The organism is Streptococcus sp. 27098_8_148, assembly GCF_041432105.1.
GTDB classification, from domain to species: Bacteria; Bacillota; Bacilli; order Lactobacillales; family Streptococcaceae; genus Streptococcus; species Streptococcus parasanguinis_AE.
The window spans coordinates 57,672-115,342 of record NZ_JAPVYY010000005.1 but is presented as its reverse complement, the minus strand read 5'-3'; the positions used below and the strand labels follow the sequence as shown (position 1 = coordinate 115,342).

General features: G+C 43.6%; 46 protein-coding genes and 1 pseudogene (2 of these 47 cut by a window edge). 20 read left to right on the top strand and 27 right to left on the bottom strand.

The window, feature by feature from the left end; translation table 11 throughout:
- On the bottom strand, positions 1 to 1,098 hold the 5' portion of the coding sequence (locus O3646_RS05835) for a sucrose-specific PTS transporter subunit IIBC (RefSeq protein ID WP_003008594.1). 822 nt of this gene lie to the left of the window's left edge; the window shows 1,098 of its 1,920 coding nt (coding positions 1-1,098); the start codon lies at positions 1,096 to 1,098; its stop codon lies beyond the left edge, outside the window.
- A 377-nt stretch (positions 1,099 to 1,475) separates the two neighbouring features.
- Here O3646_RS05835 and O3646_RS05830 point away from each other — a divergent pair, with 377 nt between their 5' ends.
- Positions 1,476 to 2,930: a sucrose-6-phosphate hydrolase gene (locus O3646_RS05830; RefSeq protein ID WP_049490884.1), complete on the top strand. Its 1,455-nt coding sequence runs from the start codon at positions 1,476 to 1,478 to the stop codon at positions 2,928 to 2,930.
- Positions 2,911 to 3,876 (top strand): LacI family DNA-binding transcriptional regulator, encoded by a 966-nt coding sequence (locus O3646_RS05825; protein WP_049471835.1) that lies wholly within the window; start codon positions 2,911 to 2,913, stop codon positions 3,874 to 3,876. The genes O3646_RS05830 and O3646_RS05825 overlap by 20 nt, the downstream gene beginning before the upstream one ends.
- 71 nt (positions 3,877 to 3,947) lie before the next feature.
- Here the strand turns inward: O3646_RS05825 and nusB are convergent, their stop codons facing one another.
- From nusB to uvrA, 7 genes are all read right to left on the bottom strand, one after another.
- Entirely contained in the window at positions 3,948 to 4,379 is a 432-nt protein-coding gene (gene nusB, locus O3646_RS05820) for a transcription antitermination factor NusB (RefSeq protein WP_003008602.1), read from the bottom strand.
- The gene (locus O3646_RS05815; protein WP_003005404.1) at positions 4,372 to 4,761 is read right to left on the bottom strand and encodes an Asp23/Gls24 family envelope stress response protein; all 390 of its coding nucleotides are present in this window, start codon (positions 4,759 to 4,761) and stop codon (positions 4,372 to 4,374) included. Before O3646_RS05815 ends, nusB begins: the two co-directional genes overlap by 8 nt.
- A 36-nt stretch (positions 4,762 to 4,797) precedes the next feature.
- Positions 4,798 to 5,358: an elongation factor P gene (efp, locus tag O3646_RS05810; RefSeq protein ID WP_003005479.1), complete on the bottom strand. Its 561-nt coding sequence runs from the start codon at positions 5,356 to 5,358 to the stop codon at positions 4,798 to 4,800.
- Between the two features lie 165 nt (positions 5,359 to 5,523).
- Positions 5,524 to 6,630, bottom strand: a complete 1,107-nt coding sequence (locus tag O3646_RS05805; protein WP_118227869.1) for an SPFH domain-containing protein — start codon at positions 6,628 to 6,630, stop codon at positions 5,524 to 5,526.
- An 8-nt stretch (positions 6,631 to 6,638) separates the two neighbouring features.
- Positions 6,639 to 7,622 (bottom strand): TIM44-like domain-containing protein, encoded by a 984-nt coding sequence (locus O3646_RS05800; protein ID WP_070588713.1) that lies wholly within the window; start codon positions 7,620 to 7,622, stop codon positions 6,639 to 6,641.
- Positions 7,623 to 7,678: 56 nt separating this feature from the next.
- A complete protein-coding gene (locus O3646_RS05795; protein WP_371610664.1) occupies positions 7,679 to 8,746 on the bottom strand; it encodes a M24 family metallopeptidase in 1,068 nt (355 codons plus the stop codon).
- Complete coding sequence (gene uvrA / locus O3646_RS05790; protein WP_118227868.1) at positions 8,743 to 11,568, bottom strand: excinuclease ABC subunit UvrA; 2,826 nt, start codon at positions 11,566 to 11,568, stop codon at positions 8,743 to 8,745. Before uvrA ends, O3646_RS05795 begins: the two co-directional genes overlap by 4 nt.
- Positions 11,569 to 11,689: 121 nt before the next feature.
- On the opposite strand from uvrA, the gene O3646_RS05785 reads away from it, so the two are divergent.
- Together O3646_RS05785 and O3646_RS05780 are read left to right on the top strand one after the other, a co-directional pair.
- Positions 11,690 to 12,634: a magnesium transporter CorA family protein gene (locus tag O3646_RS05785; RefSeq protein ID WP_214259571.1), complete on the top strand. Its 945-nt coding sequence runs from the start codon at positions 11,690 to 11,692 to the stop codon at positions 12,632 to 12,634.
- 28 nt (positions 12,635 to 12,662) lie between these two features.
- Complete coding sequence (locus O3646_RS05780; protein ID WP_195424399.1) at positions 12,663 to 13,340, top strand: DUF1129 domain-containing protein; 678 nt, start codon at positions 12,663 to 12,665, stop codon at positions 13,338 to 13,340.
- 34 nt (positions 13,341 to 13,374) lie between these two features.
- Here O3646_RS05780 and O3646_RS05775 read toward each other — a convergent pair whose 3' ends face one another.
- The 4 genes from O3646_RS05775 to rpsF form a co-directional block, all read right to left on the bottom strand.
- Complete coding sequence (locus O3646_RS05775) at positions 13,375 to 13,896, bottom strand: GNAT family N-acetyltransferase (RefSeq protein ID WP_214259570.1); 522 nt, start codon at positions 13,894 to 13,896, stop codon at positions 13,375 to 13,377.
- A gap of 182 nt (positions 13,897 to 14,078) precedes the next feature.
- On the bottom strand, positions 14,079 to 14,318 hold the full coding sequence (rpsR, locus tag O3646_RS05770) for a 30S ribosomal protein S18 (RefSeq protein WP_000068664.1): 240 nt from the start codon (positions 14,316 to 14,318) through the stop codon (positions 14,079 to 14,081).
- Positions 14,319 to 14,359: 41 nt separating this feature from the next.
- Entirely contained in the window at positions 14,360 to 14,857 is a 498-nt protein-coding gene (locus O3646_RS05765; protein WP_003008622.1) for a single-stranded DNA-binding protein, read from the bottom strand.
- A 20-nt stretch (positions 14,858 to 14,877) separates the two neighbouring features.
- On the bottom strand, positions 14,878 to 15,168 hold the full coding sequence (gene rpsF, locus O3646_RS05760) for a 30S ribosomal protein S6 (RefSeq protein ID WP_003005040.1): 291 nt from the start codon (positions 15,166 to 15,168) through the stop codon (positions 14,878 to 14,880).
- Between the two features lie 303 nt (positions 15,169 to 15,471).
- Between rpsF and O3646_RS05755 the strand changes: the two genes are divergently transcribed.
- Genes O3646_RS05755 through O3646_RS05745 form a run of 3 tightly spaced genes read left to right on the top strand, consistent with a single transcriptional unit; the run spans position 15,472 to position 17,801 of the window.
- Positions 15,472 to 16,524 (top strand): GtrA family protein, encoded by a 1,053-nt coding sequence (locus tag O3646_RS05755; protein WP_371610663.1) that lies wholly within the window; start codon positions 15,472 to 15,474, stop codon positions 16,522 to 16,524.
- Positions 16,511 to 17,413 (top strand): phosphodiester glycosidase family protein, encoded by a 903-nt coding sequence (locus O3646_RS05750; protein WP_371610662.1) that lies wholly within the window; start codon positions 16,511 to 16,513, stop codon positions 17,411 to 17,413. Before O3646_RS05755 ends, O3646_RS05750 begins: the two co-directional genes overlap by 14 nt.
- Positions 17,394 to 17,801, top strand: coding sequence for a hypothetical protein (locus O3646_RS05745; RefSeq protein WP_118396801.1), 408 nt, complete (start codon positions 17,394 to 17,396; stop codon positions 17,799 to 17,801). The genes O3646_RS05750 and O3646_RS05745 overlap by 20 nt, the downstream gene beginning before the upstream one ends.
- A 66-nt stretch (positions 17,802 to 17,867) precedes the next feature.
- Here the strand turns inward: O3646_RS05745 and O3646_RS05740 are convergent, their stop codons facing one another.
- From O3646_RS05740 to hutI, 3 genes are all read right to left on the bottom strand, one after another.
- Positions 17,868 to 19,985, bottom strand: coding sequence for a bifunctional metallophosphatase/5'-nucleotidase (locus tag O3646_RS05740; RefSeq protein ID WP_173020150.1), 2,118 nt, complete (start codon positions 19,983 to 19,985; stop codon positions 17,868 to 17,870).
- A gap of 389 nt (positions 19,986 to 20,374) precedes the next feature.
- The gene (locus O3646_RS05735; RefSeq protein ID WP_129823949.1) at positions 20,375 to 22,759 is read right to left on the bottom strand and encodes a phosphoketolase; all 2,385 of its coding nucleotides are present in this window, start codon (positions 22,757 to 22,759) and stop codon (positions 20,375 to 20,377) included.
- A 291-nt stretch (positions 22,760 to 23,050) separates the two neighbouring features.
- Positions 23,051 to 24,298 (bottom strand): imidazolonepropionase, encoded by a 1,248-nt coding sequence (hutI, locus tag O3646_RS05730; protein ID WP_037608072.1) that lies wholly within the window; start codon positions 24,296 to 24,298, stop codon positions 23,051 to 23,053.
- 199 nt (positions 24,299 to 24,497) lie between these two features.
- On the opposite strand from hutI, the gene O3646_RS05725 reads away from it, so the two are divergent.
- From O3646_RS05725 to hutG, 8 genes are all read left to right on the top strand, one after another.
- The gene (locus O3646_RS05725) at positions 24,498 to 26,528 is read left to right on the top strand and encodes a urocanate hydratase (protein WP_129823948.1); all 2,031 of its coding nucleotides are present in this window, start codon (positions 24,498 to 24,500) and stop codon (positions 26,526 to 26,528) included.
- A gap of 83 nt (positions 26,529 to 26,611) precedes the next feature.
- Positions 26,612 to 27,511 (top strand): glutamate formimidoyltransferase, encoded by a 900-nt coding sequence (gene ftcD / locus O3646_RS05720; RefSeq protein WP_049515960.1) that lies wholly within the window; start codon positions 26,612 to 26,614, stop codon positions 27,509 to 27,511.
- A gap of 11 nt (positions 27,512 to 27,522) precedes the next feature.
- Positions 27,523 to 28,152, top strand: coding sequence for a cyclodeaminase/cyclohydrolase family protein (locus O3646_RS05715; protein WP_129823947.1), 630 nt, complete (start codon positions 27,523 to 27,525; stop codon positions 28,150 to 28,152).
- A gap of 35 nt (positions 28,153 to 28,187) precedes the next feature.
- Complete coding sequence (locus tag O3646_RS05710) at positions 28,188 to 29,861, top strand: formate--tetrahydrofolate ligase (protein ID WP_003008645.1); 1,674 nt, start codon at positions 28,188 to 28,190, stop codon at positions 29,859 to 29,861.
- Between the two features lie 15 nt (positions 29,862 to 29,876).
- Positions 29,877 to 30,455 (top strand): HutD family protein, encoded by a 579-nt coding sequence (locus O3646_RS05705; protein ID WP_003013270.1) that lies wholly within the window; start codon positions 29,877 to 29,879, stop codon positions 30,453 to 30,455.
- Positions 30,456 to 30,476: 21 nt separating this feature from the next.
- Positions 30,477 to 31,820 (top strand): APC family permease, encoded by a 1,344-nt coding sequence (locus tag O3646_RS05700; protein WP_031576513.1) that lies wholly within the window; start codon positions 30,477 to 30,479, stop codon positions 31,818 to 31,820.
- A gap of 215 nt (positions 31,821 to 32,035) precedes the next feature.
- On the top strand, positions 32,036 to 33,577 hold the full coding sequence (gene hutH, locus O3646_RS05695; RefSeq protein ID WP_301362563.1) for a histidine ammonia-lyase: 1,542 nt from the start codon (positions 32,036 to 32,038) through the stop codon (positions 33,575 to 33,577).
- Between the two features lie 82 nt (positions 33,578 to 33,659).
- Positions 33,660 to 34,652, top strand: a complete 993-nt coding sequence (gene hutG, locus O3646_RS05690; protein ID WP_024054987.1) for a formimidoylglutamase — start codon at positions 33,660 to 33,662, stop codon at positions 34,650 to 34,652.
- A gap of 125 nt (positions 34,653 to 34,777) precedes the next feature.
- Here the strand turns inward: hutG and O3646_RS05685 are convergent, their stop codons facing one another.
- From O3646_RS05685 to O3646_RS05640, 10 genes and pseudogenes are all read right to left on the bottom strand, one after another.
- On the bottom strand, positions 34,778 to 37,714 hold the full coding sequence (locus tag O3646_RS05685; protein ID WP_371610661.1) for an AAA family ATPase: 2,937 nt from the start codon (positions 37,712 to 37,714) through the stop codon (positions 34,778 to 34,780).
- A 132-nt stretch (positions 37,715 to 37,846) separates the two neighbouring features.
- Positions 37,847 to 38,722, bottom strand: a complete 876-nt coding sequence (metF, locus tag O3646_RS05680; RefSeq protein WP_371610660.1) for a methylenetetrahydrofolate reductase [NAD(P)H] — start codon at positions 38,720 to 38,722, stop codon at positions 37,847 to 37,849.
- Between the two features lie 113 nt (positions 38,723 to 38,835).
- On the bottom strand, positions 38,836 to 41,085 hold the full coding sequence (gene metE, locus O3646_RS05675; protein ID WP_070588691.1) for a 5-methyltetrahydropteroyltriglutamate--homocysteine S-methyltransferase: 2,250 nt from the start codon (positions 41,083 to 41,085) through the stop codon (positions 38,836 to 38,838).
- Positions 41,086 to 41,853: 768 nt separating this feature from the next.
- Complete coding sequence (locus O3646_RS05670; protein WP_371610659.1) at positions 41,854 to 43,461, bottom strand: alpha-glucosidase; 1,608 nt, start codon at positions 43,459 to 43,461, stop codon at positions 41,854 to 41,856.
- Between the two features lie 68 nt (positions 43,462 to 43,529).
- Entirely contained in the window at positions 43,530 to 45,761 is a 2,232-nt protein-coding gene (locus tag O3646_RS05665; protein ID WP_371610658.1) for a TIM-barrel domain-containing protein, read from the bottom strand.
- Positions 45,762 to 45,881: 120 nt separating this feature from the next.
- Positions 45,882 to 45,977: pseudogene (locus O3646_RS05660) on the bottom strand (CPBP family intramembrane glutamate endopeptidase); the annotation flags it as partial.
- Positions 45,978 to 46,330: 353 nt separating this feature from the next.
- Positions 46,331 to 46,996 (bottom strand): TrkA family potassium uptake protein, encoded by a 666-nt coding sequence (locus tag O3646_RS05655; protein WP_371610657.1) that lies wholly within the window; start codon positions 46,994 to 46,996, stop codon positions 46,331 to 46,333.
- 9 nt (positions 46,997 to 47,005) lie between these two features.
- On the bottom strand, positions 47,006 to 48,388 hold the full coding sequence (locus O3646_RS05650) for a TrkH family potassium uptake protein (RefSeq protein WP_371610656.1): 1,383 nt from the start codon (positions 48,386 to 48,388) through the stop codon (positions 47,006 to 47,008).
- Positions 48,389 to 48,419: 31 nt separating this feature from the next.
- Complete coding sequence (locus O3646_RS05645) at positions 48,420 to 49,184, bottom strand: nucleoside phosphorylase (protein ID WP_049497957.1); 765 nt, start codon at positions 49,182 to 49,184, stop codon at positions 48,420 to 48,422.
- Positions 49,181 to 49,750, bottom strand: a complete 570-nt coding sequence (locus O3646_RS05640; RefSeq protein WP_049497956.1) for a sugar O-acetyltransferase — start codon at positions 49,748 to 49,750, stop codon at positions 49,181 to 49,183. The genes O3646_RS05645 and O3646_RS05640 overlap by 4 nt, the downstream gene beginning before the upstream one ends.
- A gap of 177 nt (positions 49,751 to 49,927) precedes the next feature.
- On the opposite strand from O3646_RS05640, the gene O3646_RS05635 reads away from it, so the two are divergent.
- Both O3646_RS05635 and O3646_RS05630 read left to right on the top strand, forming a co-directional pair.
- On the top strand, positions 49,928 to 50,671 hold the full coding sequence (locus O3646_RS05635) for a DeoR/GlpR family DNA-binding transcription regulator (RefSeq protein ID WP_371610655.1): 744 nt from the start codon (positions 49,928 to 49,930) through the stop codon (positions 50,669 to 50,671).
- 12 nt (positions 50,672 to 50,683) lie between these two features.
- A complete protein-coding gene (locus tag O3646_RS05630) occupies positions 50,684 to 51,493 on the top strand; it encodes a Cof-type HAD-IIB family hydrolase (RefSeq protein ID WP_125826582.1) in 810 nt (269 codons plus the stop codon).
- Positions 51,494 to 51,583: 90 nt separating this feature from the next.
- Here the strand turns inward: O3646_RS05630 and O3646_RS05625 are convergent, their stop codons facing one another.
- Positions 51,584 to 52,531: an AEC family transporter gene (locus O3646_RS05625; RefSeq protein WP_023919058.1), complete on the bottom strand. Its 948-nt coding sequence runs from the start codon at positions 52,529 to 52,531 to the stop codon at positions 51,584 to 51,586.
- 83 nt (positions 52,532 to 52,614) lie between these two features.
- Positions 52,615 to 54,240 (bottom strand): malolactic enzyme, encoded by a 1,626-nt coding sequence (locus tag O3646_RS05620; protein WP_371610689.1) that lies wholly within the window; start codon positions 54,238 to 54,240, stop codon positions 52,615 to 52,617.
- 392 nt (positions 54,241 to 54,632) lie between these two features.
- On the opposite strand from O3646_RS05620, the gene O3646_RS05615 reads away from it, so the two are divergent.
- The 3 genes from O3646_RS05615 to O3646_RS05605 form a co-directional block, all read left to right on the top strand.
- A complete protein-coding gene (locus O3646_RS05615; protein ID WP_023919061.1) occupies positions 54,633 to 54,983 on the top strand; it encodes a helix-turn-helix domain-containing protein in 351 nt (116 codons plus the stop codon).
- Between the two features lie 111 nt (positions 54,984 to 55,094).
- Complete coding sequence (locus O3646_RS05610) at positions 55,095 to 55,970, top strand: LysR family transcriptional regulator (protein WP_347112954.1); 876 nt, start codon at positions 55,095 to 55,097, stop codon at positions 55,968 to 55,970.
- 301 nt (positions 55,971 to 56,271) lie between these two features.
- Positions 56,272 to 57,671: the 5' portion of a VWA domain-containing protein gene (locus O3646_RS05605; RefSeq protein ID WP_371610654.1), read on the top strand. 19 nt of this gene lie beyond the right edge of the window; the window shows 1,400 of its 1,419 coding nt (coding positions 1-1,400); its start codon is at positions 56,272 to 56,274; the stop codon falls past the right edge of the window.

Sequence of the window (57,671 nt, the reverse complement as noted above, 5' to 3'; positions counted from 1 at the left end):
AGCTTTCACTTTTTGAGATTTAGATTTCACTGCCACTGCTAAAGTAGCTCCAGCTTGTGCAGTCATAGCCGCTGTAATAATTGCATTAAATGGATCTTTTTTATCTGCAGTAATTAATTGTGATTCAAGAAGATTAAAGATATGATGGACGCCGGTAACGACAATCAACTGATGAACGCCACCAATAAGAAGACCTGCAAGACCAAATGGTAAATTCAAAATAAACTTAGTTACATTTAGTACATATTCTTCGATACTGTGGAAGAATGGACCAATAATAAACAAAGCGAGGAATGACATGATTGTCAATGTGAATAATGGAACCAATAACAAATCTAAGACATCTGGAATTTTCTTATGGAGCCACTTTTCAAGTTTCGCACCAATTAGACCAACGAAGAAAGCGGGAAGAACTGAGTTCTGGAATCCAACCACATGATGGAAGATACCAAAGTATGTTGCTGCTTTAGAAGGATCTTCCGCTACAACCCACGCATTTGGAAGTGTCGGACTAACCATCATCAAACCAATTACAATCCCAAGAACAGGATTTCCTCCGAATACTCGGAATGCAGACCATGAAATCAAGGCTGGGAAGAAGGCAAACGCGGTATCAGTTAAAATTGTTGAATAGGTATAAAAATCAGTAGATTTAAATGCATCTGCTGTTGTGCCAAACAAAGCCAAAACCTGGTCTTGAGCAATGGCACCACGAATCCCCATAAACAATCCAGTCGCAACAATTGCTGGTAGAATTGGAACAAAAACGTCTCCAAAGGTACGGATCGCGCGTTGGAACCAGTTTCCTTGTTTAGCGGCTTCTGCTTTCATTTCATCTTTTGATGATGTTGGTAAGCCAAGAGCTACTACTTCATCATAGATCTTGTTTACAGTACCAGTACCAAAGATGATTTGGTATTGACCTGAGTTAAAGAAAGCACCTTGTACTTTTTCAATGTTCTCAACAACATCTTTGTTGATTTTTGATTCATCTTTTACCATCACGCGAAGACGAGTCGCACAGTGAGCAACACTGCTAACGTTCTCAACCCCACCGATTGCATCGATGACCTGCTTTGCAATTTCTGTATTTGACATTTTGCAAAAATCTCCTTATTTTTTGTAATGTAAACGGTTAAATCGTTTCTACGTTTTTAATTGTACCACGTATTGAAAATATGTCAAGCGTTTTGCAGGATTTTTTTGAAACTTTTTTGGACTTTTTGACACCTTTTGACAGTATGAAACTATTTTCATTTTAAAACAGGCCTGTACTACGCTTTTTAGCACTTTAAATCAGACTTTTATTTTCATTTTCTTTCATATTTTCATAAATTTTCAACTTCTCCTCTTTTCTTCAGGCTGCAAAATAGCTGTCAATCGTTTGACATTTTTTGCCATTTTTTTCATTTATCGCTTGCATTTTTAATAGGAAATCGGTACTATGGAAGTAAGAAAAAATTCGGAGGAATAAAATGGAATGGACAACTGAACGTCGTTACAGACGTTACGAAGACTGGACAAAAGAGGAAAAGCAAGCCATCCAAGATCATATGGCCAAATCTCCTTGGCATACACACTATCATGTTGAGCCAAAAGCTGGTCTCTTAAATGATCCTAACGGTTTTTCCTACTTTGATGGAAAATGGATCTTGTTTTACCAAAATTTCCCATTTGGTGCAGCCCATGGGTTAAAATCATGGGTACAAACAGAAAGTGAAGACTTGGTTCATTTCAAAGAAACTGGTGTAACGCTTCTTCCAGACACAGATCTGGATAGCCATGGAGCTTATTCCGGATCAGCCATGCAGTTTGGTGACAAACTATTCTTATTCTACACCGGAAATGTTCGTGATGCAGAATGGGTTCGTCATCCTTACCAAGTCGGTGCTTTGATGGATAAAGACGGCAAGATTGAAAAAATTGACAAAATCTTGATTGATCAACCGGCTGACTCTACGGATCACTTTCGTGACCCACAGATTTTTAATTTCAAAGGTCAATTCTACGCTATCGTTGGTGGTCAAGACCTTGAGAAGAAAGGATTCATCCGTCTCTATAAGGCTGTAGATAATGACTATTCCAACTGGGTTACAGTCGGTGACTTGGATTTTGCAAACGATCGGACAGCTTATATGATGGAATGTCCCAACCTAGTCTTTGTAGGAGACCAACCCGTTCTCCTATACTGCCCTCAAGGCTTAGATAAAGCCGTTCTCGATTATGACAATATCTATCCAAATATGTACAAGATTGGGGCAAGCTTTGACCCAGAAAAGGCCAAAATGGTTGATGTATCTGAATTGCATAATCTCGACTATGGTTTTGAAGCCTATGCCACTCAAGGATTTAATGCTCCCGATGGACGTGCCTATACTGTTAGCTGGCTAGGTCTTCCAGACGTTTCTTATCCAACGGATTCCTATGACTACCAAGGAGCTCTCTCACTGGTCAAAGAATTAACCATCAAAGATGGCAAGCTCTACCAATACCCAGTTGAAGCCATCAAAGACTTGCGCGCTGAGAGTGAGGAATTTGCCAACAAGGCACAAACCAAGAACTGCTATGAATTGGAATTGCAGTTTGAAAAGGATAGCCAGAACGAAATCGTCCTCTTTGCCGATGCAGAAGGGAAGGGCTTAGCTCTCACATTTGATCTGGCTAAAGGATTGGTCACAGTCGATCGAAGCCAGGCTGGTGAGCAATATGCCCAAGAATTCGGTGCGAGCCGTAGCTGCACAATCGCTAACCAAGCAACAACCGCTAATATTTTCATTGACAATTCGATTTTTGAAATCTTTATCAATAAAGGAGAAAAAGTATTTTCTGGTCGGGTCTACCCACATGCAGATCAAAATGGAATCTTGATCAAGTCTGGAACCCCTACTGGAACTTACTACGAACTTGATTATGGTCGCAAAGCTAACTGATGTCGCCAAACTCGCCGGTGTCAGCCCTACTACTGTCTCACGGGTTATCAATAAAAAAGGATACCTGTCTGAGAAAACGATTCAAAAAGTCCAAGAAGCCATGCGAGAATTAGGCTATAAACCTAACAATGTTGCTCGAAGCCTCCAAGGAAAATCAGCCAAGTTAGTCGGCTTGATCTTTCCCAACATCAGCAATGTTTTCTATGCTGAATTAATCGACAAACTAGAACACCAACTCTTCAAACATGGCTATAAAACCATCATCTGCAATAGTGAGCACGACTCCGAGAAAGAGCGCGAATATATTGAGATGTTGGAGGCTAACCAGGTAGATGGCATCATTTCAGGAAGTCATAATTTGGGCATTGAAGATTACAACCGGGTAACTGCTCCTATCATTGCTTTTGACCGCAACCTCTCCCCAGAAATTCCGGTTGTTTCTTCAGACAACTATGCTGGTGGAGTGCTAGCAGCAGAAACTTTAGTAAAAACCGGAGCCCGAAATATTATCATGATCACAGGTAATGACAACTCTAACTCCCCAACTGGCTTGCGTCATGCGGGATTTGCATCAGTTCTACCTGAGTCCATGATCATCAATGTTTCCAGTGATTTCTCCCCTATTCGCAAAGAAATGGAAATCAAACAGATTTTAACCCACCACAAACCAGACGCTATTTTTGCCTCCGATGATTTGACGGCGATCTTGATCATGAAAGTCGCTAGAGAATTAGATATTCAGATTCCTCAGGATTTGAAAGTGATTGGTTATGATGGAACCCAGTTCATCGAGACCTATACACCTGAACTGACAACCATCCAACAACCCCTCGAAGACATTGCTATCCTCATGGTGGATCTTTTACTCCAAAAGATCGAAGGAAAAAAAGTAGCGACTACCGGTTATTTCTTGCCCGTTAGTCTCCACTCTGGAAAAAGTGTCTAAAAGCAATATCCCCTCAGTAGAAACTGTGGGGATATTTTTTACCAAAAAAAGAGCCATCGGCTCTTTTTTAATTATTCTTCTGTCACAAATTGACTGAGGACACCGTTGACAAATCGTGAAGAGGTTTCATCTGAAAAGGCCTTGGCCAATTCCACCGCTTCATTGACTGCGACGATCTGTGGTGTATCAAACTCTGTCATTTCATAAATTCCCAGACGAAGGATATTTTTCTCTACCAAGGTCAAGCGCTCAACAGTCCAGCCGGTTTTCAAATGTTGACCGATTTGTTGGTCTAGTTGATCTTTTGACTGATAGACACCCGTCACGAGATTCATGAGAAAGGCAGGAAGATCGACTTCTTTGTCTTCTGCTAGGTCCTTGTCATGTAGATAAGCAAAGCGACAAGCTTCAACAATGTCTCCATCGTATTCCAAGGCCATCAAGGCTTGGAAGGCACGCTCACGCAAATCTCGACGTGATTCTAATAAAATTTCATCAGTCATTGAGGAAGTCCTCATTAAACAAGTCTTTCAAGTCTGGTTTTGGAGATTTTTCCGTTGCGATACCAACAACGTGAATGTTGACAGCATCCAAGGTTACATCTGCCATATCATAAACTGCAGACTTAACCGCTTTTTGAATGGCTACAGCGACAGATGGTACAGCCACTCCATATTCTAAATAGAGATAGATGTCTACTGAAACTTGACCATCTTCTTCTGTATGAAGGTAGACGCCACGTCCAAGGGAGCGTTTGGATAAGCTATCTGAAACACTCTTGTTTTCAAGCGAATAGACACCCTCTACTTTTGCTGTCGCAATCGCAATAATTTTTTCTAATACACGTGGTGCAATAACGATGTCACCAAATTGTTCAGTTGCCATAGAAGTTCCTTTCTATTTGACACCCTGAGATGTCTCTTATGCACGAGAAACGTAAGTTCCTTCAGTAGTGTTAATGACCAATTTTTGTCCAGCTTCGATGAAGTCAGGAACGTTTACGACCAAACCAGTTTCCATTGTAGCAGGTTTACCAGAACCAGTCACTGTAGCACCTTTGATAGATGGTTGAGTTTCTGCAACAGTTAATTCAACAGTTGTAGGAACTGTTACACCGATCACTTCGCTTCCGTAGAATTGAATTTTTACTTCTGAATTTTCAAGGATGTAAAGCAATTCTTGTTCTACATTCACAACTGGAATTTCATATTGGTCATATGTTTCCGTGTTCATGAAGTAGGCTGTATCATCCATTTTGTACAAGTATTGAGCTGGGACAGTTTCGATAATCGCTTGTTCAAATTTTTCTTCTGGACGGTAGCTTGTATCAAATGTTGAACCAGTACGGACATCACGCAATTTCATACGCATGATAGTGTTTCCTTTACCTGGTTTGTGGTGGCTAGCTTCCAAAACGCGGATCAATTTTCCGTCAGCTGTTTCAAAAGTCATACCAGCTTTCAATTTACTTGCTTCAATCATGTTTTATTACCTCTTTTTTAAAAATAGATTACTCTTTATTGTAACACACTATTTGATTTTTCTCAAACAGCAATTTTCCCTTTTTAGGAAGGCTAGAAGGCGGAGAGAGATTGCAGAAACGAGTCCTTCGAATCTCTACATCTCCAACTCCATCTTCACAATTCCTTATTGATCCACAGGCACAATATTGCCATCCGCATCTTTGGTGACATGGACATACTTTCCATCTACTTCAATGTAGAAGGTATGAGGCTTGTCTTGAGCTGGAGAGGCTTGTTTTTGAAGGTCATTGCCAAGGGCTTGACCCAAGTTCATCCCCATGATCATGTTCATGCCATTACCACCTTCATTTTTAGCAGCTGCGACCAAGGCTTCATTGCGAGCACGACGTTCTTCGATTTCAATGGTATTGTACTTCATCGCTGCCAATTCACTGTCCAGTTTATTGACCTTGGCCATACTGTCTGCATCGTAGCTCAAATCTTCGATGAGGACATTGGTTAATTCGATACCATATAATTCTGTCCAAGTCTTGTTGACTTCGCGTTTTGCAACTTCATTGAAGACGTCTTGGTCTGCATTGATATTGTAAATATCCGCTTTATTTTCTGCTGTATATTTTGAAATGGCCACTGCAATTTTTGGAGCCAGATTTTGGCGCAAGGTTCCCTGAGCCACATCTTCCAAGGTAAATGGCTTATCTGCAGTGATTTGACGACTGACTGCACTGATGTAAAAGAGTACAGGATCTGCCACTTTAACATCATAAAGACCATAAAAACGAATACTAAGAAGTTGTTGGTAACGGTCGCTAAAATACTCGACTGGATTTTGAGTGCCAAATTTATTTCCTGTAAAAGGTTGCATCCGCACAAAAATAATTTCTTGTTGGGTGACCACTTGGGCTCCAAAGGAGAAACGATTCTTGAACTGATCCCACGTTCCTTTCACACCACCCTTTTCAAACAACCAGGCATTTTCACCGGCTTGCCATTCGTGGCTCCCTGCTTCTAGAAGGTCTCCTAGAAAAGTTCCATTATTGACCAAGAGAGCAACATAGCCTTGGGGAACGATGACGACAGAACCATCTGTCAATAGGCCCGTATTTTGGTTACTCTGACGAGAGCGCCCATCTGGATCTTTGGTTAAGAGCTGTCCCTTAATGGCCAAAGCTGTTGCTGGAACAGCTTCTGGCAGGGTAATGGCTTCCTTAAATTTACTATCTTGAAAACTTGAAATGCCCGCTGAAAGGGCTGCTTTAATAAATCCCATACATTCTCCTATCTGTAGAATTCAATTTCATCCACAACTTCGTAGACATCCAAGACCCAATCTTTTGGATTGTGCTTCAAGGATGCTTGGCAATATTCACACTTGTCGATTGAATCGATCGTCAGTGGCGCACCACAGTTCGGACAGTGATCACTAACGACTTCTGAATTCTTAATGATCTCTGTCTGAGCTCCATGTTCACGGAGGAAGACCATGCGGTAAACGGTAAAGAGATCTTTGGTTGGATCCCCTTCGATCACACGACCCGTTTCATCATTTCGGATGTAATCTCTCATCGTCGAAGACAGAATAACTTCAATGCGGTCATTGCCTTCTGGATTTTCGATAAAGTCTTTGATCTTCGAATCTTCCACACGCACGCGCTCTAGAACATTGGTTGTTTTGGCGCGAATATGCTCTTGCAACTGCGTCAAGTGTTGCTCATAAAGACTGGTACTTTCTAAGTTCCGTACGGAATTCCAATCTTTTTCTGTCCAGGCAGACTGCAATTGAAGATAAACCAGCTTGACTTGCGACAAGAAGCGGTCTTCATCAAACATTGGATCCAGTTTACGGATGCGACGAATCGCTTCATAGTTGTTCTCAATTGGTCGACCAGCCCGTTCTTCGGTAGTCCGTTTTGGACCACTATTTGAAGAAAATGATTCATCACTATCATTAGCTTCTTTTGCAATATTGTAGACAAATCCAATCAATCCAATGATGGCGACAACTGCTACCGCACCACCAGAGTCTGTTCCTGAACTAGAACTGTAGCTACTGGATCCACCAGACCAGCTGCTGCCACCAGACCAACTACTTCCGCCATCGGACCAGCTACTGCCACTATCGGACCAACTGCTACCGCCACCTGAATCAATCAAGCTACTGCCACCACTATCTGTATTACCGACACCTGCATGGGCAGAAGGAACAAATACAAATAGCAGGACTACTAGAAGAATTCCAACTATTACACTTCGTTTTTTCATAGGCCTCTTTTCTTATCTTTGTTTGTTACACAGGGGTTAAGAAAATACTGTCTATTTTATAGGACAATCAATTCTTTAGGAGCAAGAGTCAAGACTTCACAGCCAGTTTCTGTGATCAAGAGGTCGTCTTCGATCCGCACACCAGAGAGGCCTTCGATATAAATACCTGGCTCATCTGTTAAGACCAGCCCTGCTTGAATCGCTTCTTTAGACGTTTGGCTGAAGTATGGTTCTTCGTGGATATCTAGCCCAATTCCATGACCGATTCCATGCGTGAAGTATTGACCATAGCCGGCTGCCTCGATCACATCCCGAGGGATTTTATCAAAATCACGGAAGCCAAGTCCATCTTTAGCCGCAGCAATCAAGGCTTGATTGGCTTTCAAAACGGTTTCGTAAATTTCTCTTTCCTTGTCGCTGACATGTCCTGCATAGATAGTCCGTGTCATATCGCTAACATAGTGATTATACAAGCAACCAAAATCAAGGGTCAAGGCATCTCCTGCTGAAATGACCCGATCACTTGGAGTCGCGTGAGGCATGGCAGAGCGTTCACCAGCTGCTGAAATAATATCGAAAGATACACCAGAAGCTCCTAACTCCCGCATTCTAAAATCGAGGAAAGTTGCTGCTTCCAACTCTGTCGTTTTCCCTACCTTGATATAGTCTAAAATATCATGGAAGGCTTGGTCAGAGATGCTACAAGCTTTTTTAATGGCCGCAATCTCCGTTTCATCCTTAATCAAGCGCAATTCCATGACAAAGTTCGCTAGGGATTGAAGGCTGATGCCACTGAAAACAGAAGCCATGCGGGCATGGTAGGCCACCGTCACTTCGTCCTCAAAACCAAGTTCTTTGATTCCAAGATCCTTAACGATCTCTGCAGCTGCAGTCAACTCATCGCGGGTTTCCACAATCTCTACAAAGGGGAAACAAGTCGCATGGGCATGGATGGTGTAGCGTGAATCGGTGAAGAGTACCACACGTTCTTCTGTCACCAAAGCAGTCCCGTTTGAACCCCAGAAATTAGTCAAATAATAAACGTTTTTCAAATTGTTAATCAATACCGCTTTGAGATTTTGGACTTTCATTTTGTTTCTTAAGTTGCTGATCCGTTGATTCATTGTAATTTTCCTTTCAAATATTGTCCTGTGTAGCTAGCAGGATTTGCTGCTACTTCTTCTGGTGTTCCGGTCGCAATAATGGTTCCGCCACCGACACCACCTTCTGGTCCTAAATCGATGATATGGTCTGCTGTCTTAATGACATCCAAATTGTGCTCAATCACAAGGACTGTATTGCCATCATCCACAAACCGCTCTAAGACTTTGATCAAGCGAGAAATGTCTTCGGTATGGAGTCCGGTCGTTGGTTCATCCAAGATATAGAAGGATTTTCCTGTAGAGCGCTTGTGCAATTCAGAAGCCAACTTCATCCGCTGCGCTTCCCCACCTGAAAGGGTGGTCGCTGGTTGCCCCAGCGTTACATAGCCTAAGCCCACATCTTGGATGGTCTTGAGTTTGCGTTCAATTTTTGGAATGTGTTTGAAGAATTCAACTGCCTTATTGACCGTCATATCCAGCACTTCTGCAATATTTTTTTCCTTGTAGTGGACTTCTAATGTCTCACTATTGTAACGACGTCCATGGCAGACTTCACAAGGAACAAAGACATCCGGCAAGAAGTGCATTTCAATCTTGATGATCCCATCTCCTGAGCAGGCTTCACAACGCCCGCCCTTAACATTGAAACTAAAGCGGCCTTTTTTATAGCCCCGAATTTTGGCTTCATTGGTCTGAGCAAAGAGATCGCGAATGTCATCGAAGACACCTGTATAGGTCGCTGGATTGGAACGAGGAGTCCGACCAATCGGGCTTTGATCAATGTCGATCAAGCGATCGATATGCTCAATCCCCTGAATCGTCTTGTATTTCCCTGGTTTTTCCGAATTGCGGTTGAGCTTTTGAGCAATGGCTTTTTTCAAGATGCCATTGATCAAGGTCGATTTTCCAGAACCGGAAACTCCAGTGACTGCGATGAATTTTCCTAGAGGAAAGCGTGCTGTGATGTCTTGTAAGTTATTCTCACTGGCCCCCGTAATTTCAATATAGCGACCATTCCCCGAACGGCGCTCTGTCGGAACCGGAATCTTGCGCTTGCCGGACAAATACTGGCCAGTGATGGATTTGCTGTTGCGTGCTACCTGCTTTGGAGTTCCTGCTGCAACGATCTCTCCCCCAAAGACACCGGCACCTGGGCCGACGTCGATCAGGTAGTCTGCCTCTCTCATGGTATCTTCATCATGTTCGACGACGATCAAGGTGTTGCCTAAATCGCGCATCTTCTTGAGACTGGCGATCAGGCGGTCATTGTCCCTTTGGTGGAGGCCGATAGACGGCTCATCCAAGATGTAAAGGACACCAGAGAGGTTGGAACCGATCTGGGTTGCCAAGCGAATGCGCTGGCTTTCTCCACCTGATAAGGTCCCAGCAGATCGTGACAAGGTCAAGTAATTGAGCCCCACATTGTTTAAGAAGGTCAAGCGATCCTTGATCTCTTTTAGGATCGGTCTTGCAATCGTAGCTTCATTGTCTGTTAAGATCAACTGATCTACGGCTTTTAAGTGGTCCGCAATCGATAGATCTGACACTTCCCCGATATGCATCCCCTTCTCCCCGCCGACACGAACAGAAAGAGCCTGGTCATTGAGGCGGTAGCCATGGCAGGTCGCACAGGTCAATTCGTTCATATAAGAGCGCATTTGATTGCGAGTGAAATCACTATTGGTCTCACGGAAACGACGGTGAATGTTGTTTACGACCCCTTCAAAAGGAATTTCGATATCCCGAACTCCACCAAACTCATTTTCATAGTGGAAGTGGAATTCCTTCCCGTTTGAACCATAGAGGACCAAGTCCTTTTCTTCTTGAGAAAGATCGGAAAAAGGTCGGTCCATATCAACGCCAAAATGGATCATAGCCTGCTCCAACATCTGTGGATAGTAGTTGGAAGAGATCGGATTCCAAGGAGCGAGTGCTCCTTCGCGAAGGGTTAAGCGATCATCTGGCACCACCAAATCCAAGTCCACCTCTAGCTTAATGCCCAGCCCATCACAGTCTGGACAAGATCCGAAAGGCGCATTGAAAGAAAAGAGGCGGGGCTCTAATTCAGGAACGGTAAAGCCACAGACTGGACAAGCATAATGCTCAGAAAAGAGTAGCTCCTTGCCATCCATGGTATCAATCACCACATAACCATCCGCAATCCGAAGGGCTGCTTCAATCGAATCAAAGAGCCGCGAGCGAATGCCCTCTTTGATCACGATTCGGTCCACCACCACTTCAATCGTGTGCTGCTTGCTTTTAGATAGTTCTGGAACCTCTGTCACATCATAGATCTCACCATCGACCCTCACCCGGACATAGCCGTCTTTTTGCACCTTTTCAATGATATTCTTGTGCTGGCCTTTTTTCTTGCGGATAATGGGAGCTAGAATTTGCAGGCGCTGGCGCTCTGGTAATTCTAAGACTTGATCGACAATTTGCTCAACCGAAGAAGCTGTAATCGCTCCATGCCCATTGATACAATAAGGCGTCCCTACACGCGCATAGAGCAAGCGCAGGTAGTCATTGATCTCTGTTGCCGTTCCCACTGTAGAACGGGGGTTTTTACTGGTCGTTTTTTGGTCGATGGAAATGGCTGGACTCAAGCCGTCAATGGAGTCCACATCTGGTTTTTCCATATTTCCCAAGAACTGCCGGGCATAGGCCGATAAGCTCTCCACATAGCGGCGCTGGCCTTCTGCATAGAGGGTATCAAAGGCCAGACTGGACTTTCCAGAACCAGACAAACCCGTCACCACAACTAATTTGTCCCGTGGAATTTCCACGTCTATATTTTTTAAATTATGGGCGCGTGCCCCATGAATGACAATTTTATCTTGCATGTTCTTACTCTAATCACCTTTTTGTTAACCTCCATTATAACAAATTTTTTAGTATTCTTTTATCCAAAACCGTCCTTTTTCTGATATAATGTTAAGGTGTAAAAAAACAAGGGGAGGCACCATGAAACAGGTCTTTTTATCGACAACGACTGAATTTAAGGAAATAGAGACGCTGGAACCTGGTAGCTGGATCAACCTTGTGAACCCTTCTCAAAGTGAATCGATGGAAATCGCCTCTGCTTTTAATATCGATATTGCAGACTTGCGGGCACCACTCGATGCGGAAGAAATGTCCCGTATGACCATCGAAGATGAATACACCTTGATCATCGTCGACGTTCCCATCAAGGAAGAGCGGAACAATCAGACCTACTACGTGACCATTCCGCTAGGGATTATCCTGACAGAAGAAGCTATCATCACGACTTGCTTGGAGAAATTGCCACTTCTTGATATCTTTATCCACCGACGCTTGCGGAATTTCTATACCTTTATGCGGTCGCGCTTTATCTTTCAGATCCTCTATCGCAACGCTGAACTCTACTTGTCTGCGCTTCGTACCTTGGATCGCAAAAGCGAGCAGATTGAAAGCCAATTGCACAAATCAACGCGTAATGAAGAGCTGATTGAGTTGATGGAGCTGGAGAAAACCATCGTCTACTTTAAGGCCTCTCTAAAAACCAATGAGCGCGTGATCAAGAAATTGACCAGTGCTACTAGTAACATCAAGAAATACCTAGAAGACGAGGATCTGTTGGAAGATACCTTGATCGAAACCCAGCAGGCCATCGAGATGGCAGACATTTATGGAAATATCCTGCACTCCATGACCGATACCTTCGCATCGATCATCTCCAACAACCAGAACAACATCATGAAGACCCTGGCCCTCGTTACCATTGTCATGTCCATTCCGACCATGATCTTTTCGGCCTACGGGATGAACTTCAAGGACAATGAGCTTCCGCTCAACGGCGAGCCCCATGCCTTCTGGCTGATCATTTTCATCGCCTTTGCCCTGACCGGGTCTCTCGTCGTCTACCTCATCCATAAAAAATGGTTCTAACACCTACTAATAACACTAAGGAGTATTTATGTCTCAATTTGATTTAACTCAATTAAGTAAAAAAAATCAAGAATTCGTTCGCATCGCCAAACACCAATTGCTTGAAAACGGAAAGACAGAGGAAGAAGCAGAAAGCCTCATCCAAGAAATTTTACCAGCTATCCATGAAAACCAAGGAAAAGGAATTCCGGCACGGACCCTTTTTGGTGCTCCAACTGTTTGGGCGAATTCTTTCAGCGAGAAAGAACGCTATGAAAAAGAGCATCCGAAATTAAACGATGCTCCCTCTCTCATGATTTTGGATTCCTTCCTCTTTATCTTTGGTGTTTTTGCTGCGATTAGCGCCTTTATGAACTTGGTTGCACCGCGTCGTACTGGCTATGGTTTGATCACCTTGATCCTTGGAAGTTTGACAGGGGCTCTGCTCTTGTATCTCATGTACTACTTCTTCTATCAGTATATGGATGGCACAAAAGATCGCAGTGAGCGTCCCTCTCTTTGGAAATCCATGCCGATTCTTGTTGGAGTCATGTTCCTTTGGGTCATCGTCTTGTCCTTTACCTCATTACTTCCACAAGTCCTCAACCCAACTATTCCAGATGTTTTTGCCATCGTTTTAGGAGCTCTAGCGCTTGTCCTTCGCTTCTACCTCAAGAAACGCTTTAATATTAAAAGTTCGAGCACAGCACCTGCAACTCGACGCTAAAAAGAAACGGATGAAGTTTTCATCCGTTTTTGTTTTACTGTATTTCCTTGTTCAACCTTTTTGAAAAATAGAGGACTAAATCATCATTGTTTTCACAAGAACTGTAAGGGGCCAAGGGGTGATCCCTAAACCAAACCCCAGATCCATCTGGGATATAGCCCTGTTTGACATACATTCTTTGAGCTGGGCCATAACCCGAGTGTAAACCAACCCCTAAAGTAACAATCTCTGATAGTAGCCAGACTCTTTTTTCTGCCTCTTCTAAGAGTTGATTCCCAATTCCTCGATTTCTAAATGGCTCAAAAACATTAAAATCAGATAGTTCAGGATAGACTCCCACGAAAGGGCCGTGCTTTGCAGCAGGCAATATAGTGATATAACCTGCCGCAAATCCATCCGACTCAGCTACTAGTACGTCCCTTTCTCCGTTCTCCTGATCCTGAAAATAGCTGGTCAAGATATCCTTTCTACCCGGCCACCCTTGGTGGATAAAGGCTTGAGATATGTGCTCAATATCTGCCTTTATCATCCTCCTGATGATTACACCTTCCTTCATGGTTCCCTCCTTGATACATTTCTTCCCACATTATAACACGATTAGAGCTAGGGAAAGGTCAAAGAGGTCCACCGGACCTAACTCACTATCACATTTCTATGCTCGCAAAAAAAGACCCGTTAGGGTCTTACTCGCTTTTTTATTTTCAAGCTCGTGAAAAAGAGGTCCACTGGACCTCTTTTTTAATCTTCGTTTACGAAAGGCATCAAAGCCATTACGCGAGCGCGTTTGATAGCTGTTGTTACTTTACGTTGGTTCTTCGCTGAAGTTCCAGTTACACGACGAGGAAGGATTTTCCCACGTTCTGAAACGAAACGGCTAAGAAGCTCAGTATCTTTGTAATCGACATATTCGATTTTGTTTGCTGCGATGTAATCAACTTTTTTACGGCGTTTGAATCCGCCACGACGTTGTTGAGCCATGTTTAATTCTCCTTTATAGTTTTAATTCGTTAAACCCATTCTTAGAATGGAAGATCGTCGTCTGAGATATCCATTGGATTCGCTCCAAATGGATTTTCTTCACGACCAAAGTTTGGCGCTGCATTGCTTGGTTCAGATCCACCAAAGCTTGGGGTTGCATTTCCAGCAAAACCACCGTTGCCTGATGAATAACCACCACCTGCATGCCCTTCGCGTGCTGCACGGCTTTCCAATAGTTGGAAGCTGTCTGCTACGACTTCAGTGACATAAACACGTTGACCTTGCTGGTTTTCGTAATTACGTGTTTGAATGCGACCGGTAATCCCAATCAAAGCACCTTTCTTAGCCCAGTTAGCTAAGTTTTCTGCTTGCTGACGCCAGATCACACAGTTGATGAAATCGGCTTCGCGCTCTCCATTTTGACTCTTGAAGTTGCGGTTGACAGCTAGGCTGAAAGTAGCAACTGCTTGATTGCTTGGAGTGTAGCGAAGTTCAGCATCACGGGTCATACGACCGACAAGTACAACATTGTTAATCATAAGTCACCTCTGATGATTTCTTACGCGTCAACTTTTACGATCATGTGACGAAGAATGTCACCGTTGATTTTTGAAAGACGGTCGAACTCGTTAAGAGCTACAGCGTCGTTCGCTTCAACGTTTACGATGTGGTAAAGTCCTTCACGGAAATCTTGGATTTCGTATGCAAGACGACGTTTTTCCCAATCTTTTGATTCAACAACAGTTGCACCGTTGTCAGTCAAGATAGAATCGAAACGTGCTACCAAAGCGTTTTTAGCTTCTTCTTCAATGTTTGGACGAATAATATAAAGAATTTCGTATTTAGCCATTGATAATGTTCCTCCTTTTGGACTAATGACCCCCTGTCTTTGCAAGGGGTAAGTGAGGTTTACTCACAAGAAACTATTATACCAGACTTTGCGAACAAAGGCAAGAATTATCTTTAGGATTTAAAAAATGATTCTGGACGTCCCCTTCGAGAAAAAAGAAAGAAATGTCCTAAAAAATGACATTTTATAGAAGAAACTATTCCCACTCTTCCTCTCCTTTCCTTAAAGAAAACTGATATCAGTTAGCTTTAAGCTTGAGTCTTTATACTAGCTACAACAAATCTCAAGAAACGAGGAACGATTATGAATTATCTTATCATCCCCGCCTATCAACCGGATCTGAATCTTGTCAAACTGGTTCGCTTGGTTCACGCTAAGAGCGATCTCCACATCATCGTCATCGACGATGGGAGTGACGCTGACAAGAAAGTGATCTTTGACAAATTAGAGGGTCTTGCGACAGTTCTGACTCATGAGCACAACCAAGGAAAAGGACAAGCACTCAAGACTGCTTATGCCTACATCCTAGAAAGAGGCACCTATGGAAGCATTGTTACAGCTGATGCAGACGGTCAGCACAAAATTTGGGATATTTTCAGGGTTGTTAACCAATCTCAAGAGCATCCTGGAACACTTATTCTAGGAGCCCGCGCCTTCTCTGGAAAAGTTCCTTTGCGTTCTGCTTTCGGAAATAAATTGACTCGTTTCTTGTTTAAGCAACAAACAGGGGTGGCGGTCAGCGATACCCAAACGGGCTTACGGGCTTTCACTACGAATCTCTTGCCTTTCATGCTTGAGGTTGACGGTCAGCGTTATGAATATGAAATGAATGTTCTCCTCGCAGCAAGCAAGTCCTTCCCCATCCTAGAAGTTCCGATTGAAACAGTCTACATCAATGACAATGAAGGTTCCCACTTCCGACCTATCCGAGATGGCCTCATGATCTACAAGGACATGTTTAAATTTGCCCTCTCCTCTCTAAGTAGTTTTATCGTAGACTATCTGGTCTACGCCTTCTTCCTCTTCGTGATGATGGCCGTGCCCATTAGTCTACGTATTCTCCTAGCGAATGGGATCGCTCGTGTGACGAGTTCCATCTTTAACTACTCGACCAATAAGCACCTGGTCTTTAAGAATAAAGACAGTGTTGCTAAAACCGGAAGTGGCTACTTTGGTCTAGCTCTTGGCCTCTTTATTCTCGATACGCTCTTGATTCGACTCTTCTATACTGCTTTCGGGCTCAATCTCCTGATCAGTAAGATTGTCGTCGGCTTCCTCCTCTTTCTGGTCTCATGGGTGATCCAGAAAAAAGTGATCTTCAAAGAAAGGACTGCTACCCACCATGAAATTCTTTAAAAAATCCTACACCTATGCTGCCTGCTTTGGCCTTCTTTTGACCAGCAGTTTTAGCTACTCTATGCTCAAGACCTTTGTCTTATCCGATGCCATCCAAACCGTAAAAGCTACGACTACGGACACCAAGGCAGCCAAAAAAGCAGCTGCATCGGCTACAACGACTGATACTAGCTATTCAGATGACAATATCCAGGTAAGCCTAACAGAAAAAACGGTTGAAAATACCCAGGTTTACATTGCAGATATCACAGTCAGCTCATCTGACTACCTCAAAACAGCCTTTGCACAAAATACTTACGGAACCAACGTGACGGCTAAGACCTCTGTCACAGCTGCCAACAACAGTGCCATTCTAGCAGTGAATGGTGACTATTACGGGGCTAACAGTACAGGATACGTCATCCGAAATGGAGTGGTCTACCGTGATACCGTTCGGGAAGATTCAAGCAATGGTGACCTAGCCATTTACAAGGATGGATCCTTCAAAATTATCTATGAAGATGAGATCTCAGCGGATCAATTGGTCAAAGACGGGGTCGTCAATCTCCTCGCTTTCGGTCCTTCCTTAGTTGAAAATGGAGAAATTACCGTCGATACCAACTCAGAGGTCGGGCAATCTATGGCGTCTAATCCACGGACAGCGATTGGAATCATCGATGAAAATCACTACATTATCATCGTGTCAGATGGACGGACTTCAGAAAGTGAAGGGCTATCTCTCTACCAATTAGCCGAAGTGATGAAGTCTTATGGCGTTAAAACAGCCTACAACCTGGATGGGGGTGGATCTTCTACACTTTACTTCAATGGCCAAGTTATTAACAAACCAACAACAAATGGTACTATCTCAGAAAGGGCGGTGAGTGACATTGTCTACATCGGTTACTAATCCTATCAAAAAACGCTTGAAAAAGACCATCCTATGGTACATTCTTATCTCGGCTTTCTTCTTTGTCGGAAGTCGTATCTACGAACACTTTAGTTTTGGCGAAACCTCTGCCTTCATGCACTACCTCTTCTTGATTCCTTTGATCGGTGGCGCCCTACTAGTGCTTCTACAGTTGATGGTGAAAGGCTTCTCTCGCCTGAGCCTCAATCTTTGGAATTCAGGAGTGGCTACGCTCACAGCCGGAGCCCTCTACCGAGGGATTGTTAACCTCTCTGGTCGATCTACTACAATGGATCAACCCTATTATTACATTGGTGTTGCCTTTCTAGCACTAGCTCTGATTAGCCTCTTCTTTGTCCGCAGTGTCTGGGTGGAGAAAACAGCCTAAGACATCAAAAACGTCCGTTTCTTTATAGAACGGACGTTTTTTAAGGTAAGTTAACGGATGAACGACTTAACCTTCACGTTTTTTGCTGGCTACAAAGCCTGCTAAAGCTAATGAGGTCATACCAAAGAGGCTAAGGACTGTTGATGCCAATTCATCTTGACCTGTTTTTGGAAGACCAGTTGCTGGTGTAGCAGCTACTTCTGCTTGACCACCCGTATGATAAGTGACAGCGACTGGTTTGTTTGTTGCCACTTCTTTTGTTTCGCTTGCAGCTGGTTGAGCTGGAGTTACTGGGCCTTCAGGTTGTGGAGTTGGGGTAGTTGGGGTAGCAGGAGTTACTGGAGCTACAGGATGAACTGGATTTACAGGACTTACTGGATCAACTGGCGCTGGCTGTGGTTCCGGTTGTGGTTGAGGAGTTGGTTGTGGTTCTGGAGTAGGTGTTTCTTCTTCCACTTTTTCCACAAAGGTCTTGTTGCCCAAGATTGAAGCAGACAACTTTTTCCCTGCCTTATTCACATCTTCGATGTATTGGATAAAGACTTCAGTATCCGGATTAATCGCACCGATCAATTTTGTATCACGGAAGACTGAGAAGCCATCTCCGCCACCATACAAGAAGTCGTTGATAATCGCCTTGTAGGTCTTGTTGCGATCAATTTCGGTTCCGTCTGCCTTGTAAGCTTTCACGACCTTATAAGGATTTTCTTCCGTTGCATCGGCTGGTTTCGTATAGGTGTACTTGATCCCTGCCATTTGCAAGAAGTAAAGTTCTTTCTCATCATATTGTTGGTCCAAAGCTTTATAAATTTGGTCTCCGGTAATTTCGACTACTTGGAGGATATTTCCAAATGGTTGTACTGCTTGAGCTGCACCCCAAGTGACTGTTCCGTCTGGTTTCACCACGAGGTCTGCACGGATTCCTCCATTATTGGTGAAGGCAAAGTCAACATCTGGATAACCTGATTTTTTGGCAATATCTAGTTGCGCTGCTGTAACCAAATCTCCAACAGCACTTTCTTTTTGTGCATTCAATTCACGGGTAATATTTTCAGCCTTGTCTGCTGTACCGATTTTTGCTTCTGTTACTTTTTTAACCGTCGTATTGGCATCATCGATGATCGCTTGAACCTTGGCATCTTTTGCTTTGCCTTTAGATGGATCTACTGCAATAATTTTAGCAGTTGGAGCTTTAACAAAGTCAGCTGTATCTGTATCTAGGACTCCACGGACATCCGAGTAGGCTTTCCCTTGAGACGTACCTTGAACGATCAAGGTATTTCCAACCATCCCGTTTGTATATTGGTGGTTGTGACCTGCAAAGACGATATCCACTGAGTTTTCAGGATAGATTTGGTTTAATTTTTTAATCATGTCTGCAGCAGGACCTTCTGCTACACCATTCTTACTAGTGGCAGCAACGTGGGCCAAGACAGCGATAGCATGAACTCCTTGGTCATTTAATTCACGCGCATATTTGGCAATCGATTCTGCTTCATCCAAAACACGGTATTGTTCATGATTTTTACGCAAAACAAGATTTGGGAATTCTGTCGTAACAACCCCGATAAATCCGACCTTAACGGTCTTGTCATTGACTGGGATTTCTTTGATGGTATAAGGTTTCCAGTCAAATGGGATTTTGTTGGTATCCTTGTCGACCAAGTTGGCAATCACGACTTCTTGTTTAGAAGCTTCATGAGGATACTCATCGACAATCTTATTGAATTGACCAGGTGTTGGGGCTTCTCCCTTCATGATCCGGTTGAATTCACCAAGTCCTTCGTCAAACTCGTGATTACCAAGAGTTCCGTATTCAAAGTTCATTTCATTGAATACTTTTACAGTTGGTTCATCTTGAAGGAGGGCAGAGTTGGCTGGACTAGCTCCGACCATATCTCCAGCTTGCACACGGATGCTGGCATTTGGCGTTCCGGCATTCTCCGTTTCAAAGTCTTTTTGCGAATCGTTCAAATAGGTTGCCAAAAGTGGGGCTGTTCCTGCGTTTTTCACAGTTTCGCCTTCTAAACGAGCTGTACCTGTTTGTTCCAAGGCACCGTGGAAGTCATTGACGCCCATGAACTGCACGGGTAATTCGTCTGCGAAAACGCTATTGATCGCGAAAACACTAAGACCCGCAGCGACCGCTAGGATACTGCTTTTCAAGATAATTTTTTTCTTCATAGAATACTCCATTTTCTAATGTAGAACACTTCTCCAAAAAGGAGAACGCAGAACAGTTGATTTGCTGCAATCAGCTCTTCCATTTTACTATTTTTTCGGTTTTACTTCAATATTTTCCTGGAAACTCTTACAATTTTATCGGAAAACGCTTGATTTCCGAACATCTATTTTCAGTCTCTTCCTTTTGTTACTTGCTGTTCCTCACAAAAGAGGCTGGGACAAAAGTCCTAGCCTCTCAATTATTTTTGGATTGTCGAGCAAGACGCAGTGGTTGAGTGGGCTCTACTACACTGATTTCATCAGCTTTTACAGCCCTACTCAACTGTGCGGAGGTGGGACGACGAAATCGAATTCTAACGAATTACCGATTTCTGTCCCACTCTCTTTTCTTATTTATTCACGTTTTCCCATTTCCAGTTTTGAACTTCTGGAATGTCGTCTCCGTTTTCACGGATGTAGTCATGGTGGAAGGCGATTGTTTCATCCATCTTCGCTGCAAATGCGCTTGCTGCATCTCCAAGAGCTGCATTAGCTGCATCTTGTGCCAAGTGGAAGCGATCCAACTCAGACATCACACGCATATCAAATGGTGTAGTGATATCCCCGTTTTCACGGTAACCATGCACGCGCAAGTTATGGTTGTGACGGTTGAAGAAGATATCACGGATCATGCCTTCATAACCATGGAAGGCAAAGATGACTGGTTTATCAGTTGTGAAGACTTTGTCGAACTCTTCATCTGAAAGTCCACGCGCATCAACGGATGGGTGACGCAATTTCAAGATGTCGATAACGTTGACAAAGCGGATCTTCAATTCTGGGAAGGCTTTGTGCAAGATTGTGATGGCTGCAAGAGCTTCTAAGTTTGGCTCTGTACCTGCAGCTGCAATAACAAGATCTGGTTCTTCATCTGCTGAAACAGTTGAAGCCCAATCGATCACCTTGTATCCTTCACGAACCAATTCTTCTGCTTCAGCTGCTGAGTAGAATTGAGGACGTGGGTGTTTTGAAGAAACGATCAAGTTGATCACATCTTCTCCCTTGAAGGCTTCATCCATCACTGCAAGCAAGCTATTGGTATCTGCTGGCAAGTACTCACGGATATATTCAGGAGTTTTCTCAGCCAAGTGAGTCAAGATACCTGGATCTTGGTGAGTGTAACCATTGTGGTCTTGTTGGAAGACAGTTGAAGTTGCAATCAAGTTCAAGGCTGGGTAGTTTTTACGCCATGTTGTATGTGTCTTAGACTTACGCAACCATTTGAAGTGTTGAGTGATCATAGAATCTACAACACGAAGGAAGGATTCATAAGAAGCGAAGAATCCATGACGACCTGTCAAGACATATCCTTCAAGCATTCCTTCTGCTTGGTGCTCTGACAATTGAGAGTCAATGACACGACCAGCAGGGCTCAAGGCTTCATCGTAGTCTGGTTTCATACGTCCTAACCATTGACGGCTTGTACGAGTGAAGACTTCTTGAAGACGGTTTGATTTGGTTTCGTCTGGACCGAAGATACGGAAGTTATCTGGGTTCGCATCTACCAAGTCTGCCGCATACTTACCAAATTCGATCATGTCTTGAGCCATGATTTCACCTGGTGTGTTGAATTGAAGGGCATGTTTCTTCCAATCAGCTGTGTTCATTGGTTTGATCACACCAGCATTTGTGATTGGGTTCATCGCCATGCGACGGTCACCTTTTGGTGCAATTTCAGCAATTTCAGGAACTAGTTTACCAGTTTCGTCGAACAATTCAGCTGGACGGTAAGATTCCAACCATGAAAGAAGAGCATCAACATGCTCCATGTGGTGAGCATCTACTGGGATTGGCACTTGGTGCGCACGGAATCCACCCTCGATTGGTGTGCCTTCCCATGCTTTTGGACCAGTCCAACCTTTAGGGATACGAGCAATCAAGACAGGGTATACTGGTTGAGTTGCTTCTTCAGCAGAACCTTTACGAGCTTCTGCTTGGACTTTCTTGATTTCTTCAATTGCTTCGTCCAATTTTTCAGCGAACAAAGCGTGGGCAGTTTCGTGGTCTTCTGAAATTGCAGTGACATTCGCAAAGATTGGTTTCCAACCAAGACCTTCAAAGAAGAGGGCCAATTCTTCGTCTGTTTTGCGTTCGAAGATGGTTGGGTTGTGGATCTTCCCACCGTTGAGGTAGAAGATTGGAAGGATAGCCCCATCGTTGACTGGGTTCAAGAAGGTATTTGACAACCAACCAGCCATCAATGGACCTGTTTCTCCTTCACCGTCACCGATAACTGTGGCAGCAATCACATCTGGATTATCCAATACAGCACCTGCAGCGTGAGAAAGGGCATAACCAAGTTCTCCACCTTCGTGGATAGATCCTGGTGTTTCAGGCGCAGCGTGAGAAGCAATTCCTCCTGGGAATGAGAAGATCTTACACAAGTGTTTGAAACCTTCTTCATTTTGTGGGATGTTTGGATTCAATTCAGTATAAGAACCATCTAAGTAAGAGTTCGATACCATTACCTGTCCACCGTGACCTGGTCCTTCAATGTAGAACATATCCAAGTCATATTTGTTGATGGTACGGTTCAAGTGAGCATAGATAAAGTTTTGCCCTGGTACAGTTCCCCAGTGTCCGATTGGGTGAGCCTTCAAGTCGTTTTCAACGACTTCGCGCTTCAACAACGGGTTATCTTTTAAGTACATTTGAGCAGCTGAAATGTAGTTGGCTGCACGCCACCAAGCGTCTACTTTATCCAAGTAAGCTTTGCTGTTATAATCGACAGTCATCTTGTCTCCTCACAATTTCTAGACAGGTCTGTTGAACAACCTGTTCGTTTGATCAATAGTTTAAACAATCTGTTTTCACGACAAACAGATGATATTGAAGAAAATATTCAATATTACTTCTATTCTATCAAGAATTTCCCTTTTTGTACATCAGAAAGTAAGAAAAATATTCTTTGAACGTCAAATTTTAATTTCCCACTAAAGTGGTTCCATTCCCTACAGGGATAGGTTTTAAAAAAAGACTTTGCTGATTTTTGCAAACCAGCAAAGTCCCAAATGAAATGGAGTAGGTTAAATGACTTTTTGACCTTTCTTGTAGACATCTGTCACTAGATTTGTCGCAAAGAAATAGAAGAGATAATCTAGATTTGGTGCATCAAAGATGGTAATGTCAGCCTGTTTGCCAACATCGAAAGAGCCGATTGTTTTAGCACGATCTACTGAATAGGCTGCATTGATGGTCACTGCATTGAGAATTTCTACTGGAGTTAGGCGCATCATGAAGCAACCCAGATGCATGGCAAACTGGAGATTGGCTGTTGGACAAGACCCTGGATTGCTGTCCGTTGTTAGGGTGATGGCCATCCCAGCGTCCAACATCTTACGAGCCGGTGCATAGGTATCTTCCATGAGGCTGAAGGTTGTAGCAGGCAAAAGATTTCCAATCACTTTTGCTGCAGCTAATTTTTGAATGCCTTCATCGGTAATCACCATCAAGTGTTCTGCACTAGTAGATTCCAATTCAGCCGCCACATCAACACCACCAATGGATTCGATTTCATCGGCATGGATCCGTAGCTTGAAGCCCATCTCCTTAGCCTTTGAAAGAAGATAGCGAGATTCATCTGCTGTAAAGACACCTTTTTCACAGAAGATATCACAGAACTCAGCTAGCTTTTCTTCCTTCACTTTGGGAAGCATTTGCTCCACAATGAGATCTAAATATTCTTGGGAACGGCCCTTGTACTCTGTGGGAATCGCATGGGCTGCCATAAAGGTTGATACCAGATCAATTTCATGATCCCGATCCAATGCAGCCACAACATCCAACTGGCGTTTTTCAGTTTCCCAATCCAAACCATAGCCACTCTTGGCTTCGACAGTAGTCACCCCATGACGCAACATGTAATCCAACAGTCGTTTGGACTTGTCATAGAGATTGTCAAAAGAAGCTTCCCGTGTCGCCCGAACCGTGCTCAGAATTCCACCGCCTTGGGCGAGGATGTCTAAGTAAGAAACACCCGCTAATTTTTTCGCAAATTCATGTTCACGACTACCTCCATAGACCAAGTGGGTATGGCAGTCAATCAGGCCAGGAGTCGCAACTTTTCCTTCACAGGATTTCACTTCCGTATGGTCATCAATCAGTTCTGGATCTGGTTGACCTGTCCCAACTGCAAGAATTTTTCCATCCTTAATAGCGATATAAGCATCGGAAAGGATTTGCGCTTCTGCCATCTCCTTGCCATAGAGAGGATGACCCAGATCATTCGGACAAAACAATTGGTTAAAGTGGGTTAATAGGATATCAGCAGACATATGAAACATTCCTTTCTATTTCCATTGTTATTCATTTTACAATTCTACAGGAAAAGCGTCAAAAAAAAGTCAAAAAGTTTTTCCCTCATTTTTTTTTGCTTTATTAAAGATTATATTTTTTTTTGACTCTTTATTGACGTTTCTTCGATACAATAAAGAAAATATAAATTCACAGTCCAACTATAAGGAGGGTTCTGCTATGTCATTTATAGACGAGAAAGAAATTGCAGCTGCTATGTCTGTCAAACTTGACTTTGATGTCCTACCTGAAAAGGCGACTTTTCAAGAAGGCATCCGTCGTGCACCTGATAGAGGCTTCCGCTTAACGCAAGCTCAGACTGAAATTGCCCTTAAAAATGCTTTGCGTTACATTCCTAAAAAATTCCACCAAGAGTTGATCCCAGAATTTCTGGAAGAACTGAGAACTCGCGGTCGGATCTATGGCTATCGCTTCCGTCCAAAAGATCGGATCTACGGAAAACCAATCGATGAGTACAAAGGAAAATGCACTGCTGCTAAGGCTATGCAGGTCATGATCGACAACAACTTGAGCTTTGAAATTGCCCTTTATCCATATGAATTGGTCACTTATGGGGAAACAGGATCTGTCTGCGCCAACTGGATGCAGTACAACTTGATCAAGAAATACTTGGAAGTCATGACAGAAGACCAAACCTTGGTGGTTGAATCTGGTCACCCTCTAGGCCTCTTCAAATCGAAACCAGAAGCTCCTCGTGTCGTCATTACTAACGGTCTCTTGATTGGTGAATATGACAATATGCACGACTGGGAAATCGCTGAAGAAATGGGCGTTACCAACTACGGTCAGATGACGGCTGGTGGCTGGATGTACATCGGACCTCAAGGGATCGTTCACGGTACCTTTAACACCCTTCTTAATGCTGGACGTCTTAAACTCGGTGTGCCTGATGATGGCGACTTAACTGGTAAACTCTTTATTTCATCTGGTCTCGGTGGGATGAGCGGCGCTCAAGGGAAAGCAGCTGAAATTGCAAAAGCGGTTGCCATTGTCGCTGAAGTCGACCGCTCTCGGATCGAAACGCGCCACTCTCAAGGTTGGATTAGCCAAGTGACCGACAGTGCGGAAGAAGCTGTAAAATTAGCTCAAGCAGCACTGGAAGCTGGTGAATCAACTTCGATTGCCTACCATGGTAATATCGTAGACTTGCTCGAATATGTCAATGAACACCAAGTGCACGTTCATCTCTTGTCTGACCAAACCTCTTGCCACAACGTCTATGATGGTGGCTATTGCCCAGTTGGTATCAGCTTTGAAGAACGGACACGTTTGTTGGCAGAAGACAAAGAAACCTTCCATCGTTTGGTCGATGAAACCTTGGCTCGTCACTTCGCAGTGATTAAAGATTTGACGGCTAAAGGCACCTACTTCTTCGACTATGGTAATGCCTTCATGAAATCCGTTTACGACTCAGGCATCAAGGAAATTTCTAAGAATGGTTTGGATGACAAGGACGGCTTCATTTGGCCATCTTATGTAGAAGATATCATGGGACCTATGCTCTTTGACTATGGTTATGGTCCATTCCGTTGGGTCTGCCTCAGCGGTAAACACGAAGACTTGATTGCAACTGACCACGCAGCAATGGAAGCGATCGATCCAACTCGTCGCTACCAAGACCGCGATAACTACAACTGGATTCGCGATGCTGAGAAGAACCAATTGGTGGTTGGTACCCAAGCTCGTATCCTCTACCAAGATTGTATGGGCCGTGTCAACATTGCTTTGAAATTCAATGAACTCATTCGCCAAGGCAAGATTGGACCAGTCATGATCGGACGTGACCACCACGACGTATCTGGTACAGATGCTCCATTCCGTGAAACATCAAACATCAAAGATGGATCAAACGTTACTTGTGACATGGCGGTTCAATGTTACGCCGGTAACGCTGCTCGCGGTATGAGTCTTGTTGCTCTCCACAATGGTGGTGGTACTGGTATCGGTAAAGCTATCAACGGAGGATTTGGTCTCGTTCTAGACGGTAGTCACCGAATCGATGAAATTATCAAATCTGCTATTTCATGGGATACCATGGGCGGGGTTGCTCGTCGGAACTGGGCACGGAACGATCATGCTATTGAAACAGCGATCGAATACAACCGTCTCCATGCAGGAACAGACCACATCACTATTCCTTATCTTGCAGACGATGATTTGGTCAAAGATGCGGTTCAAAAATTGTTTTAATATCAAAAAATAAAAATCTGAGAAAGGGGAGGAAAATGCAAAGACTCCTCCTCCCCACTTCTCCTATAAAAAGAGGTAATTATATGGCAAAAATTGTTGAGTGTATTCCAAACTTTTCTGAAGGACGCAATCAGGCTGTGATCGACGGATTGGTAGCCACAGCAAAAAGCATCCCAGGTGTCACATTATTAGACTACTCGTCTGATGCTAGCCACAACCGCAGCGTCTTTACACTCGTTGGGGATGAAGAAAGCATTCAAGAAGTAGCTTTCCAATTGGTGAAATATGCATCTGAAAATATCGATATGACCAAGCACGAAGGCGAACACCCTCGGATGGGGGCAACAGACGTTTGTCCATTCGTTCCTGTCAAAGATATCACTACAGCAGAATGCGTTGAAATCGCTAACAAAGTGGCCGAACGCATCAATCGCGAATTAGGTATTCCAATCTTCCTTTATGAAGATGCTGCAACTCGCCCAGAACGGAAAAACTTGGCTAAAGTGCGCAAAGGACAATTTGAAGGAATGCCAGAAAAATTGTTGGAAGAAGACTGGAAGCCAGACTACGGCGAACGCAAGATTCACCCAACTGCAGGGGTTACAGCCGTTGGTGTCCGTATGCCACTCGTTGCTTTCAATATTAACCTTGACACAGACGACCTAGATATTGCCAATAAAATTTCTAAAATCATTCGTGGATCAAGCGGTGGATACAAATACTGTAAAGCGATCGGTGTCATGCTAGAAGATCGTAACATCGCCCAAGTCTCTATCAACATGGTCAACTTGGAACAATTCCCATTGTATCGTGTCGTTGAAACCGTTCGTTTCGAAGCACAACGCTACGGGGTTCGAATCATCGGAACAGAACTCATCGGACTTGCTCCTGCTAAGGCTTTGATCGACTCAGCTGAATACTACTTGCAATTAGAAGACTTTGACTACAGCAAACAAGTCTTGGAAAATCACTTGTTGGGTTAGAAAGGGGATCTATGAAACTAGTTGACTTAAGTATTACAGAGTTTGCCAAGGTCCTTGGTTCGGATGCTCCAGCTCCAGGTGGTGGTTCTGCTGCTGCCCTATCCGCTGCGAATGGGATTTCCCTTACAAAAATGGTCTGTGAACTGACCATTGGAAAGAAAAAATACGCAGAATTTGAAGACCACATCAAAGGGGTTCACGAAAAAAGCACTCACCTCCAAGACCAATTACTAGAAGCCATCGACAAGGATACAGAAGCTTTCAATGTCGTATCAGCTGTCTTTGATCTTCCAAAAGAAACGGAAGAAGAGAAAGCCGCTCGTCGTGAGGCCATGCAACAAGCCTTGAAACAGGCAACTGAATCTCCTTTCTCTATGATGGAGCTCATTGTCGAGGCTCTTGAAACCACAAAAGAAGCTGTCGGCAAATCCAACACCAATGCGGCAAGTGACTTAGGGGTAGCTGCTCTGAATCTCAAAGCTGGCCTTCAAGGGGCTTGGCTCAATGTCTTGATCAACATTTCAGGAATCAAGGATCTAGACTTCGTCCAAGAATACTACAGCAAGGGACTTAAACTTCTCCAAACCGGTTCTGATCTTGCAGATAACATTTACCAAACCATTTTAGAAAGTCTATCTTAAACCTAGCAAATAAAAATAAAGAAAGAAGGGATTCTATGGTTTTATCGGATATTGAAATCGCCAATTCTGTCCAAATGAAGCCCATCACCGATATCGCTGCTGAACTTGGATTGACCGAAGACGATATTTCGCTCTACGGAAAATACAAGGCAAAAATTGATAGCAACCAACTGGAACAACTCAAGGATAAGGAAGATGGAAAGCTGATCCTCGTGACAGCCATCTCCCCAACACCTGCTGGAGAAGGAAAGACAACCACCTCTGTTGGCTTGGTCGATGCTCTTTCAGCTATTGGTGAAAAAGCCGTCATTGCTCTCCGCGAACCTTCTCTTGGCCCGGTCTTTGGGATCAAGGGTGGAGCTGCCGGTGGCGGGTACGCCCAAGTGGTTCCAATGGAAGATATCAACCTTCACTTTACCGGAGACTTCCATGCCATTGGGATTGCCAACAACTTGCTTGCAGCCTTGATTGACAACCATATCCATCACGGCAATGAGTTGGGCATCGATTCTCGTCGCATCACCTGGAAACGGGTGGTCGATATGAACGACCGTCAACTCCGTCATATTGTCGATGGTCTTCAAGGAAAAACAAACGGAGTTCCTCGTGAAGATGGCTTTGACATCACCGTGGCTTCTGAAATCATGGCCATTCTCTGTCTCTCAGAAAATATCCTTGATCTCAAAGAACGTCTTGATCGCATCATTATTGGGTACAACTACCAAGGACAACCGGTCACAGCCAAAGATCTCAAGGCTGGAGGTGCCATGGCAGCTGTCCTCAAAGATGCCATTCATCCGAACTTGGTGCAGACTTTAGAACATACTCCTGCCATCATCCACGGTGGACCATTTGCCAATATCGCCCATGGCTGTAACAGTGTGCTGGCTACTAAACTAGCCCTCAAATATGCAGACTATGTTGTGACAGAAGCTGGCTTCGGAGCAGACCTCGGTGCTGAAAAATTCATCGACATCAAGTGCCGTATGGCTGGACTCAAACCTGCTGCCGTTGTCCTCGTCGCAACCATCCGTGCCCTCAAAATGCATGGTGGGGTTGCCAAAGCGGACTTGGCTACTGAAAATGTCCAAGCCGTGATCGATGGTCTACCAAACCTAGACAAACACTTGGCCAACATTCAAGAAGTCTATGGTCTACCAGTGGTCGTTGCCATCAACAAATTCCCGCTGGATACAGAAGCAGAGCTAGAAGCTGTCTATGAATCTTGTAAGAAACGCAATGTAGATGTGGTCATTTCAGATGTCTGGGCAAAAGGTGGAGCTGGTGGTCGTGACTTGGCTGAAAAAGTCATTCAACTGGCTCAAGAAGAAAACCACTTCTCTTATGTCTATGACGAAGAAGACAGCATTGAAACAAAATTGACCAAGATTGTTACCAAAGTCTATGGTGGTAAAGGCATCAGCTTAACACCAGCGGCCAAACGCGAACTGAAAGAATTAGAAGCTCTTGGCTTCTCGAACTACCCAATCTGTATGGCCAAAACCCAATATTCCTTCTCAGACGATGCGAAGAAAATGGGAGCACCAAAAGATTTCACAGTTAAAATCAGTAACCTTAAGGTGGCTGCCGGAGCTGGCTTCATCGTAGCTCTCACTGGTACCATTATGACCATGCCTGGCCTACCTAAAGTTCCTGCCAGTGAAAAGATTGATATCGATGCCCACGGCAATATCACTGGTCTCTTTTAAGAAAGAAGGCGTCCTATGGTGACTCTCCTTCATCTTACCCCCGCAGATTATCAAATTTCTACCTGGTCCGGTGGCCAAACCACCCAACTCTTTCTCTCCCCAGAGGGAGGAAGCTATCCAGATCGGACCTTTGACTTCCGCCTCTCTACTGCAACGGTAGAGGTTGAAAAAAGTAACTTTACCGATCTCACAGGCTACCACCGAATCTTGATGCCCTTGAATGCCTCCATTAGGCTCACCCATCACCATAAAGAAGTGGTTTTGAACCCCTTTCAAAGCTACTTCTTTGATGGGGGAGATCCTGTATCTAGCCAAGGGACTTGTCAAGACTTTAATTTGATTTACAAACCTTCTTATCAGGGGCATATGAGTGCTATATCCCCAAAAGAGAGTGTCAAAAGTCAGAGTCGCTATCAATTGATCTACGCTCTCTGTCCACTAACACTCGAATGGGGAACCAATCATTCTCAAACTCTCCAAACTCACGAGCTCCTGGTGATCGAACAAGCATCTCCTCTTCAAGAGATGACAATCACGTTTTTACCCCATCAGTCTGGGGAGCAACCGATTGCTATCTGGACTGGACTACAATAATGTTCACAAAGGAGAAACATTATGAACGGAGCACATAAACAGTCGATTGAGGAACAAGAAAAAGCGAAATTCAGCTTTAGCGGTGCCACTCTTTACGGTATCAACGCCGTAATCGGATCTGGTATCTTCCTCCTTCCTCAAAAAATTTATTCTGGCCTCGGACCAGCTTCTCTAGCTGTCATGTTCGGGGTTGCCATTCTCGTCATGCTACTATCAGCCTGTCTGGCTGAAACAGCTGGCTACTTCGACAAAAACGGTGGAGCCATGCAATACTCAAAAGCCGCTTTCGGAGACTTCGTTGGCTTTAACGTTGGGATTCTCGGTTGGGCCGTTACTGTTATCGCTTGGGCTGCCATGTTAGCCGGATTTGCTAAGATCTTCATCATCACCTTCCCAGCATTTGAAGGCTACAACCTTCCGATCAGTATCGGTATGCTGATTCTCTTGAGTCTGATGAACATTGCCGGTCTGAAAACCTCTAAGATGTTTACTCTGACAGCTACTGTTGCAAAATTAATTCCAATTGTCCTCTTCTCACTCTTTGCCATCTTCTTCATTCCCGGTGGCGTGAGCAAGGGCAACTTCACACCTTTCCTTCAATTGGAAAGTGGAACAAACCTCTTCAGTTCTATTTCTAGTACAGCCGTCTACATCTTCTACGGTTTCATCGGATTTGAAACCATGTCTATCGTTGCAGGGGAAATGCGCAACCCTGAAAAGAACGTTCCCCGCGCTATTCTAGGTTCTATCAGTATTGTATCTGTTCTCTACATGTTGATCATCGCAGGAACAATCGCCATGCTTGGTGGTCGCATTATGCAAACTGGTGCACCAGTACAAGACGCATTTGTCGAAATGATTGGCCCTATCGGAGCTCCACTCGTTTCTTACGGAGCCCTCATTTCAATCGCCGGTCTAAACATCGGTGAATCCATCATGGTCCCTCGTTTTGGTGCCGCATTAGCAACTGAAAAACTCTTGCCAGAAGGGCTTGGAAAAACAAACTCTAAGAATGCCCCTGTCATTGCCATTATCATTTCTGGTATCTTCGCCTTCTTACTCTTGTTATCTGGCTCTTTCGAAACATTAGCAACCTTCAGTGTTGTCTTCCGTTTCTTCCAATACATTCCAACTGCTTTGGCAGCCATCAAACTCAGAAAAATGTACCCAGACAAAAAGGTTACCTTCCGAGTACCATTTGGTCCTGTTATCCCAGTTCTAGCTGTTGTGATCAGTATCTTGATGATTGCAGGGGACAACATGATGAACTTTGTTTGGGGTGCCATCGGTCTCGTGATCGCAAGTGGACTCTACTTTGTTTTCCACGGCGATAAACTACATAAATCGAAAACCCTTCCTCACTAATTTTCTTTACACACTAGATGGGAACAGAGACGGGAGTGAAGCTCGGTTTTGCTCCCTAACCCATCTAGGACTCCACGAATGTCAAACCTGAGCCCTTTTCTCTATGACTCTTTTCAATTTTTATGATCAATAGACAATGGGCCCATGTTTGGTATTCAAACCGAAGTAAACAACACTACTTCCACAGAACAACTATTCATAATCGGAGGTTTTATATGACTCAATTGATTCATTTAGATGGTAATAGCTTAACACTCGAAGAAGTCATCGCTGTCGCTCGGCACGGTGCCCAATGTGAGCTTGATGAACAAGCCAAAGAAGCCGTTATCGCATCCCGTAAAATCGTTGATGACATTGTCCGGGAAAAACGAGTCGTCTATGGTGTAACCACTGGCTTTGGTTCCCTCTGTAATGTCAGCATCTCTCCAGAAGATACTGTTCAACTGCAAGAAAATCTGATCCGGACTCACTCATCTGGCTTCGGTGATCCACTTCCTGAAGATGCCGTTCGTGCCATCATGCTGATCCGTATCAACTCACTCTTGAAAGGTTATTCTGGCATTCGTCTGTCAACTGTTGAAAAACTGTTAGAATTGCTCAACAAAGGAGTCACTCCTTATATCCCTGAAAAAGGCTCTCTCGGAGCTTCTGGAGACTTAGCACCACTTGCTCATATGGTTTTACCAATGTTGGGTCTTGGACGCGCCTACTACAAAGGAGAACTTCTCAGTGGTCAAGAAGCCTTAGATCGTGCTGGAATTGAAAAGATCCAATTAGCTGCCAAAGAAGGGCTTGCCTTGATCAATGGTACGACTGTCCTAACCGGTATCGGTGCTCTTGCGACTTATGATGGTATCCAATTGCTCAAACTCTCTGATATCGCTGGTGCTCTCTCAATGGAAGTTCACAATGGAATTACCAGTCCATTCGAAGAAGACCTTCATACCATCCGCCCACAAAGTGGACAATTGGCAACTGCTCGCAACATCCGTAACCTTCTTGAAGGAAGCAAGAATACCACTGTTGCGACTCAACAACGGGTCCAAGATCCTTATACACTTCGCTGTATCCCTCAAATTCATGGGGCCAGCAAGGATTCTATTGCTTACGTAAAAGAAAAAGTTGAAATCGAAATCAACTCTGTCACAGATAACCCAATCATTACCAAAGAAGGACACGTCATCTCAGGAGGTAACTTCCACGGTGAACCAATGGCGCAACCATTTGACTTCTTAGGCATTGCCCTTTCTGAAATTGGGAATGTATCCGAACGTCGGGTGGAACGCTTGGTCAACAGCCAACTCAGTAAATTACCATCATTCTTGGTCAAACACCCTGGACTCAACTCAGGCTTCATGATTACCCAGTATGCTTGTGCATCCCTTGCATCGGAAAATAAAATTTTGGCTCACCCTGCTAGTGTCGATTCTATTCCATCTTGTGAAAACCAAGAAGATTTCGTCAGCATGGGAACGACTGCCGCTCGTAAAGCAGCAGAAATTCTTAAAAACTCACGTCGCATCGTTGCTACTGAAATCATGGCAGCCTGCCAAGCCTTAGATCTCAAACCAGAAAATCATGAACTTGGTAAAGGGACAAAACCAGCTTATGAGCTGATTCGTCAAAAACTGAACTTCATTGAATTTGACAAAGATATCGAAATCTTTGAAGAACTCAATAAAGCATCTGCTGTTGTCGAAAGCGAAGAATTCTTAGCAACCATCGAAAAAGCAGTTGACTTAAGCATTCAATACTGATACAGTAAGAATAAAGCAAAACAGAGGCTGGCGATCTTCTCAGCCTCTGCCTGCTTTCAGAAAAATAAGGGAGGCGACAAGCTTGCTCACAAACTACTATCCAATGACCTACAGCTACTACCAAGGTAGCATCGAGGACAATCCCTACACGGCCAAATGGGGAATGGTCACCAAATTTTTAGACCTAAACGACGAGACACTCACTCCATTTGAGGGTATGACCTTTGGGATCATCGGCTTTAAGAGCGACAAAGGAGTCTATATCAATAATGGGCGTGTAGGAGCAGTCGAGGGTCCTACAGCCATCCGTTCTCAAATCGCTAAACTTCCATGGCACTGGGGAACCAATGTGACAGTGTATGATGTGGGAAATATTGACGGGCCCAACCATTCACTAGAAGAACTCCAAGAAAGTCTCTCACAAGCGATCCAGCGCATGTACCAATTAGGGATCCAACCTATTGTCCTAGGAGGCGGTCACGGAACTGCGTACGGCCACTATCTAGGGATTCAATCCAGTTTAGAAAAAGATGAACAACTGGCTGTGATCAATCTGGATGCCCACTTTGATTTGCGGCCATACGACCAAACCGGTCCCAATTCTGGAACAGGATTTCGTCAAATGGCTGATCATGCGAAAGAAAAAGGTCAGGACTTCCCTTACCTCATCCTTGGGATCCAAGAGCACAATAACAACCTCTTCCTCTTTAATTATGTCGCTAAAACACCAAGCATTGATTTCTTAACAGGGCAAGACCTCTTCCAGATGAGCCACCAAGCCATTCTGGATCGAATCGATCAATTTTTAGAAAACCAAACCGCGATCTATCTGTCTATTGATATGGATTGCTTTGCGGTCGGCTCTGCTCCTGGTGTTAGCGCCATCCAATCATTGGGTGTCGATCCCAAACTGGCCCTTCTGCTTCTCCAACACATTGCTGCTAGTGGTAAGCTAATCGGATTTGATGTCGTGGAAGTTTCTCCTCCTCATGACATTGACAACCATACTTCAAACCTTGCTGCGACCTTTATCTTTTACTTGACCCAAATATTGGCGCAACAAAAACTGAACTAAGAAGATTTCTACACACATAAAAAGCATAGAAACACCCATTGCTTGGGTATTTCTATGCTTTTTTCATTTTCGCCTGAAAGGAGGCATGGCCTCTTAGCCTTCTCTTATGATTTAGATAAGAGACACTACAGGTCTTTTAATTTCTTAAGAAACTGACGATCTCTGTATGGATTCAAGTGTTGCTCTGCCACCTTTTTGTAGTAATTTTTATCTTCTTTTAAGAAGGTGCTCAGGGCAGGAGCGAGCTCTATTCCTTTCTCCTTTTGATCAGATAAGTAAGCTAATAGATAATGAACCATCCCCTTATCCCGTGAATTGGCAGATTGTTTCATCGTCCTTTCTTTTCGAGCCAGATAAGCCGCAACCTTCTCCTGATCCCCTTGCTGGCAAGCAATTAAAGATTGGTAAAATTCGAGCAACTCTTCCTTCCAAGGGAAACGAACACTGGACAAAATCTTCTGAGCTCTGTCAAAACAGAGGCGAGCTTGAATCAAATCTCCCTTCCAATAATAGGCGATCCCAAGATCAATATCAAAGACGACGCGGACGGAATCAACAGCTTGATCTCCCACCAAACGCAGAACCTCTTCTAAGTGGGTGACCGCTACTTGGAAATGCCCTCTCACTTGCTCGATTTCAGCGAGGTAGGCCAAAGAAGCTGCAATTTGAATGGCATACTTGGCCTGCATGCTATTGGTCAAACTAAAGCAATCAATAGAGCGATACAGATGCCGGGTTGCCTGCTCCTCATCCCCAACCATCAGGTGATACAAGCCCTTCAAACGCAACTGGATCGCGATGACCTCATGATTATTAGCTTGGATGGCATCTTCTAAAGCTAAATCTGTATAATAGGCCATCTCAGAGATATTTTCCGTTTGAATGCAATAATAAATGATTTGCCGATAACCCTCTAAGAGGAAGTCGGATTGCTTGAGTTCCCGCGCATAGGAGATGACTTTTTGGATATCATGAATCCCCTTTTGATACTCCCCACTTCGAATAAAATAGCGACCTTCTAGGTACAAGTAACGCAGTTGTAAATGCTTGTATTCTCTATCTCTTTGGTGCCTTGAAAAGAGGTTATCTAATTCTTGGCGAATGCGGGATAGCTCTCCAAAAATGTCCAAATGGCTATTTGTACCATCTGATAGGAACCCCTCATCTACCTTGGAATAAATCGGAAACAGCTCATGCTCCAGCTGAAGGATTTCTTCTAAATAGGTCAACTCAAAAGATATGGAACGCAAAAGATTTTGGGATTGTTTGTATTGGTAGGCAATTTCCTTATAAAGAAGAAGGTCCGTCGAATCTTCTAAAGTTTCTTCCAATTTTTGCGCAATTTGTTGGTGGAAGAGCCGCCGTCTAGCTGGCGAAAGAAGATGGTAAAAGTACATGGCTACCAATTGCTTGCAGAATTGAACCATGAGAGCCTCTCCTTCTTCTACGATTGAGACGATCGCTCTTTCAGATAAAGGCTCGATTAATTCTGTCAAAACAGGAAGCTCTGTAGCCGTCAATTCTGCCAAGATAGACAGGGAGATTGGCTTATGAAAACAAGATAAGTAGTGAAGAAGAGCTTCTTCTTCACTGCTCATATCTCCAAGTTCCTGAGAAAGATAAGCTTGGATGATATCCGGCAAGGGCTCTAAATTTTCATTTTCTTTCCACTCTTCGATATAGCTGGACAGGAAGAACGGACTGCCCTCACTCCATTCGACCATCTGCTCTATCACGGCCGGCTCTATTGCTCCCAGTTCCCCTTTCAAGAGAGCACGACTTTCACTTGGTTCAAAATTGGTCAACTCTAGTTGAGACAAGCGTTTCTCTACCTTCAAGCCCCCCAAGAAGTTGACAAAGAAAGCTGGTAGGGGCTCTTCCGCTGTAAAAATTAGTTGCCATTTTTCCTGATTTCTTCGCTCTTCTAGTTGTTTCACTTTTTCTAGAGACACTGCATCGATCCACTGGGCATTTTCAAGAAGAATCAGGAGCGGTTTTTCTTTGCTAAGGCCTTGAAGCTGATTCCACACTGAAATGAGGTCATCCTCCCCTTCCAGAAATGGAATCCCCATCTCATCCCCCATTTTCTCTAGAGCTTGTTTGAGATCATTCCAGGTGCTTCCTTCATAGCGCTGACTGGTAGCTTTTCCTTCCACCTTGATAAAGTTAAAACTGCGATTGGACATCAAGACCAACTGTCGTAACAGACGTTTCTTACCTGTCCCAGATTGTCCCATCACGAGAAAAGGACCTACTGCTTCACCCGTCTCGACTAAGGAAAGGTATTCCTCGAGTTGCGAGAGTTCTTGTTTCCGGCCAAAAAAGGAAAGTTCACGGATATTCAAGCGATTGGTCAGTTTATGAGTTCGTTTGGCTTCCAAAACGGAGTGATAAAGTTCCTCAATCGCTCGACTGGGACGCACACTGAGCTCGCGATCCAATAAATCGACAAGTTTATAATAGGTCTCGAAAAATTTTCCTAACTGGTGATGGAAACTATAATACTCCATCAAGAGCTGGTAGTTTTTCTCTTCAAATTCATCCAGCTCTACCAAATGATGGAGCAAGAGTTCTATACTAGGATCTCCGAAACCGACCTTTTTAATTTTTTGATAGCAGCTTTCGACATAGAGCTTCCTATAAGCATCCCGTTTGCGAGAAGCCCACTGATCAAATTCTTCATCATCTTTGACATAGAAGCCCTCTAAAAAGTCTCCCCGATATAGATCCAAGGCACTTAGTGGATCTCTTTCAAAGAACTGGACATCCAAAGAAAGACTCAAATCAGGATTAAGAGCCAAACTGCTCCGGTTTGGAGAGACAATGATATCTCCCTCAAAGATTTTATTGGCTTGGTAAACCGTATTCCGTAAGTTTTTGCGGGCTACTTGGTTTTCCTTAGCTCCCCAAAGAATACCGGCGATTTCATCACGGTTTACCTGGCCCATGACCGCTAAATAATAAAGTAAGGCCTCCATCTTCGAAAAAGAAAAACGAATATCTTTCTGATTAAAAACAACCTTAGGGGGTCCAAATAATTTCAGCTTAAGCTCTTTTTTCATTGCAAGCGCCTCCAAAAACTTCATATTAATACTATAAAAAAAAAGTTGGTTTTTAGCAAGTGATTGACCCGAATAAAAAGAGACTGAGAACTATTCTTTCTCAATCTCTACACTTCCTACTAAAAGTGTTGATTAATTCACTTCAAAATTCGGTTGATGAGCAAATAAGGCCTTTGTTGCTTGGTAGACGTGGTAAGCGACATCTTCATTGTTCATGGTGTAAAGATGGACACCTGCCACATCTTGAGTAACCAAATCAACGATTTGATCGACTGCATAAGCCAAGCCAGCTGCGCGAAGAGATTCTGGATCATGCTCATACTTGTCTAAAATGGCTTTAAACTTCCGTGGGATATGAACATTTTCACAAGTTTTGAGGAGACGAAGGGCCTGGTTTCTGTTAAGAATTGGCATCACTCCTGCATGAATAGGAACATTGATCCCAGCTAAAGTACACTTATCTTGAAAATCATAGAAACGCTCATTGTCAAAGAAAAGTTGAGTCACTAGGCTCGAACATCCAGCATCCACTTTCTTTTTCAGATTTTGAATATCTGAAATTTGATTTGGAGAATCTGGGTGACCTTCTGGGTAACAAGCACCAATCACATCAAAGTGAGGAGCTTCTGTTTTAATAAATTCAATCAAGTCCGTTGCATAACGAAAGTCTTTTAAAGGTTCCACACCAGGAATAATATCCCCACGCAGAGCCAAAATCCGATGAACCCCTACTTCATCTAACTCATGAAGAGTATCGGCCACTTTTTCCTTGCTCAAATAGACGGCTGGCAAGTGAGCAATCGTCGGAATAGACAATTCATTTTGAATGTAATTGGCTAAAGCAACCGTCGTCTCTTTGATATTGTATTTATTATTGCTAGCGGTCACACTAATAAAGTGAGGAGCTAGCTCCTGCATATTTGCCAAAGCACGTAAGAGTTTGGCATTGCCTACTTCAGGATTTGGAGGAAAAACTTCAAATGACAGAGACGGTGTGTGTTGTGACATATTCTATCCTTTTCTTTTGTTTCTTTGATCAAGAACTCTGAGCCACTATTTCTAAGATAAGGGAACGATTCGAAAACCCTCTACACGATGATAGAAGGTCCTCGAAACATTTCTTACAAGTGTTCACGCGCTTCTTTAGCAGCATTAACGAGTTTGATCAAGCTTTCTTTTGTTTCTTTAATTCCACGAGTCTTCAAACCACAGTCAGGGTTGATCCAAACTTTGCCACTTGGTACTTTTGCCAAGATTGCTTCGATGGTATGATCAATTTCACCGTCTTGTGGGACACGTGGTGAGTGGATATCGTAAACCCCAGGTCCAACTTCTGTTTGGAAGTTTTTTGCTTTCAACTCATCCAAGATTTCAAGGTTTGAACGGCTTGCCTCAAATGAGATGACGTCAGCATCCAAGTTGTCGATAGCTGGGATGATATCTGTAAATTCTGAGTAACACATGTGAGTGTGGATTTGGGTGTCTGGTGCTACAGTTGAGTGTACCAAACGGAAGGCTGGAATCGCCCAGTCAAGGTAGTCTTCGTACCAGTCGCTACGACGGAGTGGCAATTTTTCACGAAGAGCAGCCTCGTCGATTTGGATGATCTTCACGCCTGCAGCTTCAAGGTCAAGAACTTCATCCTTGATGGCAAGAGCGATTTGAAGAGTAGAATCCTTGATAGAGATGTCTTCACGTGGGAATGACCAGTTAAGAATGGTAACAGGTCCAGTCAACATCCCTTTAACAGGTTTGTCTGTACGGCTTTGTGCGTAGCTAGACCATTTCACAGTGATTGGGTTGAGACGAGTCACATCTCCCCAGATGATTGGTGGTTTCACCCCACGCATACCGTATGATTGTACCCAACCGTTTTTAGAGAAGAGGTAACCAGACAAGTTTTGACCGAAGTACTCAACCATATCGTTCCGCTCGAATTCACCGTGTACAAGTACGTCAAATCCAACTTCTTCTTGCCATTTGATCCATTCGTCGATCGTTTCAGCAAGGAAGGCATCGTATTCTTCTTGTGTCAATTCACCCTTACGGAAGGCCAAACGTTTGGCACGTACTTCCTTAGTTTGAGGGAATGAACCGATGGTAGTTGTTGGAAGTGCTGGAAGCTTGAAGGCTTCTTTTTGGATTTCTTCACGTTCTGCGAAAGCTGGCAAACGAGTGTAGTCTGCTTCTGTCAAAGCTGCGATACGAGCATGAAGTTCAGCATTTGCTCCAACGCGTTCTGTTGCAAAGAGTTCTTTGTTGGCAGCAAGAGCTTCTGCCCCTTGACCATTGCGGATGGCATCCAAGTCACGCAATTCACCCAATTTTTCAACTGCAAAGGCGAAGTGGTTCAAAATAGCTGGTTCAAAATCTTCGTTAGCCGTTGTAAATGGCACATGAAGAAGGGAGCAAGAAGTCGTCAAGACAACCTTTTCAGCTGGAACTTGATCCAAGATTTCCAAACTCTTTTCATAGTTGTTGCGCCAGATGTTTTTCCCATTCACAATACCTGCATAAAGGGTCTTATCAGCTGGGAAGCCACCTTTAACGAGTTCAAGTGTTTTCTTGCCTTCAACAAAGTCAAGACCAATACCATCTACTGGCAAGTTCACAAGATCATTGTAGACATCACGAACATCACCAAAGTAAGTTTGGATCAAGACTTCAAGGCCTTTCTTGTCAGCCAAGAGTTTGTTGTAGAGGTTCAAGAAGAGAGCTTTTTCTTCAGCTGACAAATCTTTGACAAGAGCTGGCTCATCGAGTTGAATACGAGTCGCACCAAGCTCAGCCAATTTGGCAAAGACTTCTTGGTAAGCAGCAACCAAGCTGTCGACGAAGTCTTCAGCTTTCACACCATCTTCAAAGTCAGATAATTGAAGGAAAGTGAATGGTCCAACCACTACTGGACGAGTGTTGATCCCCAATTCTTTGGCTTCTTGGTACTCATCAAAAATCTTGTGACCAGCCAATTTCACTTCTGTCGCTTTTTCAAATTTAGGAACGATGTAATGGTAGTTGGTGTTAAACCATTTTTTCATTGGAAGGGCACGGACATCCCCTTTTTCACCTTGGTAACCACGCGCCAAAGCGAAGTATTGTTCAAGGTCTGTCAAATCCAAGTTTTGAACAGATGCAGGCACGACGTTGAAAAGGAAGGCCGCATCAAGGAAATTGTCGTAGTGTGAGAAGTCATTTGAAGGAATCTCTGAGATGCCTTGTTCTTTAACAATGTTCCAGTGTTTTGCGCGCAAGTCTTTAGCAGCTACCAAGAGCTCGTCTGCTGAGATTTCTTTTCTAAAGTATTTTTCAGTTGTAAATTTTAATTCACGGAATTCACCCAAACGTGGGAAACCGATAATTGTAGTTGACATGTTGTGTCCTCCAAAAATTCTAATTGACACTATCATATCAGAAGATAGCCGTCTTGTATAATTGCTTTTACACGAATTTTGATATAGCCAAAAACTATAACACAGATTTAATAGGCCTTGAGAGCAGAAATCAAAATCAAAAACTAGGACTTCTTATAAATATTTCCTATAACCCAAGCATCCCCAAAACCATTTTTGAGCGGATTTTAAGCGGATTTTTGAGCGGATTCTGCTAGAAGAACAGCCCCTAAAAACTAAAGAAGGCCTTCTCTACTGAGAAAGACCTGTGCAAGCATAAACAAATTGCTTCTGTTTACAAATCTAAGAAATTCTATAAAAATGTATTCGTTAGAATGATTCTATCATCTAGTGAAACTTTCCGCCGTGAGAAAAGTGCTAGAAACACTATTGTTTCTAGCACTCGGGAGTTTTGAGAGTAAAACAGTTTGGGAAACTGTTTTAGCCTGAGCCCAGAAATTAAAGAGCGAAGGGGCTCAATAAAAATTGAACACGGGCTGCGGATTGTGTCAAAAAGATAAGTTTTTCTAGAATCAAAAGATTCTGCGTCAAACTTCCTATTTTGACTTTATCCGCAGACGCCCTTAGTATCTTGATTTAGTCTTGGAACTTCGTAGAAGTTCGCTGACGTCCGTACTCACCTAAGGAAAGTTTTTTAGATGACTTCGTCCTCATTCTGACAGTCCTTCTCTGCTGAGAAAGACCTGCTTCTACGAGGAAGTAATTTCCCCTATTTTTTCATTTGCCTCATTAGGCTAATTTAACACAGAAGGCATCCCAAGGGGCCAACTTGCCTGATTCGAGGACTTGTTCTACCTTGGTATTGGCGATGAGAACCTCTTCAACCCCATTAACGAGCGGTAAGTCTTGCTCTTGACTGGAGAGATTGACAACCACCAGATAGGCTTGCTCTCCTTCTACCCGCTTGTAGGCAAAAACCTTGTCTGCTGCATCCACCAATTCATAATCAGCAGTCACAAGCCAAGGGTGTTCTTTTCTCAAAGCAATGAGGGCTTGGTAGGTATAGAAAATAGAGTCTGGATCTGCTAGGGCAGCCTCCACATTGATCTCTTTGTAGTTTGGGTTGACCGCAAGCCATGGACGGCCTGTCGTAAAGCCGGCTTCTACTTCATCATTCCACTGCATCGGTGTCCGTGCATTGTCCCGACCAATATGGCGAATTTGATCCATGATCACTTCGAGCGGCACGCCTTTTTCTAAGGCTTCATGAGCATAGTTGATCGACTCGATATCTTCTACGTCCTCAAGGCTCTTAAATGGATAATTGGTCATCCCGATTTCTTCCCCTTGATAGATATAAGGAGTTCCCTTCATCAAGTGAAGCAGAATCGCTAAAGCCTTGGCAGATTTGACACGATAGTCCCCATCATCCCCCCAAGTGGACACAATCCGTGGCAAATCATGGTTGTTCCAAAAGAGGGAATTCCAGCCTTCCTCTTCTCCCAATTCCGTCTGCCACTTGGTGAAAATTTCCTTCAATTTAGGCACATCCAATTCCTTAGCGTAGTGCCACTTTGGTTGACCCGGTTGGTATTGAAGGCCGATGTGTTCAAATTGGAAAACCATGGACAATTCTTGATTTTTTGGATTGGAGTATTGCTTGGCAATCTCTGGAGTCGCCCCCCAAGTTTCTCCTACTGTAAGCAGATCCTTATCACCAAAGGTAGCTTGATTCATTTCCTTCAAGTAAGGATGGAGCATGGGACCATTGCTGATGATTTCCTGATCTGGGATCTTACCGATCATATCGATCACATCCATACGGAAACCACCAATTCCCTTGTCAATCCAGAAATTCATCATGTCATAGATCTGATGACGGAGTTCCTCATTTTCCCAGTTGAGATCTGGTTGCTTCTTACTAAAGTTATGCAGGTAGTATTGACCTGAAGCTTCATCAAACTCCCAAGCAGAGCCACTAAAAGCAGACATAATGCCATTAGGCTCATCGCGCCAAATATAGAAATCCCGCTTTGGACTTTCTGGATGTTCACGCGCCTCGATAAACCAAGCATGCTCATCAGAGGTATGGTTGACTACCAAGTCCATGATGATTTTGATCTTGCGTTTCTGACCTTCTGCGATCAATTCTTCCATATCTTCCATGGTACCAAAGATGGAGGCAATATCCTCGTAATCCGAGATGTCATAGCCGTTATCATCCATGGGACTCTTGTAGACTGGTGAGAGCCAGATGGCTGTAATCCCTAGCTTTTCCAGATAGTCTAGCTTGCTCGTGATCCCCTTGAGATCCCCGATGCCATCGCCATTACTATCCTTGAAACTTTTTGGATAAACTTGGTAAATTACGGCGTTATGCCACCATTTTTGTTCCATTTTTTCTTCTCCTTTATGATTGTGAAATCACTTTCATCATACAAAAATAGGGGTGAAATTGCAAGAGTTTACAAGTCTTCTCCCTCTTCACTGGAATAAATCACTTCAAAGAGACGTTGGCGCAAGCCTTCCTCCAAAGGTGTGATGACCTTCATCAACTGTTTCCAATCCTTCGCTCTTGAACAAGCCGCAAATAATTCGTTTTTCCTATCGTAGGCCAGGTTGGCAGATTTTAAGAGCTCAAACATCCGATCTTCTTTGGCAATAGGATGCGATTGCAGCTCACCCATCGCAATTTCTTGACTTTGATTATCCACTAAAATAGGAGCTGTCTCAAAGGTATGGAGGAAGAAACGGTGCTGTCTCTTTTCAGGAAGCAGCGTTCGATCACCTGTTAAATCCAGCTTAATCTTTCTTTCATCCCAATTGACAGTTAGGCGGGTTTCAACCTTGTTATCTCCTTCTCCTTCAACGAGTACGAAGGAACGATTGTCACCTGGGAAAAGATGCCAGTCCAGCATTTCTGGAAGGTCCACTCCTGTCTGTGCTTGTGCATCCATAGGGATGATAGCTCCCGCACGTGCAAAGACTGGAATATCCTGGCTGGTCCTAAAGATCGTGAGCTTGCCTCTTCCTTCATACTTCCAGTCATGGAAGAAATCGTACCAAACGCCGTCTGGGAACCAAACACTCACAGAAGCACTATGAAAGACAGGATCCAGCGCTTCGGTAATTGGTGCCACCATGAGTTCACTACCAAAGAAATATTGATTCTTCGCTTCATAAGCCTCTTCTTCATTTGGATAGTGGTAATAGAGGGGTTGAACCAAAGGCAGCCCTTCTTCGTGCGTCGCCACATTCATGGTGTAGAGATAAGGCAGTAAGCTATGGCGCAGGCGCAAATACTGCTTCATCAAGCGACAGGTCTCAGGCGAGTAAAACCACGGTTCCTTGCTGTTAAAGGCATTACAAGAACTATGAAGACGATTGATCGGGCTAAAAACCCCAAACTGCAACCAGCGAAGAGCCAAGTCTTCATCATAGTAGCCCCGCATATGGCCACCGATATCATGACTCCACCACGTATAACCGATATTTGAAGCTGTGCTGGTAAAATAGGGTTGAAAGGCTAGGGATTCCCAAGTCACAATGGTATCCCCTGAAAAACCGATCGGATACCGGTGGCTGCCAGGACCCCCATAACGCGATAAGATGAGACCAGCTTGGCCTTTTCGGCAATTGTCTAGATAATGATAGTGATTTAACAACCAAAGGGGATCCATCTTGCCATGACTTCCCTGTTGCCAATCAATCCACCAAAAGTCGACTCCTTGATTTTCCAAGGGATGGTGGACATCTTCGAAATAAGCTTCGCGAAAGGCTGGACTGTAAAAGTCAAAGCTAGCCGCTTCTTCTTTTTCCGCATCTAATCCCAAGCGTTTTGCGACCATGGGGTAAGCATCTTCGAAGGCGCGAATGCCATCTGCTGGATGGACATTTAAGGTCACCTTTAAACCACGCTCATGAAGACCATGTAAGAAGGCAGCTGGATCAGGGATCAAGTCCCGGTTCCAACTATAGCCCGTCCAACCACTTCCAAAGCGAGCAGGAATCGCCGTCTTGTGCCAATCCATATCGATCACACTGACCGCTAGAGGCACCCCTTCTGCTTTGAAGCGATCCATCAAATCTGTGTACTCCTGACTGGTATAAGGCCAATACCGGCTCCACCAGTTGCCCAGAGCATAACGTGGCAAGAGTGGGGGCTGTCCTGTCAGATGGTAAAAATCTTTTAAGGCACCTAGATAATCGCGCCCATAACCGAAGAAATACAGATCCACTTCTGGATAGGACCGTGCTCTAAAGCCGCTTTCGTCATCATACAAGTAGGAATTGGAATCGTCCAAAAGAGCATAGCCGGCCTTGCTCAAGATCCCATCTTCCAACTCCATAGCTCCATCGACCTCGTCAAGCGTCCGACTGGTCCCTTTCAAGGTCTCAGGCTGATCTCCATAGTGCCACCGGCTACCATAGACTGCATACTGACCCTTGAGCTCGATAAAAAGCCGATCCGGTGTAAAAGGTCCCTTTTCAAAATGGAGGTGGAGATGCTCCGTATGCAGATCGAGGACCTCTTCTGTCTCTACGACCTCACAGGCTACAGGTCCAAAATCACGATTTTGCACAACTTGCGTCTGACCATCCTCAAAAACACCATCCTCTGAGTATTCCAAGCGCACCAAAGATTCCGTTAATACGGAGATTCGGTAATTCTCTCCCTGTATCACTGATCCTGTCATTTGTCTTTCCTCCGCTTTTTATCTGCTTCGCCTCACTGTGTAAGCGTTTACGATTTTACTATAGCACTCAAAAAAAGGCCTGTCAACACCTGACAAAGCCTTTCCTAAAATTTTATAAGATCAACTTCCCCAATGGATCAAGAGATACATGAGACTCGATCCAAACATATCTGCCAAGGCATGCATGAGGAAAAATGGCAAGAGATTCTTGACGACCTTGAGGACGGACGTTAGGTGAAATTATCCAGTGGATGATTTCAGCAATCCAGGAAGTTCCATGACTAAATTAAGATACAGAGGGCGTCTGCGGAGTTAAAATTAAAAATCATATTTCTGCAGAATCATTTCACCTATTTTAGTTAAAAAATAGGTGATCAACATTCTGAGACTGGGACAAAAGTCCTAGCCTCTTAATTGTTTTTGGATTGTCGAGCAAGACGCAGTGGTTGAGTGGGCTCTACTACGCTGATTTCATCAGCTTTTACAGCCCTACTCAACTGTGCGGCGGTGGGACGACGAAATCGAATTCTAATGAATTACCGATTTCTGTCCCACTCTCAATTACACGATTAGTCTAACAAGTCTTGAATTCTATCCAGATACTGGTTGTCTGTCACCGCCATCACGCGTACCTCAGCTGGCCAGATAAAGTCGGGAGCAATCTGAATATGAAGCGGTTGATCTTCCGCATCTCGATAACCAATAATGTTGAGATGGTACTCCTCTCTGACAGCTAAGTCCTGAAGGCTTTTTCCTACCCAGCTGGATGGAACCGTAAACTCGACTACTACCACTTCTTCATCCAACTGGAAAACTTCAATCCGGTGTTGGAAAAGAATCATTTTAGCGAGGGACATGCCTGCTTCTACCTCTGGCAGGATGACCAAATCAGCCCCAATCTTTTCCAGAATTTCTTTGGTCACTTCATTTTTGACCTTGGCAATGACGTGCTCGACTCCAAGCGCCTTACAGTGCATCACCGCCAGCACACTGGACTCCAGATTTTCACCCGTCGCGATCACGACTGTGTCACAGTTCCCAATATCTGCTGCATCCAAGAGGTCCAACTCCGTAATGTCTCCAACAATTCCAGTTGTAATCATGGATTCATACTGATTAATCACATCTTCGTGATCATCAATTGCAACAATATCCACATCCTGGTCCTGCAGAGTTTTCAGGACACTCTGTCCAAAAATTCCTAATCCTAAAATTCCAATGGTTCGATTCGCCATGAGTTTCTCCTATCCGATAATGATGTCTGCTTTAGCATATTGCAAGGCATCTGCCTTCTTAGCTTTGTAATTTTTCAAACTGACCATGAGGGTCAAGGGGCCGATCCGACCGATAAACATAAGCACCATGATGATCCCCAGCCCTGCTCCATTTAAGGTTGAGGTCACATTGGCTGTCACGCCCACTGTCGCTAGAGCCGATACTACCTCAAAGACCAGGTACAAAAAGCGTTGACCATCCGGAGTCACGAGACAAAGGCCAAAGAGTCCAAGGAGAAAAGTCAACTGGAAAATCACTGCCGTCCCCAAAGAGCGTTGGACCAAGTCTGGTGCGATGGTGCGCTTACCCAAATTGGTATGTGGTAATCCAAGTAATTCCTTGCGAGCCAAAAGAACTAAGACCAGGAATGTCGTAATTTTCATGCCCCCTGCTGTCCCACCAGGTGCGCCACCTAGAAACATCTGCAAGAGATAGATAAAAAGTGTCACTGGCCGAACTGCTGTATAATCTAAGGAGGCAAAACCGGCCGTCCGCATGCTGACAGTTTGGAAAAAGCTGACCAAGACCTTCTCTCCCAATGGCAGGGACCCAATGGTTGCCGGATTATTAAACTCGGTCAAGAGGCTGGTTACTGTCCCAAAGAGGAGAATCGCAGCTGTTAACCAGAGAACCACCTTGGTGTGAAAGCGAAGAGTCCGTCGTCCGGATTGGTTACGGGCCTTGGTGACCAGGTCAAACCAAACCATAAAGCCCAAACCCCCTGTAATAATAAGGGCAGACAAGGTCAGATTGACCAACCAATCGGTCTGGAAGCTCATCATACTATCGCCCCCAAAATTATCAAAGCCCGCATTACAAAAGGCGGAAACCGCGACAAAGATAGAGTTAAAGATTCCATGGCCCCAGCCGAAGCGAGGAATGAAGCGAATCATGAGGAACAAGGCTCCCAGTCCTTCGATGGTAAAGGTGGTAATGAAAATAGAGCGCACAAAACGGGTCAAGCTTTGATTATTGCTAAAGCTAAAGCTGTCCCGAATAGTCTGCCGGTCCTTGAAACTGAGCTTTTGGCGGCTTTCCATAAAGAAGAGACCAATAAAGGTCAAAATCCCTAGGCCTCCAATCTGAATCAAGAGCATACAAATCAATTGCCCCCAGCCATTATAGGTCGAAGCCACCGACTGGGTAAAGAGCCCTGTCACACAGACCATAGAGACCGCGGTAAAGAGGTGGTCGATGTAGCCTGCTGTTGAGCTTACTTGCTGGACAAAGGGCAAACTCAGTAAGAGCGAGCCCATCAGGATAACCAAGGCAAAGCTGAAAAAGATCCGCCTTGCTGGAGACAGACCTTTGATCTTGGACTGCCATCGTTTAAAATATGATTTGACTAACATAACTTCATTGTATCATAAAAAGAGAATAGACCTACAAGTAATGAACCATTTCTAGGCATAATTCTAAGGCCTTCTCAAAAGCTTCTGAGCCCCAGTCACGCTGGTCATAATGTTCCAGATCTGCTAGAGAATCTGCGGTAAATAGGAGCAAGCCCCAAACCGCCTCACGAAGCTGGGCCACTGCAGCAAGAGAGGCACATTCCATCTCCACCACACTACACCCTTCTTCGATGCGATAGGCCACCTTGTCAGGTGTCTCCCTATAAAAGCCATCGGTCGACCAGGTCATGACCTCTTGATAAGGAATGGACGCTTGTTTGAGAACTGCTTCAATAGCAGTCAGTGCGCGGCCGTCCACCTCTATATAACGCGAAGGCGCGACATAATGATAACTGGCTCCTTCATCTCGCAAGGCCTTGGTCGGGATTAAAAAAGCATTTTCTTCTATGTCCACCAAGACCCCGCAGCTACCGGCCGATATGATCTTCTTCACTCCATAGCCAATCAACCAATCCATGAATTGGGCGGCAGGGGCAGATCCAACTGGCGCCTGGGCCAAGCAGATCTCCTCTCCTTTGTACTCCATAACATAGACCGGATAGATCTTGGTAGCTGAGACAAAGCTAGCTACTTGTTTGGCTCCAACAGCTTCCGCAAAGCGATCAATCTCATCTTCCAAGAAAGCATACACACATTTTTCAGGTAGGTGCAGGTCTAACCCCTCATGGGTCGGCATAATGACTGCCTGTGGATTGTCATCAAACTCTAAAATGGGTATTTCATGTTTATGGATCATTCCTTCTCCTTTTTAACGGGTATTTCTTTAATGACACGGGCTGGATTTCCTCCAAGGACCACATTGTCTCCAAAGGATTTTGTGACCACTGCTCCTGCGCCAGCAACCACATTGTCACCCAGCGTGACACCAGGAAGGATGGTGACCCCTCCTCCTGCCCAGAAGTTATCTCCTATCGTAATCGGCGCCCCGTACTCGAGACCAGAATTGCGCTCGTCTGGATCCAGTGGGTGCAAGGGGGTCAAGAATTGGCAGTTAGGACCAATCATGGCATTCTTTCCAATCGTAATGGGACATACATCCAACATGGTCAAATTGTAATTGGCATAGAAATTTTCTCCCAGATGGATATTAACCCCATAATCTACAAGAACCTGGCGATTAAGATAGAGGTTTTCACCGGTTGAACCAAACCACTCTTTGATGATAGCTACCCCTTTTGGGGGATCCACCTCTTGGTTAAAGGCTTCTTGTTTCTCCCGAGAGGCTTGGGCCAAAGCCCGTAATTCAGGGTCAGCAGGTCTATAAAAATCACCCGCAATCATTTTTTCATATTCACTGGCCATAAGGAAACCTCCACGTTATTTTGACATATTATAGCAGAATTCCCCCTTTAAAACAAACGTCAGAATAAGGGTTTGCAAGAAAAAAGATCACAAACGCTTAAAAATAATTAAAAACACTTGCATTAGCTTAATAGATAATGTAAAATATAGGCAAGAACAGAAATAAGGAGCAAGCTCATGTATCAGGAACAGCGACTCGAAAAAATCCTAGAACTTTTAGAAGAGCGAAAACAACTATCGGCCAAAGAAATGGTCGACTACTTCAAGGTCTCAAAAGATACCATCCGTCGTGACTTCGCTCTCCTTAGCCAACGCCAGCTGGTTCGCAGGACACACGGTGGTCTCCTTCCCTTAAACAAAGAACCTGGCCCTTCTTATCTAGACCGCAGTCAAAAGGCCAACAAGGAAAAGACTGCCATGGCTCAAAAGGCCCTGCAATTGATCCAAGATGGACAAGTGATCTTTCTCGACGTTTCCACCTCGATGACCCTGCTTGCTGGCTTGCTTAATAAGGAAGTCACAGTCTATTCGCATTCCCTTGACAATGCCATCCAGCTCAGTAGCCATTCCCAGGTTGACTTTCATCTTTTAGGAGGGAAATTCTACCCTAAAAACCGCTTCTACTATGACGCGAATCAAGCACAAATACTGGACAATCTTCGCTTTGATCTCGCTTTTTTTGGAGCAAGTAGCTTAGCCAATGGCGAAGTCACCTTTGAAGATGCTGAAGACGTTACAGTCAAATCCCTCGTCTTTGAACGGGCTCGTACCAAGGTGCTGGTGGCAGAAAGCAGCAAGTTCTCCCAAAATGCCAACTACTATCTTGCTCGTCTCCAACAATTTGATTATTGGATTACCGACCAAAAACCAAGCCCTGACATCCTTAAACAAGTCGGCAACGAAACCACTATTCTCTATTAGGAGGTAATCTTTATGTCTCACATTCGTCTCATCATCAGCGATATCGATGGCACCATCTTAAATGACCACCATCAGATTGACCCAGAGTTGGCAGCATTGATCCCAGATTTAAAGCGTGAAGAGATCCCTTTCGTGCTAGCCTCTGCTCGCTCCCCCAAAGGAATGGCACCCATTGCCAAAGAACTCGGTATAGAAGACTGCCCCATGGCCTGCTACAACGGGGCCTTGATTCAAAAAGGCGAGCAGGTTCTGTTTGAGCATCCCTTAGACAAGAATGAAGCTCGTCAGTTTATCGACTGGGCCAACCAACACTTCCCTCAAGTTTCGATCAACCTCTATAGCGGAAAAGACTGGATGACCGATCATCTCGACCAATGGAGCCGAGAGGAAGCCCGGATTACAGGGGAAAAACCTCTTATTCTTCCCCTATTGGATCCTTTGCTGGATATGACAAAGCCCCTCCACAAATTGCTCTTAATTGGAGATGCAGAAGAGATCCAAGCCCTCTATCGTGCTATTTCTGCCGATGACTTCCCTTCTACCGCCTTTTATCTCTCCAAAGCCAACTACCTAGAAGTTACTGCTAAGCACGTCTCTAAAGAGGATGCTCTGGTTGAACTCGCCAACCACTACCACTTGAGCTTAGAAGAAGTCCTCACCATGGGGGACAACTTCAATGACCTTCCTATGCTCAAAAAAGCAGGCATCGGTGTCGCTATGGGCAATGCTCCTCAAGAGGTGAAAGACGAAGCAGCAGTCGTGACAAAGGACAATAATGAAAACGGGGCTGGGCAAGCGGTTGAAACCTATGTGTTGATCTAGTCATCCGTTTAAAAAGGACGTCGAGTATAATACCCGACGTCCTTTTTGACGAATGTATAGCACTAAAACTACATCATTTTCATATAAATGCTATCCCAACAATGTCTGCAGAATTGGAACCACAATCACAAATAAGACTGTGCTGAGAGTGACCACATTCGTTGAAAACTCAACATCGCCTTTACCTTGATTGGCAAGGATAGGAAGAACTGCCAAGGCTGGTGTTGCTGATTGAATCATAAAGGTTCTAAATTCTGGTGCCACCATATTTGGAGAGAAGAACTTCAGAACCAAGAGCATGATGACCGGTGCAAGAATAAAACGACCAACCAGTGTGATAATGGTATCTTTATCAAAGCGAATCGTCTTAAGTCCTGCCTTAGCTAGGACGATACCGATATAGACAAGAGATAAGGGCGTTGTTAAACTACCAATATAAGTCAAGGTACTTTCCGCAAAACTTGGAACAGGAATACGTAACACCAAAAAGACGAGGGCTACGAGAAAACCTAATAAAGGAGCTGGGAAAAGCTTCTTCCAATTAAATTTTTGAGCCTGTTTTGAAGCCCCTTCTTTACTATCAGAAGTCATCAGATAGACACCTAATGTCCAAGTAGATACTGTATTTGTAATATAATAAACCAAGAAGTAAGGAAGGGCTTGATTTCCAAACAAAGCGATATTTAAAGGCAAACCAATAAATATGGTATTGGCATTAACAAAGGTATTAATCATGGTTCCTCGGCGTCCTGGGCGCACTTTAAAAACTTTCACTGCGATAAAGGCCGCTAGGTAACCAAGAATGAAGGCGATAAACGTATAGAGCAAACCGCCAGACAAGCTAATCAATTTATCTAAAGTTAAATATTTAAGAACAGAGGTAAAAATTGCAACAGGCATGGCCACGTTCATAATCAGTTTAGATAAGTCATTTCCGAAGCTCTCTTGAAACCAACCTCGGACTTGCAAGAAATAACCAAGAATGATGATGACGATAATGGGTACAATACTCTGAATTGACGTTAAAAAGATTTCCATAGTCTCCCTTTCTATCTAACAGGACATACAAGAAAAGGTGTACGAGGCATCCAGTCGCACTCGTACACCCCATTCCCATTTACTTATTTATATTCTGGGTACCATTTTAAATTACGAACTGCTTTAGCCATATCTGTTTCTTGAGCACGCGCAAGACCTTGTTCTTGCGCTTTTTTAGCAACTGCTTCTGCTACTTTGATAGACACATCAGCTACATACTTGAATGGAGGTAAGACTGGTGCTCCTGGTTCGCCTGGATTGACAATACCACTCAATGAATGTGCGGCAGCTCCAATCATTTCATCCGTCAACAGACTCGCTTCAGAAGCCAGCATACCAAGTCCAAGACCTGGATAAATCAGTGCGTTATTCGCTTGACCAATCACGTAGTCCACACCTTTATAGGAAACTGTACCAGCTGGAATTCCTGTTGCAACAAATGCTTTTCCGTCTGACCATTCGATCAAATCTTTGGCACTTGCCTCAGCTAGTTTGGTCGGGTTTGACAATGGGAAAATGATAGGACGTTCAGTGTTTTCACACATAGCTTCTACAATTTCTTTTGTGAAAGTATTCGGCTGAGTTGAAGTTCCCACAAGAATGGTTGGTTTAACCGTCTTCACTACTTCAAGAAGGTCCGTCAACTGATCTGCATTGGCAAAATCAGAACGTTTCTTAGCAAATGGTTTTTGTTGCGGCGTTAAGTCATCCATATCATCAAAAAGGAGACCTTGTTTGTCGACCATAAAGAAGCGTTTATAAGCTTCTTCTTCAGGTAGACCTTCACTAACCATTTCACGAAGGACACGAGAAGCAATCCCTGCACCAGCAGTCCCACCACCATAGCAGAGATAAACTTGATCCGTTAATTTTTCACCTGTAATATCCAATGCCCCAAAGATCCCACCTAGGGTAACAATACCAGTTCCTTGGATATCATCGTTAAAGGTTGGGATTTGCTTCCGGTATTTTTCAAGGATGTTAGCAGCATTTAAGCGACCAAAATCTTCCCAGTGCAGATAGAGTTTAGGGAAGAGGCGTTCTGCAGTTTGAACAAATTGATCGATAAAATCATAATAACGATCTCCACGCACACGTTCGTGACGATTTCCTAAGTAATTAGGATTGTTACGCAATTCTTCACGGTTGGTACCTGCATCAATGACCAAAGGAAGCACCGTTGAAGGATCGATTCCTGCAGCTCCAGTATAGACCATCAATTTCCCAACAGAAATATCAACACCATTTGTACCCCAGTCACCAATACCGAGAATACCTTCTGCATCTGTCACAACAATAAGACGAATTTCACGGTCCCCTGCTGCATTTTTCAAAGTTGCTTCGATATTTTCAGGATGATTGATATCAAGATATGCGGCATATTGTGGATCTACAAAGAGATCGCTATACCCTTCAATGGTATCAGCAATGGTTGGGTCATAGACAATGGGATTAAATTCTTCCAAATGTTGAGCAAATAGGTAGTAAAATAGAGTACGATTTGTATTAAAAATTTCCATTAGGAACAAACGTTTTTCCAAATCATTAACCTTTGTTTGCATTTGCGCATAAGTTTGCGCTGCTTGTTCTTCAATGGTTTGAACGTAAGGTGGTAGGAGGCCAATGAGACCTAGTTGCTTACGTTCCTCTAAAGTAAAGGCAGTTCCCTTGTTAAGGAAAGGGTTGTTTAAAATATCATGTGCAGTCATCATGTGACCTCCTTATTAGTTTAATTTATTATACCACTTATTTGCATTAAATGACACTTTGTTATGTATATGATACAATATGAATGAATCAGGCAATGAATGTTCAGGCGATGCAACCGAAAATGATGCGATTTCAAAAGATAACAAAATAATAGGTTTATCCATCACTTCCTAGATAGTCACGGTCATCTCTTAAAAAAGCCTGTTCCTTTCCACCTTTTAGAAGGTTATTCTCATCAAAAGATCCACTGTTTTCAGGTACTCTTTTTTCCACTTATGATGATCAATACCTATAAAAACCATAGATAATAAATCTAAAATATGTTTGTTATAAAATACTTTGTTTTGTTTAAGGTGTTATTTTTGTCATTTAAAACTTGTATTCTGGTTACATGAAAACAAAACATTATTTACAACGGTATATAGCGCAAAAGGTCAAATATTTGCGAAAAAAACAAAACATGAGTCAAGAGGAGCTATCGGAACGGGCAGATCTTGGATTAAAATACATCAATCAATTGGAAAATCAAAACGTGAATCTGACCATTCACAGTCTTGAAAAAGTCATTTCTGCTCTTGAGTTAACGCCTGAAGAATTCTTCAATTTTGATTCACTCGAAGCGTCTTCAGATCCTACTGACAGCCTTTCACTTAAGAGAGTAAATATGAAAATTAAGCAACTTCCAGTTGGAAAAAGGGAGAAGATCCTAACGATTTTCGAAGATCTTTTAGATAGCCTTTAATTGTCCTCTGACTCACCTCAGATTGTAACAAACAAAAAATCATATAGTCAAATTAGCTATCACGGATAATTTTTGCTTATCCATGTCTGTCTATTTAGAAGAGGGAGCCCAATGAATCTTAAGGACTTTTATTATTTTCTTGATCTTAGTCAACAGCAATCCTTTACTGGGGTTGCCCAAAAACACGGGATCAGTCAACCATCCGTTTCCTATGCGATTAAACGACTAGAAAAGGAATTTCACTGTCCATTAATCGCGCACGATCCTTCTCATCGTACTTTCAAATTGACGCCCCAAGGAGAAATCTTGCTACGACATATTCAAAAGGTCTTACCTGAGATTCAAGGGGCCAAAAAAGAGATCCTCCGGAGTCTCTCTCAATTCAATACGGTTGGTTTCCCACCAATCATCATTGACTATCTTGTCCGAAAACAACCCGCCTTTATCAGTAATGTTGCAGCTCTTCAAAGTATCCATCCTGTCCAAGAAGGATCTGTTGAACTTTTAGAAATGCTTTCCAAAGGAGAACTAGATGCTAGTTTTTTAGGGAGTTTAGTACCGATTAAAGATCATCGCTTCCAGGTAAGAGAAATGGCCAAACGAGATCTCTTCTATATCCTTCATCACAACCATCCACTAGCCTCAAAAAAAGTATTACAATTTTCAGACGTCATCGATGAAGATTTTATCATTCCAGACGAGCACTTTGTTCATTTAAAAGCCTTTGAACAGTTGAATGAGCGCTATCACCATGAGGCTACGCCCTTCTTTCAGACGGATGATATTCAGCTTCTAAAACAACTCCTTCGTAAACAAGTGGGGATCAGTTTACTAGCAGATCTTGCACTAACAGATGGTGAAGAAGAACTGATCGCGATTCCGATGGCAGAAAATGAACGGATCAGCTTTTACGTTTCACTAGTTGAACCGAAGGAAAGTAATCTCAAACCGGAGGTCATCCAATTCTTTGAAAAATTACTAAACTAGTCGTAGTCTTTGTTCTTAGTGCTAATGCAGAAACATAAATAAAGTGACTAGCTAGTATTTTTTACGACTAAAAAATAGAGTAGAAATGCCGATAAAATAAGGATTCCTGCAAATTGCTAGGAATCCTATTTTCTTTCGCATGTATTGTATAATTAAATTATTTTGTGTATATTTCACTTATTCGACTTTTTATTAATAATTAGAGATATAAAAAGCTCGGAAACCCTTGATTATTATACCGTTGACAAGTTTTTCAAAAACCTGTATGATAGAAAAAAGTTTATTAAAAAGGGGACGTATTTTGAAAAAATATACTATTTCACGTAAACAAACTTTAACTTTAGCTTCCGTTGTTTTAGGAACTGTCTTCACAGGAACGACTATTGCTTCTGCTGATGACGTTGCACCTAGCACAACCCAAGCTGCTCCTGCAGCCACTACAGCAGCAAAATCACCTATCACGGCTGCAACAGAAGAAATCAACGCCAAAGCCAATACACCAGTTGTTCCTGCTGATAAAGCAAAAACTGGGGATATCATCGCTGTGGACGTCAAAAAAACTGGCCCATCTGCTAAAACAGACGGTGCAGACACCACCACTACTTCAACAGCAACCATCAAAACGACTAGCTTAGCAGATCCAAACACACCTGTTGGCACTTCAAAACCGGTCTCATCTACTAAGACAGCTACATCAACCAAGGAAACAGCGGACTACACTGAGACAACAACTGAAACAGTTAATAAAACAACTGTAGTCGAAGTGACAAAAGAAGCCGATGTGGTCAATAAAAAAGAAGTTCAAGCAACATCAGACATCGTCTTTGTCATTGACAAATCAACTTCAATGGATTCTCACATCAGGGATACGATGAAGAATGTCGAGACCTTCGTTCGCAATCTATCGGCAAAAAATATTCAAGCTCGTTTAGGATTGGTTGAATACGAAAGAGCTAGTGAAGTTAAATACCATGATTTCAATGGATCTAAGTTCACAAGTGATCCAGAAAGTTTCATTTCTGCTTTGAAAACCATCAAAACTAAAGGCTACTATGAAAATGCTACTGTTCCATTGCATCATATCGCTACTTCAGGAGACTACAACTGGGGGACTGGGGCAAACAACCATCGCTTTGCTTTCTTGATTACAGATGAGGACATTGATCTTACAAAGGATACACCAACCAAAGAAGCGACACTGAAAGCCCTTAAAGATGCTGGTATCTCTTTGACAGTGGTTGGTGAAACACGTGAAAAAAAAGACTTTGATCCATTGGTCAATGGAACAAATGGTCTCTACTTAGATATCGACAAAAACTTTGCTAACTTGTTGAACGTTCAATTTGCCAATAAAGTCGTTGAAACTGTCCAAAAAGGTCGTGTCTTCAAAGTCCAAACAGACAAGTATGAGTTGATCTCAAAAACTCATCGTGTGGCGAAAGTAAAACCACAAACTCCTAGCATCCAAACGCCTGCAACACCGACTCCTACTCCTCAAAAACCGGCTGTTGTAACCCCTGCGAAACCGACTGTATTCACACCTGCTAAAAACGAGCCTGCCAAAACAGCAGTCTATATCGCACCTGCAGCTCTTCCTCAAAAAGAAGCAAGTCTTCCAAATACAGGAAGCAAGACCTCAATTGCCTTGACAACTCTTGGCCTTGGTCTTCTTAGCATGAGTGCTGCCTTTGGCCTCTCTCG

What these genes read in the sequence shown, in the direction of transcription:
- O3646_RS05830 (WP_049490884.1), top strand. Translation starts at nt 1,476, where the DNA reads ATGGAATGGACAACTGAACGTCGTTACAGACGTTACGAAGACTGGACA.
- O3646_RS05825 (WP_049471835.1), top strand. Translation starts at nt 2,911, where the DNA reads ATGGTCGCAAAGCTAACTGATGTCGCCAAACTCGCCGGTGTCAGCCCT.
- nusB (WP_003008602.1), bottom strand. Translation starts at nt 4,379, where the DNA reads ATGACTGATGAAATTTTATTAGAATCACGTCGAGATTTGCGTGAGCGT.
- O3646_RS05815 (WP_003005404.1), bottom strand. Translation starts at nt 4,761, where the DNA reads ATGGCAACTGAACAATTTGGTGACATCGTTATTGCACCACGTGTATTA.
- efp (WP_003005479.1), bottom strand. Translation starts at nt 5,358, where the DNA reads ATGATTGAAGCAAGTAAATTGAAAGCTGGTATGACTTTTGAAACAGCT.
- O3646_RS05805 (WP_118227869.1), bottom strand. Translation starts at nt 6,630, where the DNA reads ATGGGATTTATTAAAGCAGCCCTTTCAGCGGGCATTTCAAGTTTTCAA.
- O3646_RS05800 (WP_070588713.1), bottom strand. Translation starts at nt 7,622, where the DNA reads ATGAAAAAACGAAGTGTAATAGTTGGAATTCTTCTAGTAGTCCTGCTA.
- O3646_RS05795 (WP_371610664.1), bottom strand. Translation starts at nt 8,746, where the DNA reads ATGAATCAACGGATCAGCAACTTAAGAAACAAAATGAAAGTCCAAAAT.
- uvrA (WP_118227868.1), bottom strand. Translation starts at nt 11,568, where the DNA reads ATGCAAGATAAAATTGTCATTCATGGGGCACGCGCCCATAATTTAAAA.
- O3646_RS05785 (WP_214259571.1), top strand. Translation starts at nt 11,690, where the DNA reads ATGAAACAGGTCTTTTTATCGACAACGACTGAATTTAAGGAAATAGAG.
- O3646_RS05780 (WP_195424399.1), top strand. Translation starts at nt 12,663, where the DNA reads ATGTCTCAATTTGATTTAACTCAATTAAGTAAAAAAAATCAAGAATTC.
- O3646_RS05775 (WP_214259570.1), bottom strand. Translation starts at nt 13,896, where the DNA reads ATGAAGGAAGGTGTAATCATCAGGAGGATGATAAAGGCAGATATTGAG.
- rpsR (WP_000068664.1), bottom strand. Translation starts at nt 14,318, where the DNA reads ATGGCTCAACAACGTCGTGGCGGATTCAAACGCCGTAAAAAAGTTGAT.
- O3646_RS05765 (WP_003008622.1), bottom strand. Translation starts at nt 14,857, where the DNA reads ATGATTAACAATGTTGTACTTGTCGGTCGTATGACCCGTGATGCTGAA.
- rpsF (WP_003005040.1), bottom strand. Translation starts at nt 15,168, where the DNA reads ATGGCTAAATACGAAATTCTTTATATTATTCGTCCAAACATTGAAGAA.
- O3646_RS05755 (WP_371610663.1), top strand. Translation starts at nt 15,472, where the DNA reads ATGAATTATCTTATCATCCCCGCCTATCAACCGGATCTGAATCTTGTC.
- O3646_RS05750 (WP_371610662.1), top strand. Translation starts at nt 16,511, where the DNA reads ATGAAATTCTTTAAAAAATCCTACACCTATGCTGCCTGCTTTGGCCTT.
- O3646_RS05740 (WP_173020150.1), bottom strand. Translation starts at nt 19,985, where the DNA reads ATGAAGAAAAAAATTATCTTGAAAAGCAGTATCCTAGCGGTCGCTGCG.
- O3646_RS05735 (WP_129823949.1), bottom strand. Translation starts at nt 22,759, where the DNA reads ATGACTGTCGATTATAACAGCAAAGCTTACTTGGATAAAGTAGACGCT.
- hutI (WP_037608072.1), bottom strand. Translation starts at nt 24,298, where the DNA reads ATGTCTGCTGATATCCTATTAACCCACTTTAACCAATTGTTTTGTCCG.
- O3646_RS05725 (WP_129823948.1), top strand. Translation starts at nt 24,498, where the DNA reads ATGTCATTTATAGACGAGAAAGAAATTGCAGCTGCTATGTCTGTCAAA.
- ftcD (WP_049515960.1), top strand. Translation starts at nt 26,612, where the DNA reads ATGGCAAAAATTGTTGAGTGTATTCCAAACTTTTCTGAAGGACGCAAT.
- O3646_RS05715 (WP_129823947.1), top strand. Translation starts at nt 27,523, where the DNA reads ATGAAACTAGTTGACTTAAGTATTACAGAGTTTGCCAAGGTCCTTGGT.
- O3646_RS05710 (WP_003008645.1), top strand. Translation starts at nt 28,188, where the DNA reads ATGGTTTTATCGGATATTGAAATCGCCAATTCTGTCCAAATGAAGCCC.
- O3646_RS05705 (WP_003013270.1), top strand. Translation starts at nt 29,877, where the DNA reads ATGGTGACTCTCCTTCATCTTACCCCCGCAGATTATCAAATTTCTACC.
- O3646_RS05700 (WP_031576513.1), top strand. Translation starts at nt 30,477, where the DNA reads ATGAACGGAGCACATAAACAGTCGATTGAGGAACAAGAAAAAGCGAAA.
- hutH (WP_301362563.1), top strand. Translation starts at nt 32,036, where the DNA reads ATGACTCAATTGATTCATTTAGATGGTAATAGCTTAACACTCGAAGAA.
- O3646_RS05685 (WP_371610661.1), bottom strand. Translation starts at nt 37,714, where the DNA reads ATGAAAAAAGAGCTTAAGCTGAAATTATTTGGACCCCCTAAGGTTGTT.
- metF (WP_371610660.1), bottom strand. Translation starts at nt 38,722, where the DNA reads ATGTCACAACACACACCGTCTCTGTCATTTGAAGTTTTTCCTCCAAAT.
- metE (WP_070588691.1), bottom strand. Translation starts at nt 41,085, where the DNA reads ATGTCAACTACAATTATCGGTTTCCCACGTTTGGGTGAATTCCGTGAA.
- O3646_RS05670 (WP_371610659.1), bottom strand. Translation starts at nt 43,461, where the DNA reads ATGGAACAAAAATGGTGGCATAACGCCGTAATTTACCAAGTTTATCCA.
- O3646_RS05665 (WP_371610658.1), bottom strand. Translation starts at nt 45,761, where the DNA reads ATGACAGGATCAGTGATACAGGGAGAGAATTACCGAATCTCCGTATTA.
- O3646_RS05655 (WP_371610657.1), bottom strand. Translation starts at nt 46,996, where the DNA reads ATGGCGAATCGAACCATTGGAATTTTAGGATTAGGAATTTTTGGACAG.
- O3646_RS05650 (WP_371610656.1), bottom strand. Translation starts at nt 48,388, where the DNA reads ATGTTAGTCAAATCATATTTTAAACGATGGCAGTCCAAGATCAAAGGT.
- O3646_RS05645 (WP_049497957.1), bottom strand. Translation starts at nt 49,184, where the DNA reads ATGATCCATAAACATGAAATACCCATTTTAGAGTTTGATGACAATCCA.
- O3646_RS05640 (WP_049497956.1), bottom strand. Translation starts at nt 49,750, where the DNA reads ATGGCCAGTGAATATGAAAAAATGATTGCGGGTGATTTTTATAGACCT.
- O3646_RS05635 (WP_371610655.1), top strand. Translation starts at nt 49,928, where the DNA reads ATGTATCAGGAACAGCGACTCGAAAAAATCCTAGAACTTTTAGAAGAG.
- O3646_RS05630 (WP_125826582.1), top strand. Translation starts at nt 50,684, where the DNA reads ATGTCTCACATTCGTCTCATCATCAGCGATATCGATGGCACCATCTTA.
- O3646_RS05625 (WP_023919058.1), bottom strand. Translation starts at nt 52,531, where the DNA reads ATGGAAATCTTTTTAACGTCAATTCAGAGTATTGTACCCATTATCGTC.
- O3646_RS05620 (WP_371610689.1), bottom strand. Translation starts at nt 54,240, where the DNA reads ATGACTGCACATGATATTTTAAACAACCCTTTCCTTAACAAGGGAACT.
- O3646_RS05615 (WP_023919061.1), top strand. Translation starts at nt 54,633, where the DNA reads ATGAAAACAAAACATTATTTACAACGGTATATAGCGCAAAAGGTCAAA.
- O3646_RS05610 (WP_347112954.1), top strand. Translation starts at nt 55,095, where the DNA reads ATGAATCTTAAGGACTTTTATTATTTTCTTGATCTTAGTCAACAGCAA.